This window comes from Amycolatopsis pretoriensis (genome assembly GCF_900107925.1).
GTDB lineage: Bacteria > Actinomycetota > Actinomycetes > Mycobacteriales > Pseudonocardiaceae > Amycolatopsis > Amycolatopsis pretoriensis.
Genome location: NZ_FNUJ01000011.1, coordinates 167721 through 222661, shown reverse-complemented (window position 1 = coordinate 222661; position 54941 = coordinate 167721). Strand labels below are relative to the sequence as shown.

General features: G+C 70.0%; 59 protein-coding genes and 1 pseudogene (2 of these 60 cut by a window edge). 39 read left to right on the top strand and 21 right to left on the bottom strand.

What is annotated here, in order from left to right:
* The 6 genes from BLV96_RS40395 to BLV96_RS40370 form a co-directional block, all read left to right on the top strand.
* Window positions 1-482 carry the 3' portion of an ROK family transcriptional regulator gene (locus BLV96_RS40395; protein ID WP_086672159.1) on the top strand. The gene continues 748 nt to the left of window position 1, outside the view, so only the last 482 of its 1230 coding nucleotides appear in the window; its start codon lies beyond the left edge, outside the window; its stop codon occupies window positions 480-482.
* A gap of 769 nt (window positions 483-1251) precedes the next feature.
* Window positions 1252-2487, top strand: a complete 1236-nt coding sequence (locus BLV96_RS40390) for a glycoside hydrolase family 16 protein (RefSeq protein WP_091390252.1) — start codon at window positions 1252-1254, stop codon at window positions 2485-2487.
* Window positions 2488-2564: 77 nt separating this feature from the next.
* The gene (locus BLV96_RS40385) at window positions 2565-3632 is read left to right on the top strand and encodes a glycoside hydrolase family 75 protein (RefSeq protein WP_244180851.1); all 1068 of its coding nucleotides are present in this window, start codon (window positions 2565-2567) and stop codon (window positions 3630-3632) included.
* Window positions 3629-5485, top strand: coding sequence for a ricin-type beta-trefoil lectin domain protein (locus BLV96_RS40380; protein WP_167379897.1), 1857 nt, complete (start codon window positions 3629-3631; stop codon window positions 5483-5485). The genes BLV96_RS40385 and BLV96_RS40380 overlap by 4 nt, the downstream gene beginning before the upstream one ends.
* Window positions 5482-6843: a chitinase gene (locus tag BLV96_RS40375; protein ID WP_086680432.1), complete on the top strand. Its 1362-nt coding sequence runs from the start codon at window positions 5482-5484 to the stop codon at window positions 6841-6843. The genes BLV96_RS40380 and BLV96_RS40375 overlap by 4 nt, the downstream gene beginning before the upstream one ends.
* A 251-nt stretch (window positions 6844-7094) precedes the next feature.
* Window positions 7095-7754, top strand: a complete 660-nt coding sequence (locus BLV96_RS40370) for a DNA alkylation repair protein (RefSeq protein ID WP_086680430.1) — start codon at window positions 7095-7097, stop codon at window positions 7752-7754.
* Here the strand turns inward: BLV96_RS40370 and BLV96_RS40365 are convergent, their stop codons facing one another.
* On the bottom strand, window positions 7755-8477 hold the full coding sequence (locus BLV96_RS40365; protein WP_086680428.1) for a GntR family transcriptional regulator: 723 nt from the start codon (window positions 8475-8477) through the stop codon (window positions 7755-7757).
* A gap of 114 nt (window positions 8478-8591) precedes the next feature.
* Between BLV96_RS40365 and BLV96_RS40360 the strand changes: the two genes are divergently transcribed.
* Genes BLV96_RS40360 through BLV96_RS40340 form a run of 5 tightly spaced genes read left to right on the top strand, consistent with a single transcriptional unit; the run spans window position 8592 to window position 12828 of the window.
* Window positions 8592-9836: an MFS transporter gene (locus tag BLV96_RS40360; RefSeq protein WP_086680426.1), complete on the top strand. Its 1245-nt coding sequence runs from the start codon at window positions 8592-8594 to the stop codon at window positions 9834-9836.
* A 10-nt stretch (window positions 9837-9846) separates the two neighbouring features.
* Window positions 9847-10641, top strand: coding sequence for a putative hydro-lyase (locus tag BLV96_RS40355; RefSeq protein ID WP_086680425.1), 795 nt, complete (start codon window positions 9847-9849; stop codon window positions 10639-10641).
* 2 nt (window positions 10642-10643) lie between these two features.
* A complete protein-coding gene (locus BLV96_RS40350; protein WP_086680423.1) occupies window positions 10644-11393 on the top strand; it encodes a LamB/YcsF family protein in 750 nt (249 codons plus the stop codon).
* Window positions 11390-12001: a 5-oxoprolinase subunit B family protein gene (locus BLV96_RS40345; RefSeq protein ID WP_086680420.1), complete on the top strand. Its 612-nt coding sequence runs from the start codon at window positions 11390-11392 to the stop codon at window positions 11999-12001. The genes BLV96_RS40350 and BLV96_RS40345 overlap by 4 nt, the downstream gene beginning before the upstream one ends.
* A complete protein-coding gene (locus BLV96_RS40340) occupies window positions 11998-12828 on the top strand; it encodes a 5-oxoprolinase subunit C family protein (protein ID WP_086680418.1) in 831 nt (276 codons plus the stop codon). The genes BLV96_RS40345 and BLV96_RS40340 overlap by 4 nt, the downstream gene beginning before the upstream one ends.
* Here the strand turns inward: BLV96_RS40340 and BLV96_RS50095 are convergent.
* Both BLV96_RS50095 and BLV96_RS40335 read right to left on the bottom strand, forming a co-directional pair.
* Complete coding sequence (locus tag BLV96_RS50095) at window positions 12815-12982, bottom strand: hypothetical protein (protein WP_167379896.1); 168 nt, start codon at window positions 12980-12982, stop codon at window positions 12815-12817. The two genes, BLV96_RS40340 and BLV96_RS50095, sit on opposite strands and share 14 nt — an antisense overlap.
* Window positions 12975-13331, bottom strand: a complete 357-nt coding sequence (locus BLV96_RS40335; RefSeq protein ID WP_086680416.1) for a hypothetical protein — start codon at window positions 13329-13331, stop codon at window positions 12975-12977. Before BLV96_RS40335 ends, BLV96_RS50095 begins: the two co-directional genes overlap by 8 nt.
* A gap of 76 nt (window positions 13332-13407) precedes the next feature.
* Here BLV96_RS40335 and BLV96_RS40330 point away from each other — a divergent pair, with 76 nt between their 5' ends.
* Window positions 13408-13989, top strand: a complete 582-nt coding sequence (locus tag BLV96_RS40330; RefSeq protein ID WP_086680414.1) for an ArsR/SmtB family transcription factor — start codon at window positions 13408-13410, stop codon at window positions 13987-13989.
* On the opposite strand, the gene BLV96_RS40325 is transcribed toward BLV96_RS40330, so the two are convergent.
* The 4 genes from BLV96_RS40325 to BLV96_RS40310 all read right to left on the bottom strand — a co-directional run bounded on the left by BLV96_RS40325 (window position 13986) and on the right by BLV96_RS40310 (window position 17203).
* Complete coding sequence (locus tag BLV96_RS40325) at window positions 13986-14612, bottom strand: alpha-ketoglutarate-dependent dioxygenase AlkB family protein (RefSeq protein ID WP_208608456.1); 627 nt, start codon at window positions 14610-14612, stop codon at window positions 13986-13988. The genes BLV96_RS40330 and BLV96_RS40325 overlap by 4 nt on opposite strands.
* A 249-nt stretch (window positions 14613-14861) precedes the next feature.
* Window positions 14862-15920, bottom strand: coding sequence for a zinc-binding dehydrogenase (locus BLV96_RS40320; protein ID WP_208608455.1), 1059 nt, complete (start codon window positions 15918-15920; stop codon window positions 14862-14864).
* Window positions 15921-15967: 47 nt separating this feature from the next.
* Window positions 15968-16312: a transcriptional regulator gene (locus BLV96_RS40315; RefSeq protein WP_167379895.1), complete on the bottom strand. Its 345-nt coding sequence runs from the start codon at window positions 16310-16312 to the stop codon at window positions 15968-15970.
* A gap of 72 nt (window positions 16313-16384) precedes the next feature.
* Entirely contained in the window at window positions 16385-17203 is an 819-nt protein-coding gene (locus tag BLV96_RS40310; RefSeq protein ID WP_086680406.1) for an LLM class flavin-dependent oxidoreductase, read from the bottom strand.
* 161 nt (window positions 17204-17364) lie between these two features.
* Between BLV96_RS40310 and BLV96_RS40305 the strand changes: the two genes are divergently transcribed.
* Window positions 17365-17859, top strand: a complete 495-nt coding sequence (locus BLV96_RS40305; RefSeq protein ID WP_086680404.1) for a hypothetical protein — start codon at window positions 17365-17367, stop codon at window positions 17857-17859.
* On the opposite strand, the gene BLV96_RS40300 is transcribed toward BLV96_RS40305, so the two are convergent.
* Window positions 17856-18539, bottom strand: coding sequence for a metal-dependent transcriptional regulator (locus BLV96_RS40300; RefSeq protein ID WP_086680402.1), 684 nt, complete (start codon window positions 18537-18539; stop codon window positions 17856-17858). The genes BLV96_RS40305 and BLV96_RS40300 overlap by 4 nt on opposite strands.
* A gap of 40 nt (window positions 18540-18579) precedes the next feature.
* Complete coding sequence (locus BLV96_RS40295) at window positions 18580-19020, bottom strand: GNAT family N-acetyltransferase (RefSeq protein WP_086680400.1); 441 nt, start codon at window positions 19018-19020, stop codon at window positions 18580-18582.
* Window positions 19021-19084: 64 nt separating this feature from the next.
* Here BLV96_RS40295 and BLV96_RS50090 point away from each other — a divergent pair, with 64 nt between their 5' ends.
* A complete protein-coding gene (locus tag BLV96_RS50090; RefSeq protein ID WP_167379894.1) occupies window positions 19085-19405 on the top strand; it encodes a hypothetical protein in 321 nt (106 codons plus the stop codon).
* Between the two features lies 1 nt (window position 19406).
* Here BLV96_RS50090 and BLV96_RS40285 read toward each other — a convergent pair whose 3' ends face one another.
* A complete protein-coding gene (locus BLV96_RS40285) occupies window positions 19407-20996 on the bottom strand; it encodes an amidohydrolase (protein ID WP_086680398.1) in 1590 nt (529 codons plus the stop codon).
* Between the two features lie 48 nt (window positions 20997-21044).
* Here BLV96_RS40285 and BLV96_RS40280 point away from each other — a divergent pair, with 48 nt between their 5' ends.
* Genes BLV96_RS40280 through BLV96_RS40265 form a run of 4 tightly spaced genes read left to right on the top strand, consistent with a single transcriptional unit; the run spans window position 21045 to window position 24340 of the window.
* On the top strand, window positions 21045-21782 hold the full coding sequence (locus BLV96_RS40280) for an enoyl-CoA hydratase/isomerase family protein (RefSeq protein WP_086680396.1): 738 nt from the start codon (window positions 21045-21047) through the stop codon (window positions 21780-21782).
* Window positions 21779-23329, top strand: coding sequence for an ATP-dependent acyl-CoA ligase (locus tag BLV96_RS40275; protein WP_086680394.1), 1551 nt, complete (start codon window positions 21779-21781; stop codon window positions 23327-23329). The genes BLV96_RS40280 and BLV96_RS40275 overlap by 4 nt, the downstream gene beginning before the upstream one ends.
* Window positions 23320-23961, top strand: coding sequence for a TetR/AcrR family transcriptional regulator (locus BLV96_RS40270; protein ID WP_167379893.1), 642 nt, complete (start codon window positions 23320-23322; stop codon window positions 23959-23961). The genes BLV96_RS40275 and BLV96_RS40270 overlap by 10 nt, the downstream gene beginning before the upstream one ends.
* Window positions 23962-24019: 58 nt before the next feature.
* Entirely contained in the window at window positions 24020-24340 is a 321-nt protein-coding gene (locus tag BLV96_RS40265) for a hypothetical protein (protein ID WP_086680390.1), read from the top strand.
* A 74-nt stretch (window positions 24341-24414) separates the two neighbouring features.
* On the opposite strand, the gene BLV96_RS40260 is transcribed toward BLV96_RS40265, so the two are convergent.
* Entirely contained in the window at window positions 24415-25584 is a 1170-nt protein-coding gene (locus tag BLV96_RS40260) for an acyl-CoA dehydrogenase family protein (RefSeq protein ID WP_086680388.1), read from the bottom strand.
* A gap of 141 nt (window positions 25585-25725) precedes the next feature.
* Here BLV96_RS40260 and BLV96_RS40255 point away from each other — a divergent pair, with 141 nt between their 5' ends.
* Window positions 25726-26412, top strand: a complete 687-nt coding sequence (locus BLV96_RS40255; protein ID WP_208608462.1) for a 4'-phosphopantetheinyl transferase family protein — start codon at window positions 25726-25728, stop codon at window positions 26410-26412.
* Here the strand turns inward: BLV96_RS40255 and BLV96_RS40250 are convergent.
* On the bottom strand, window positions 26409-27560 hold the full coding sequence (locus tag BLV96_RS40250) for an isochorismate synthase (protein WP_086685078.1): 1152 nt from the start codon (window positions 27558-27560) through the stop codon (window positions 26409-26411). The two genes, BLV96_RS40255 and BLV96_RS40250, sit on opposite strands and share 4 nt — an antisense overlap.
* 83 nt (window positions 27561-27643) lie before the next feature.
* Window positions 27644-27955 carry an integration host factor, actinobacterial type gene (gene mihF, locus BLV96_RS40245; RefSeq protein WP_051767699.1) on the bottom strand — a complete coding sequence of 104 codons (312 nt, stop codon included), beginning with the start codon at window positions 27953-27955 and terminating at the stop codon, window positions 27644-27646.
* Window positions 27956-28389: 434 nt separating this feature from the next.
* On the opposite strand from mihF, the gene BLV96_RS40240 reads away from it, so the two are divergent.
* From BLV96_RS40240 to BLV96_RS40220, 5 genes are all read left to right on the top strand, one after another.
* On the top strand, window positions 28390-30018 hold the full coding sequence (locus BLV96_RS40240) for a long-chain fatty acid--CoA ligase (protein ID WP_091390246.1): 1629 nt from the start codon (window positions 28390-28392) through the stop codon (window positions 30016-30018).
* A gap of 102 nt (window positions 30019-30120) precedes the next feature.
* Complete coding sequence (locus BLV96_RS40235) at window positions 30121-31410, top strand: ABC transporter substrate-binding protein (protein ID WP_086677169.1); 1290 nt, start codon at window positions 30121-30123, stop codon at window positions 31408-31410.
* Window positions 31407-32303, top strand: a complete 897-nt coding sequence (locus tag BLV96_RS40230; RefSeq protein WP_086677168.1) for a carbohydrate ABC transporter permease — start codon at window positions 31407-31409, stop codon at window positions 32301-32303. Before BLV96_RS40235 ends, BLV96_RS40230 begins: the two co-directional genes overlap by 4 nt.
* Complete coding sequence (locus BLV96_RS40225) at window positions 32300-33115, top strand: carbohydrate ABC transporter permease (RefSeq protein ID WP_086677167.1); 816 nt, start codon at window positions 32300-32302, stop codon at window positions 33113-33115. The genes BLV96_RS40230 and BLV96_RS40225 overlap by 4 nt, the downstream gene beginning before the upstream one ends.
* Before the next feature lie 57 nt (window positions 33116-33172).
* Window positions 33173-33610 (top strand): DUF4190 domain-containing protein, encoded by a 438-nt coding sequence (locus tag BLV96_RS40220; protein ID WP_086677166.1) that lies wholly within the window; start codon window positions 33173-33175, stop codon window positions 33608-33610.
* Here the strand turns inward: BLV96_RS40220 and BLV96_RS40215 are convergent.
* Window positions 33531-33983: a hypothetical protein gene (locus BLV96_RS40215; protein ID WP_208608454.1), complete on the bottom strand. Its 453-nt coding sequence runs from the start codon at window positions 33981-33983 to the stop codon at window positions 33531-33533. The two genes, BLV96_RS40220 and BLV96_RS40215, sit on opposite strands and share 80 nt — an antisense overlap.
* 55 nt (window positions 33984-34038) lie before the next feature.
* On the opposite strand from BLV96_RS40215, the gene BLV96_RS40210 reads away from it, so the two are divergent.
* The 4 genes from BLV96_RS40210 to BLV96_RS40195 all read left to right on the top strand — a co-directional run bounded on the left by BLV96_RS40210 (window position 34039) and on the right by BLV96_RS40195 (window position 38294).
* The gene (locus BLV96_RS40210) at window positions 34039-34626 is read left to right on the top strand and encodes a TetR/AcrR family transcriptional regulator C-terminal domain-containing protein (RefSeq protein ID WP_244180849.1); all 588 of its coding nucleotides are present in this window, start codon (window positions 34039-34041) and stop codon (window positions 34624-34626) included.
* Window positions 34627-34771: 145 nt separating this feature from the next.
* On the top strand, window positions 34772-36502 hold the full coding sequence (locus tag BLV96_RS40205) for a TIGR03767 family metallophosphoesterase (protein ID WP_086677164.1): 1731 nt from the start codon (window positions 34772-34774) through the stop codon (window positions 36500-36502).
* Window positions 36503-36558: 56 nt separating this feature from the next.
* A complete protein-coding gene (locus BLV96_RS40200; RefSeq protein WP_086677163.1) occupies window positions 36559-36960 on the top strand; it encodes a PaaI family thioesterase in 402 nt (133 codons plus the stop codon).
* A 71-nt stretch (window positions 36961-37031) separates the two neighbouring features.
* Entirely contained in the window at window positions 37032-38294 is a 1263-nt protein-coding gene (locus tag BLV96_RS40195; protein WP_086677162.1) for a peptidase C39 family protein, read from the top strand.
* A 59-nt stretch (window positions 38295-38353) separates the two neighbouring features.
* On the opposite strand, the gene BLV96_RS40190 is transcribed toward BLV96_RS40195, so the two are convergent.
* The gene (locus BLV96_RS40190; protein WP_086677161.1) at window positions 38354-38803 is read right to left on the bottom strand and encodes a carboxymuconolactone decarboxylase family protein; all 450 of its coding nucleotides are present in this window, start codon (window positions 38801-38803) and stop codon (window positions 38354-38356) included.
* Between the two features lie 76 nt (window positions 38804-38879).
* On the opposite strand from BLV96_RS40190, the gene BLV96_RS40185 reads away from it, so the two are divergent.
* The 4 genes from BLV96_RS40185 (at window position 38880) to BLV96_RS40170 (ending at window position 41943) form a co-directional block, all read left to right on the top strand.
* Complete coding sequence (locus BLV96_RS40185; protein WP_086677160.1) at window positions 38880-39740, top strand: sigma-70 family RNA polymerase sigma factor; 861 nt, start codon at window positions 38880-38882, stop codon at window positions 39738-39740.
* A gap of 44 nt (window positions 39741-39784) precedes the next feature.
* Window positions 39785-40111 carry a hypothetical protein gene (locus BLV96_RS40180; RefSeq protein ID WP_086677159.1) on the top strand — a complete coding sequence of 109 codons (327 nt, stop codon included), beginning with the start codon at window positions 39785-39787 and terminating at the stop codon, window positions 40109-40111.
* 114 nt (window positions 40112-40225) lie between these two features.
* Window positions 40226-41323 (top strand): S-(hydroxymethyl)mycothiol dehydrogenase, encoded by a 1098-nt coding sequence (locus tag BLV96_RS40175; RefSeq protein ID WP_086677158.1) that lies wholly within the window; start codon window positions 40226-40228, stop codon window positions 41321-41323.
* Window positions 41324-41388: 65 nt separating this feature from the next.
* Complete coding sequence (locus BLV96_RS40170) at window positions 41389-41943, top strand: gamma-glutamylcyclotransferase family protein (protein WP_086677157.1); 555 nt, start codon at window positions 41389-41391, stop codon at window positions 41941-41943.
* Here the strand turns inward: BLV96_RS40170 and BLV96_RS40165 are convergent.
* Window positions 41921-43540, bottom strand: a complete 1620-nt coding sequence (locus tag BLV96_RS40165) for an FAD-binding oxidoreductase (RefSeq protein ID WP_425266209.1) — start codon at window positions 43538-43540, stop codon at window positions 41921-41923. The two genes, BLV96_RS40170 and BLV96_RS40165, sit on opposite strands and share 23 nt — an antisense overlap.
* 97 nt (window positions 43541-43637) lie before the next feature.
* Here BLV96_RS40165 and BLV96_RS40160 point away from each other — a divergent pair, with 97 nt between their 5' ends.
* Window positions 43638-44201, top strand: coding sequence for a TetR/AcrR family transcriptional regulator (locus tag BLV96_RS40160; RefSeq protein WP_086677171.1), 564 nt, complete (start codon window positions 43638-43640; stop codon window positions 44199-44201).
* Window positions 44198-45736 carry a glycerol-3-phosphate dehydrogenase/oxidase gene (locus BLV96_RS40155; protein ID WP_086677155.1) on the top strand — a complete coding sequence of 513 codons (1539 nt, stop codon included), beginning with the start codon at window positions 44198-44200 and terminating at the stop codon, window positions 45734-45736. The genes BLV96_RS40160 and BLV96_RS40155 overlap by 4 nt, the downstream gene beginning before the upstream one ends.
* Window positions 45737-45796: 60 nt before the next feature.
* On the opposite strand, the pseudogene BLV96_RS40150 reads toward BLV96_RS40155, so the two are convergent.
* Window positions 45797-46983: pseudogene (locus tag BLV96_RS40150) on the bottom strand (IS110 family RNA-guided transposase).
* A 381-nt stretch (window positions 46984-47364) separates the two neighbouring features.
* Between BLV96_RS40150 and BLV96_RS40145 the strand changes: the two are divergent.
* Genes BLV96_RS40145 through BLV96_RS40130 form a run of 4 tightly spaced genes read left to right on the top strand, consistent with a single transcriptional unit; the run spans window position 47365 to window position 50267 of the window.
* A complete protein-coding gene (locus tag BLV96_RS40145; protein WP_086677170.1) occupies window positions 47365-47634 on the top strand; it encodes a helix-turn-helix transcriptional regulator in 270 nt (89 codons plus the stop codon).
* A complete protein-coding gene (locus tag BLV96_RS40140) occupies window positions 47631-48173 on the top strand; it encodes a hypothetical protein (protein ID WP_086677154.1) in 543 nt (180 codons plus the stop codon). The genes BLV96_RS40145 and BLV96_RS40140 overlap by 4 nt, the downstream gene beginning before the upstream one ends.
* Complete coding sequence (locus tag BLV96_RS40135; protein ID WP_086677153.1) at window positions 48166-49080, top strand: ABC transporter ATP-binding protein; 915 nt, start codon at window positions 48166-48168, stop codon at window positions 49078-49080. Before BLV96_RS40140 ends, BLV96_RS40135 begins: the two co-directional genes overlap by 8 nt.
* The gene (locus BLV96_RS40130; protein WP_086677152.1) at window positions 49077-50267 is read left to right on the top strand and encodes an ABC transporter permease; all 1191 of its coding nucleotides are present in this window, start codon (window positions 49077-49079) and stop codon (window positions 50265-50267) included. The genes BLV96_RS40135 and BLV96_RS40130 overlap by 4 nt, the downstream gene beginning before the upstream one ends.
* Here BLV96_RS40130 and BLV96_RS40125 read toward each other — a convergent pair whose 3' ends face one another.
* The 4 genes from BLV96_RS40125 to BLV96_RS40110 all read right to left on the bottom strand — a co-directional run bounded on the left by BLV96_RS40125 (window position 50268) and on the right by BLV96_RS40110 (window position 54758).
* Window positions 50268-51614: a cryptochrome/photolyase family protein gene (locus BLV96_RS40125; protein ID WP_086677151.1), complete on the bottom strand. Its 1347-nt coding sequence runs from the start codon at window positions 51612-51614 to the stop codon at window positions 50268-50270.
* A 64-nt stretch (window positions 51615-51678) separates the two neighbouring features.
* On the bottom strand, window positions 51679-52995 hold the full coding sequence (locus tag BLV96_RS40120; protein ID WP_086677150.1) for a citrate synthase: 1317 nt from the start codon (window positions 52993-52995) through the stop codon (window positions 51679-51681).
* Window positions 52996-53193: 198 nt separating this feature from the next.
* Window positions 53194-54135, bottom strand: coding sequence for a carbohydrate kinase family protein (locus BLV96_RS40115; protein ID WP_086677149.1), 942 nt, complete (start codon window positions 54133-54135; stop codon window positions 53194-53196).
* A gap of 41 nt (window positions 54136-54176) precedes the next feature.
* Complete coding sequence (locus BLV96_RS40110) at window positions 54177-54758, bottom strand: TetR/AcrR family transcriptional regulator (RefSeq protein ID WP_086677148.1); 582 nt, start codon at window positions 54756-54758, stop codon at window positions 54177-54179.
* A gap of 101 nt (window positions 54759-54859) precedes the next feature.
* On the opposite strand from BLV96_RS40110, the gene BLV96_RS40105 reads away from it, so the two are divergent.
* Window positions 54860-54941: the beginning of an acyl-CoA dehydrogenase family protein gene (locus tag BLV96_RS40105; protein ID WP_086677147.1), read on the top strand. The gene runs 1055 nt beyond the window's last position; the window shows 82 of its 1137 coding nt (coding positions 1-82); its start codon is at window positions 54860-54862; its stop codon lies off the right edge, out of view.

The window sequence follows — 54941 nt, the reverse complement described above, 5'->3', positions numbered from 1 at the left end:
GCCAGCAGTGCCGCTGCGGAGCGTTGGGGTGCTTGGAGGCGTACATCGGCGCGGGCGGGGTGCTGGCGAGGTACCGGAAGGTCCGGGGCAAGGACGTCCCGGGCGAGGACGAGCAGGCCCAGTTCGCAGCGCTGCTGGAGGCGGCCCCCCGTTCCAAGACGGCGGCCAAGGTACTGGACGAGACGGCGGGCTACCTGGGGGCGGGGATAGCGAACTTGATCAACTTGTTCAACCCGGAGCGCATAGTGATCGGCGGCTGGGCGGGATCGGCACTGGGCGAGCAGCTGCTGCCGAGGATCCGTTCGGTGGCGGGCGAGCACGCACTGAGGCACCCGTTCAGCCAGACATCGATCCAGCTGGGATCGCTGGGACTGGACGCGGTGGCAACGGGAGCGGCGACATTGCCAGTGGCGGATTTACTGGCCCAGGGAGCAACTTCGAAGATCGCAAAGCCGGGAGCACCGAACTCAGACGCGGCTTGAGCAACCAGCACGCGCCAGCTCCAAACGCAAGGGGAACTCGAGAACAGGCACCGACGAGGACCCAGACCTCCCCCGCACCCCGATCCGAAGCCAGAACACGGCCGGCAGCACCGGGTCAAGGCATCTTTCCCGCCTTGACGCGGTGCTGCCGGCCGTAGTCACAATGGGGCTTCGGGGTGCCGGAGGAACAAGGGGACTTTCCGAAGCGCCGACAGGCGCGAGGGACTTACCGGGCGCGCCAACAGGCGCTAGGGAGTCATCAGGGCGCCGGTAGAGGCAACGGGCTTCGGAGTGCCGGAAGGGGCAACGGGCCACGCGACGCCCAAAGGGGCGCCAGCCCCTGCACCAGCCGCCGCCAAGCAGAGCCCACCCCTCCCAGGGGGACCACCCCGTTCCAGCGTATCGACACCCCCCGACAAAATCCCTGCACCACCCGCCCCGCCGACCCACCTGTCCACAACCAACCCAACCTGTGGACAACCCCGTGCCCCACTCACCGGGAACCACCCAACCCACCCGCCCCGCCACCAACCCACCCTTAATTCGGGTTGAAAAAAAATGACCGCCCGACGGTTGCCCGCCTTGTCTGGACCATGCATACTTTGTTGCCAGGCACAACAAAGGTCTGAACCACCTCACGGCCCACCCCGCCCCCGGGGTCGTGAAGCCGGTCGCGCCTGCCGCCGCCCCGGCATGCGAGGCCACCTCCCCTCCCGCGTTTCGTGCTGCGCGCGGAACGCCGGTCCCCCTGGTGAGAGAGGCGACAACGATGTCCACCTCGTTCCGCAAAACACGCAAGTTCCGAAGAGCAGCGGCACTCTTCGCCGCCGCGTCCCTGCTGTTCGTCGGGCAGCAAGCGCTGAGCGCCCCCGCCGCCGAAGCGGCCGCCACCTTCACCGACGACTTCAACGGGCCCGCCGGGTCCGCCGTCGACGGCTCGAAGTGGCAGCTCGAAACCGGCGACAACGTCAACAACCACGAGCGCCAGTACTACACCTCCGGCACCAACAACGCCCAGCTCGACGGCCAGGGCCACCTCGTCATCACCGCCAAGCGCGAAAACCCCGGCAACTACAACTGCTGGTACGGCCGCTGCGAGTACACCTCCGCGCGGATGAACACCGCCGGCAAGTTCAGCCAGGCCTACGGCCACTTCGAGACGCGCATGAAGCTCCCGCGCGGGCAGGGCATGTGGCCCGCGTTCTGGATGCTCGGCGGCGGCAACTGGCCGACCGACGGCGAGATCGACATCATGGAGAACGTCGGGTTCGAGCCGAACACCGTGCACGGCACCATCCACGGCCCCGGCTACTCCGGTTCCGGCGGCATCGGCGCGGCCTACAACGGCCCGAACTTCTCCGACGACTTCCACACCTACGCCGTCGACTGGTCGCCCAACCAGATCAAGTGGTACGTCGACGGCAACCTCTACCAGACGCGCACGCCGTCCGACCTGAACGGCAACCGCTGGGTCTACGACCACAACTTCTTCATCATCCTCAACCTCGCCGTCGGCGGGTACTGGCCGGGCGACCCCAACAGCAGCACGCAGTTCCCGCAGCAGTTGGTCGTCGACTACGTCCACGTCACCAACGACGTCGGCGGCGGCACCCCGCCGACCGGGCGCACCGGGCGGATCACCGGCATCGGCGGCAAGTGCGTCGACGTCGCCGGCGCGAACTCCGCCAACGGCACGCCGATCCAGATCACCGACTGCAACGGCAACGCGGCGCAGAACTGGACCATCGCGAGCGACGGCACGATCCGTGCCCTCGGGAAGTGCATGGACGTCAGCGCCGCGGGCACCGCGGACGGCACACCGGTGCAGCTCTACGACTGCAACGGGACCGTCGCCCAGAAGTGGGCGATCTCCGGCGCCAAGGACATCGTGAACCCCAACGCGAACAAGTGCCTCGACGCCACCGGCAACTCCAGTGCGAACGGCACCCGCCTGCAGATCTGGACCTGCGGTGGCGGCGCCAACCAGAAGTGGACCACTCCCTGATCCATCCCCTCGGGTAGGCGGACCCCGCCCGGTCCGCCTACCCGGCACTCTTTCCTTCCCCCACAAGGAGATTTCCAGTGCGACGATTTCTCGTCGCGCTAATGGGGTGTGCCCTGTTAGCGCTTTCTTTCCTGACCACCGGCTCCGCCCAAGCCGCCGTCGAGGCAGGACCGTCCGCGAGCCAGCTGCTCGCGAAGACGCAGAACTGCCAGCAGATCTCGAACGGCAAGTACTCCTTCGACGAAGGCGGCGCGGCCACCGTGCCCGTCTGCCAGGCCAACGGCGCGGTGTTCTTCACCGCCGACATGGACATCGACTGCGACGGCGTCCGCACGTCGCAGTGCAACGAGCAGACCGACTGCTGCTTCTACCCCGACACCGCGTTCCACACCTCGACCGACCAGCCGCTGAACGCGGCCCAGTTGCCGTACATCGTGCTGCCGCAGCCGACGTCCACTTGGGACTACCGCAACTACGGCATCGACGGTGGTTCGGTCGTGGCGGTGATCTACAACAACAAAGTCACCTACGCCGTCGTCGGCGACACCGGCCCGACGAGCATCATCGGTGAGGCGTCCTACGCGACCGCCGTCAACCTCGGCATCAACCCGGACCCGTCCAACGGCGGCACCGAGGGCCCGGTGACGTACATCGTGTTCCCGAACACGCACGTCAACCCGATCGAAAACCACGCCACCGCCACGAGCCTCGGCGAGCAGGTCGCGACGCAGTTCGCCGGCGGCACGACCACGCCGCCCACCGGTGGCGGCGGGCAGATCACCGGCATCGGCGGCAAGTGCGTCGACGTCGCCGGCGCGAACAACGCCAACGGCACCGCCGTCCAGCTCTACGACTGCAACGGCACGACCGCTCAACAGTGGACGGTCGGCAGCGACGGAACCGTGAAGTCGCTCGGCAAGTGCCTCGACGTCACCAGTGCCGGCACCACCAACGGCACGCCGATCCAGCTGTGGGACTGCAACGGGAGCAATGCCCAGAAGTGGTCGGCCAACGGATCGCAGAACCTCGTGAACGCGGGCTCGGGCAAGTGCCTCGACGCCACCGGCAACTCGAGCGCCAACGGTACCCGGCTCCAGATCTGGACCTGCGGCACCGGGGCGAACCAGAAGTGGACGCTGCCATGAAGAAACTGCTCACCCTGCTCGGCGTGACCGCGCTCGCCGCGGCCACCTTCGCCGCTCCCGCGCAGGCCGCGGGCGAGACCGTCAACGTCTGGCTCACGACCACCAGCGACTCCGGCGGCCGGACGGTCACCCGGGGACTCCAGCAGCAGACCCCGGTCACGTTCGCCGCGGGCACCGGTACCGGTGGCGTGACCATCAACGTCAACGAAGGCGCCACCTACCAACAGTTCGAAGGCGGCGGCGCGTCCTTTACGGACACCGCGGCTTGGCTGATGAACTCGAGCGGCGCGCTTTCCCAGGCCACCCGCGACGACACGATGCGCAAGCTGTTCGACCCGAACAACGGCATCGGGCTGAGCTTCATCCGCAACCCGCTCGGCGCGTCCGACCTGGCCCGCTACAGCTACACCTTCGACGACATGCCGGCCGGCCAGACCGACCCGAACCTGACGCACTTCTCGATCGCCCACGACCAGGCCGACGTGCTGCCGCTGACCAAGCAGGCCAAGCAGCTCAACCCGCAGGCCAAGGTGATGGCGTCGCCGTGGAGCGCGCCGCCGTGGATGAAGGACAACGACAGCTACCTGCTCGGCTGGGTCGAGTCGCAGTACTACCCGGCCTACGCGCAGTACTTCGTCAAGTACCTGCAGGCCTACCAGGCCGCGGGGGTGCCGATCGACTACGTCTCGATGCAGAACGAGCCGACGTGCTGCGCGAGCTACCCGTCGACCAACTGGAACGGCGCCGGTCTGGCGTACTTCGCGAAGAACAACCTGCTGCCCGCGCTGCAGGGTGCCGGACTGTCCACAAAGGTCCTCGCGCTCGACTGGAACTGGGACACCTACGCCTCCTACGGCGCGCCCACTCTGGACGACTCGGCGATCCGCAACCACCCGAACTTCGGCGGCGTCGCCTGGCACGGGTACGGCGGCAACATCGCGCAGCAGACGACCACGCACAACCAGTACCCGAACGTCAACGCCTACTCGACCGAGCACTCCGGGGGCACCTGGATCTCGAACCAGCAGGCCGAGGACATGAACAACATCGTCGACTACACGCGCAACTGGTCGAAGAGCGTCACCAAGTGGAGCCTCGCCGTCGACCAGAACATGGGCCCGCACAACGGCGGCTGCGGCACCTGCACCGGCCTGATCACCGTCCACAACGGAGACTCGCGCAGCGGGCAGGTCGACTACACCGTCGAGTACTACACGATGGGTCACCTGACGAAGTTCGTGAAGCCCGGCGCGTACCGGATCGACTCGAACGACAACTCGACCGTCCGCAACGTCGCCTGGAAGAACCCGGACGGCTCGAAGGCACTGATCGCGTACAACTCCAGCACCGGCAACCAGAGCGTGCGCGTGAACTGGGGCAACTCCTCGTTCACCTACAACCTGCCCGGCCACACGTCGGCGACATTCACCTGGAACGGCACCCAGGGCAACGGTGGCGGCGGCACCGGCAAGACCGGCCCGATCACCGGCCTCGGCGGCAAGTGCGTCGACGTCGCCGGCGCGAGCAGCGCCAACGGCACCGCGGTCCAGCTCTACGACTGCAACGGCTCCGGCGCCCAGCAGTGGACGGTCGGCACCGACGGAACCCTGAAAGCGCTCGGCAAGTGCCTCGACGTCACCGGACAGTCCACAGCGGACGGTGCGCAGTTGCAACTGTGGGACTGCGGCGGTACCGCGAACCAGAGGTGGGCGGCCACGGCGGCCAAGGACCTCGTCGGCGCCGGGTCGAACAAGTGCGTCGACGCGACCGGCAACTCCAGCGCCAACGGCACCCGGCTGCAGATCTGGACCTGCACCGGCGCCGCCAACCAGAAGTGGAACGTGCCCGCATGAAGAAACTGGCAGCATTCGGCGCCCTCATCGCCGCATCGGCTCTGATAGCCGTCCCGGGCGTCGCGCAGGCGGCGACCGGCCCGATCACCGGCATCGCCGGCAAGTGCGTCGACGTCAACGCGGCGAGCACCACCAACGGCACCGCGATCCAGCTCTACGACTGCAACGGCTCGGGCGCTCAACAGTGGACGGTCGGCTCCGACGGATCCCTGCAGGCACTGGGCAAGTGCCTGGACGTCACGAGCGCGGGCACCGCGAACGGCACGACGATCCAGCTCTGGGACTGCAACGGCAGCAATGCCCAGAAGTGGACGGCCAACGCGGCGAAGAACCTGGTCAACACCGGTTCGGGCAAGTGCCTCGACGCGACCGGCAACTCCAGCGCGAACGGCACGCGGCTGCAGATCTGGACGTGCGCGAGCACGGCCAACCAGCAGTGGACGCTCCCGTCCGGCGGCACCACCCCGCCGCCGAGCGGGCCGGGCGTGATGGCCGTGGCGCCGTACCTCTACAACGGCTGGGGCAACCCGCCGAGCCCGCAGACCATCCAGAACGCCACCGGCGTCAAGTGGTTCACGCTGGCGTTCATCCTGTCCAACGGCTACTGCAACCCGATGTGGGACGGCGGCCGGGCGCTCACCGGCGGCGTCGACCAGAACACGATCAACGCGGTGCGCGCGGGCGGCGGCGACGTCATCCCGTCGTTCGGCGGCTACTCCGGCAACAAGCTGGAGTCGTCGTGCGGCAGCGCGGGCGAGCTGGCGGCGGGCTACCAGAAGGTGATCAACGCCTACGGCCTCAAGGCGATCGACATCGACATCGAGGCCGACGCCTACAGCAACCCGACCGTGCAGCAGCGCACGGTCGACGCGCTGAAGACGGTGCGGGCGAACAACCCGGGCATCAAGCTGTACGTCACGTTCGGCACCGGACAGTCCGGTCCGGACAACAGCCTGGTGAACCGGGCGGCGCAGTCCGGGCTCACGGTCGACGGCTGGGTCATCATGCCGTTCGACTTCGGCGGCGCCGGCCAGAACATGGGCACGCTGACCCAGCGCGCGGCCGAGGGGCTCAAGAACGTCGTCAAGAGCGCCTACGGCTACGACGACGACACGGCCTACCGGCACATGGGCATCTCGTCGATGAACGGCATCACGGACAACAACGAGACGGTCACGCTGAACGACTTCACCACCATCCTGGCCTACGCGAACCAGCACCACCTGGCCCGGTTGACGTTCTGGTCGGCCAACCGCGACCGCCCGTGCCCAGGCGCCTACCCGAACGACGACACGTGTTCGGGCGTGTCCCAGCAGGCGTGGGACTTCACGAGGATCTTCGCCCGCTACGCCGGCTGACCCGGCTCGCGGAACAGCCGTGAATGGCACATTCACAGACGTAGCGTCCGTGAATGTGCCATTCACGGCTTTCGCGTTCGAGGGCTGCCGGGCCGTGACACTGGGGAGGCCGCGGCCCGGCAGCGGTGGGTTCCGCCTGCCGCTGGGGGTCTCCGGCGGCGAAACCGCTTTCGCAGGTTATCGAGCCGGAGCGCGATTGGGGACCGTCAAAATGCCGGGGTGCCCGAAGGGGCAGCCGTAGACTGGCCGCCGTGCCCGAATCGACAGTGGACGACGTGCTGGCCGAGCTGGCCGCCCTCGAGGACCCGAAGGCACGCGCGGTCAACGAGCGGCACGGCGACGACCACGGCGTCAACCTCGCCAAGCTGCGCGTGATCGCGAAGCGGCTGAAGACGCAGCAGGACCTCGCGCGCGAGCTCTGGGCCACCGGCGACACGGCGGCGAAGCTCCTGGCCACCTTGATCTGCCGGCCGAAGGCGTTCGAACTCGACGAGCTGGACGCCATGCTGCGATCCGCGCGCACGCCCAAGGTGCACGACTGGCTGGTGAATTACGTCGTGAAGAAGAGCCCGCACGCCGAAGATCTGCGCCGGACGTGGTTCGCCGATCCGGATCCGGTGGTCGCGAGCGCCGGCTGGGCGTTGACCACCGACCGCGTCGCGAAGCACCCCGAAGATCTCGACGACCTCCTCGACGTCATCGAGAAGGACATGAAGGACGCCCCGGACCGGCTGCAGTGGGCGATGAACAACTGCCTGGCCCAGATCGGGATCGAGCACGAGAGCCACCGCGCGCGGGCCATCGGAATCGGTGAACGCCTCGAAGTCCTCAAGGACTACCCGACGCCGCCGAACTGCACCTCGCCGTACGCGCCGGTCTGGATCACCGAGATCGTGCGCCGCCGCGGGTAGCTACTCCGCCGCGACGGCCGCCCGGGCCGCCTCGGCGCGGTCCGCGTACGCCTCGACCAGCTGCTCCTCGGCGTCCTCGAGGTACTTCATCAGCAGCTGTTCCGCGCCCGGCCCGTCGCCCGCCTCGATGCGGTCGAGGATCTCGTGGTTGCGCGGCAGGTAGCGCTCGTGGAAGCGCCGCGGCTCGGCCATGATGTGGAAGACCAGCCGCAGCTCGGCGGTCAGCCGGCCGACCAGCTCGTTGACGCGCTCGCTGCCGGACAGCGCGGCCAGCTCCTGGTGGAACCACACGTTCGCGGTGCCGAGGTCCTTCCAGTTGCCGGTGCGCGCGGCCTCGTCGCCGATCTCGACCTTCTCCTTGATCCGCTGGAAGGACGCCGGCTTCGCCGTCACCCCGCGGACCGCGGCGCACTCGATGATCTTGCGGACGCGGTAGATGTCGACGACGTCCTCGACGCTCGGGATGCGGACGAAGACCCCGCGGTTGAGCTCGTGGGCCAGCAGCCGCTCGTGCGTGAGCAGCCGGAACGCCTCGCGCAGCGTGTTGCGGGAGACGCCCAGCGCGTTGCCGATGTCCTGCTCCGAAAGCCGGCCGCCGGGCAGGAAGAAGCCCTCGGCGATGCGCTTGCGCAGGACGCCGGCGACCCGCTCGGCCGTGCTTTTGCGGCTGACCAGGCCGCGGTCGGCCTCCAGGCCTGGCAGCCCGCTGTCTTCGATGCCCACGCCGGAGATGGTACCCGTCACACTGAGGACGATGTAATTGCCGTCTTGTGGAATTGTTCAACAATCCCTACTGTGTGAGGCACGCCACGATGAGACACTGGCCAGGAGGTGCCCATGACTGCCACAACAGCTACCGAGGCCCGGCCGTTCGACTGGTTCCGCACGCTCGGCAAACGCGGCCGCCGCGCTTTCGTGGGCGCGTTCGGCGGCTACGGACTGGACTCGTTCGACTACCAGACCCTGCCGCTCGGCCTGGCCGCGATCACCGCGTACTTCGGGATTTCCAGCGGCGAAGCCGGCCTGCTCGGCACGACGACGCTGGTCGTCTCGGCCGTCGGCGGGGTCGGGGCCGGCATGCTCGCCGACCGGATCGGCCGCGTCCGCACGCTGCAGATCACCATCGCGATGTACACGATCTTCACCGTGCTCTGCGGGTTCGCGCCCAACTTCGAGACGCTGCTGGTCTTCCGCGCGCTGCAGGGCCTCGGTTTCGGCGGCGAGTGGGCGGCCGGCGCCGCGCTGGTCGCGGAGTACTCGCAGGCCAAGTACCGCGGCCGGACCGTGGCGTTCGTGCAGAGCGCGTGGGCGGTCGGCTGGGGCCTGTCGGTGATCGTCTACACGGTCGTGTTCAGCGTCGCGAGCGACGACGTCGCCTGGCGGATCATGTTCTGGACCGGCGTCATCCCGGCGCTGCTCGTGCTGTGGGTGCGCAAGAGCGTCAAGGACGCCCCGCGCGCGGAGGAACGGCTGAAGACCGAACGGCCGAAGGGCACGCTCGTCCAGATCTTCAAGGGTGACCTCGTGCGCACGACGTTCTTCGCCGCGCTGCTCGCGACCGGCGTCCAGGGCGGGTACTACACGATCTCGACGTGGCTGCCGTCCTACCTGAAGAAGACGCGCGAGCTGACCGTGATCGGCACCGGCGGCTACCTCGCGTTCCTCATCACCGGCGCGTTCGTCGGGTACGTCTGCGGCGGCTACCTCACGGACCTGATGGGGCGCAAGAAGACCTTTCTGACGTTCGCCGTGCTCTCGGCCGCGCTGATCGTCGCGTACACGCAGATCCCCAAGGGCGCCAACGGGCTCGTGCTCGTCCTCGGGTTCCCGCTCGGCTTCTCGATGTCCGCGATCTTCAGCGGCTTCGGCGCCTACCTCGCCGAGCTGTACCCGACGGCGCTGCGCGGGACGGGCCAGGGCTTCACGTACAACTTCGGCCGCGCGGTCGGCGCGATCTTCCCAACCGTCGTGGGCTTCCTCGGCGCGGGCGGCGCGATCGTGTTCGGCGCGCTGGGCTACGGCATCGCCGTGCTGGCGCTGCTCGGCCTGCCGGAGACCCGGGGCATCGAACTAGTCGACTGAGGGGGAACTCATGACGACCTTCGACGAACCCGCGACGTTCACCCCCGCGCAGGCGCGCGAGGCGTTCCGCCGCGGCACCGCCCGCCCCACCACGGGCTGGGCCAACGGATTCACCCAGACCAACCTGATCGCCGTGCCCGAGGACTGGGCCTACGACGTCCTGCTCTTCTGCACCCGCAACCCGCAGCCGTGCCCGCTGCTGGACGTCACCGACCCCGGCGACCCGGAAACCCGGCTCGCCGCGGGCGCGGACCTGCGCACCGACCTGCCGCGCTACCGGATCTGGCAGAACGGCGTGCTGGCCGGCGAGGTGTCCGACGCGACCGGCCTGTGGCGCAGCGACATGGTCGCCTTCTCCATCGGCTGCAGCTTCACGTTCGAGACGGCCCTGGCCGCCGAGGGCGTCCCGCTGCGGCACGTCGACCAGGGCCGCAACGTCGCGATGTACGTGACGAACCGGCCGTGCGAACCCGCCGGGCGGCTGTTCGGCCCGATGGTCGTGTCGATGCGGCAGTTCCCGGAGGACCGCGTCGACGACGCCGTCCGGATCACCCGGGCGATGCCGGCCGTGCACGGCGCGCCCGTGCACGTCGGCGACCCCCGCGCGCTGGGGATCGACGACCTCTCCCGGCCGGACTTCGGAGATCCGGTGGACGCGCAACCGGGGGACGTTCCAGTGTTCTGGGCCTGCGGGGTCACGCCGCAGGCGGCGCTGATGGCGTCGCGGCCCCCCTTTGCGATCACCCACGCACCGGGGTACATGTTCATCACCGACCGCCACGACAGTGAATACCGGGTGGGCTGAAAATGGACCTGAACAGCGATCTCGGCGAAGGCTTCGGCGCCTGGAAGATGGGCGACGACGAGGCCATGCTCGACATCGTGACCAGCGCGAACGTCGCGTGCGGCTTCCACGCCGGCGACCCGTCGGTGATGCGGCGGGTGTGCGACCTGGCGGCCGAGCGCGGCGTCGCGATCGGCGCGCACGTCGGCTACCACGACCTGGCCGGGTTCGGCCGGCGCGCGCTCGACATCGCGCCGGACGACCTGGCGAACGAGGTGCTTTACCAGATCGGCGCGCTGGACGCGTTCGCCCGCGCGGCCGGCAGCCGCGTGACGTACGTGAAGCCGCACGGCGCGCTGTACAACACCGCTGCGGCGGACGTCGAGCAGGCGGCGGCGATCGTCGACGGCCTGCGCCGGTACGACCCCGCGCTCGCGCTGCTCTGCCTGCCGAACTCGGAAATGCAGCGGCAGGCGGAAAAAGCGGGTGTGGTGGCGTACGCGGAGGCGTTCGCCGACCGGGCGTACACCGCCGACGGCAAGCTCGTCTCGCGCAAGAAACCGGGCGCGGTGCTGCACGACGTCGACGCCGTCGCCGAGCGCGCGGTCGGCATGGCGACCGGCGGCGTCGTCGCGGAGGACGGCACCAAGCTCGACGTGCGCCCGGATTCCCTGTGCGTGCACGGGGACACGCCGGGCGCCGTCGAGCTGGCCCGGCGGATCGAGGCGGCACTGTCGGGGGCGGGCATCGAGCTGGGGGCGTTCACCGGATGACGGTCCGGCTGCTGCCGTGCGGGCGAAGCGCGGTGCTGGTGGAACTCGAGGACGTGCTGGGCTTCCAGGCGGCACTGACCCGGTTGTCGTTGGACGGTGTCGAAGAACTGGTCCCGGCTGCCCGCACGCTGCTGGTCCGCTACGACCCCGCGGTGACGGACGCGGACCGGCTCGGTGCGCTGCTGCGCGAGGTGTCCCCTGTGGACAGTGCGGTGGCCGCGCCGGCCGAGGTGGTCGTCCCGGTGGTGTACGACGGGGAGGATCTCGCCGACGTCGCGGCCGAGGTGGACCTGTCCGTCGAGGCGCTGGTTTCCTTGCACAGTGCGGGTTCGTACGTCTCGGCGTTCTGCGGGTTCGCGCCCGGGTTCGCGTACCTGTCCGGTTTGGACCCGGCACTGCACGTGGCACGCCGGTCGTCGCCCCGGACGCGCATCCCGGCGGGCTCGGTGGCGATCGCGGGCGAGTACAGCGCGGTCTACCCGAGCGCGTCACCGGGCGGCTGGCGGCTGCTCGGCCGGACGGACGTGCCGGTGTGGGACGTCGAGCGCGACCCACCGAACCTGCTGCCGCCGGGCACGCGCGTGCGGTTCGAGGCGGTGCGGTCGTGAAGCTGGAAGTCGTGCGGCCCGGGTTTTCGACGACGGTGCAGGACCTCGGCCGCCCCGGGCACGCGGCGCTCGGCGTCTCCCGGTCCGGTGCCGCCGACCGCGCGTCGTTCGAGCTGGCCAACCGGCTCGTCGGCAACCCTTCGGGGGCGGCGGCGCTGGAAGTGACCCTAGGTGGGCTGGTTCTGCGCGCGTCGAGCGTCACGACGGTGGCGGTGACCGGGGCTTCGTGCCCGGTCTCGCCGGGCGGCATGAACGGCCCGGTCACGTTGTGGCCGGGCGACGAACTGGTGCTGGGCATGGCCTCCGCGGGCCTGCGTTGTTACGTCGCGGTGCGCGGCGGCATCGACGTCCCGCCGGTGCTCGGTTCGCGGTCGACGGACACCCTCGGCAAGCTCGGCCCGCCGCCGCTCACCGCCGGGATGCTGCTGCCGGTGGGCACTCCCGGTGCGGTCCCGGTGGTCGACCTGGCGCCACGCCCGGCTTTGCCGCCGTCGCCGGTCCTGCGGGTGACGCCGGGACCGCGTCGCGACTGGTTCGCGGATCCGGACGAGCTGCTGTCCACTGTGTACACGGTGTCGCCGGACTCCGACCGCGTCGGCATCCGGCTCACCGGGCCGCCCCTTGCCCGGGTGCGTCATGACGAGCTGCCGTCCGAGGCGTGCGTGCCGGGTTCGCTGCAGGTACCGCCGTCGGGCCGGCCGATCCTGTTCCACGCGGACTCCCCGACGACGGGCGGCTACCCGGTGATCGCGGTCGTCGAGGAGGCCGACCTCGACGTCGCCGCCCAGCTGCGCCCCGGCCAGACCGTCCGGTTCACCTGGTCGTGACCACCAGCCAGGCCACGTTGGTGAGGACGATCGCGAGCCACAACGGCCACGTGCGCACCCGCGGCAAGCGTCCCGGTTCCGCGAGGTAGGCGTCCAGGGTCTCCGCGACCTGGTCGTCGATCTCGTCGCGCAACCGCGGATCCAGCTCAGACATGCGCCGGCACCGCCGGGCGCGGCATCGCCACCGACAGGCACGCCAGCGCCAGCGGCACCTCCAGACCCGCCATGAGCAGCGAGAACACGACGTCATCGCCGGCCGTGACGACGTCGAACCAGGCGTCGGTGAGCAGCAGCGTCGCGGTGCCGATCGCCGCGAACGGCGTGCGCGGGCCGTTCTTCCCCAGTAGCCAGGCGGTGGCCAGCAGGCCGATCGCCTCGGCCGCGTCGAAGCCCGTCCAGGCCAGCCGCCAGTGCTGAGCCGCGTAGACGTCCGGCAGTGTCATCCCCAGTACCGCGATCCACGGCAGCAGGCACAGACCTGCCGCCCAGAAGAGTCTTTTCATCGAAAACCCCCGTTCGACGACCACGGTAGCGATTGCAGAGATTCTTTGCAAACAGTCTCTGTAGTACGCTGCGGCCATGGTCGACCGTCCCGAACGCCGCGTCCTCACGGGCGCTGACCTCAAGGCCTTCTACAAGGCACTCGCCAACCCCGTGCGCCGCGACATCCTGTCCTACCTGGGCAAACACGGCGAAGCGAACTCGACGAGCGTCGCGAAGGCCCTCGGCGAGAGCACCGGGACGACCTCCTACCACCTTCGCCGGCTCGCCGACCTCGACCTGATCGCGGAGATCGAAGAGCGCTCCACCGGCCGCGAGCGCTGGTGGAAGTCGCTGATGAAGGACATCTACACCCCGCCCGGCCTGGAGATGACGCCGGACGAGCGCGACGCCGCGCGCAAGCTCGGCGCGCTCAAGATGAGCCACGACCTCGGCCTGGTCACGCGCGCGTACGCGGGCTACGACGACGCGAAGGGGTGGAGCCAGATCTACCGCGGCGGCCTGACCCTGACGAAGGAGCAGATCGCGTCGTTCGTCGAGGAGTACCAGAACCTGCTCTGGAAGTACGTCACCGAGCCGGGCCACCACCCGCCGGGCTCGCGCGCGGTCGCCGTCCGGCTGATCGTCGTGCCCGAAGAAGAAGAGTCCACGGAGGACTAGAGGCCCGAGACGCGCAGCGTGATGTTGAGCCGTCCGGTCAGGCCGAGCGCCGGGTTCGCCGTGCCGGGCAGCGTCCTCGGCACCCCGTGGTAGGCGAGCCGGGACGGGCCGCCGAACACGAACACGTCACCCGAGCGCAGCTCGACGTCGGTGTACGGCCGGCCGCGTGTCTCGGTGTTGCCGAAGCGGAACACGCACGCGTCGCCGAGGCTGAACGAGACCACCGGCGCCAGGCTGCGCTCGTCCTTGTCCTGGTGCAGCCCCATTTTCGCCGCGGCGTCGTAGAAGTTGACCAGCGCGATGTCCGGCTCGTAGTCCTCCGAAGGCTCGCCGTACGCCGCCGCCAGCGCGCGGCGGCCGAGGTCGCCGAGCCAGTCCGGGAACGGCAATACCGGCGTTCCCTCGCCGGTCGTGCGCGAGTAGCCGTACGGGTACCAGTGCCAGCCGAGGCAGACGGACTTCACCGACATCACGCCGCCGTTGGGCAGCCGGGTGTGGCGGTAGCCGGCGAAGCCGCGGCAGGCCGCGACGAGCTCGCGCTGTTCGTCGAAACCCAGCCAGTCGGGTACGTGGACGGCACCGGGCGCGAGTTCGGCGCGCGGGCGCGGCAGGAGGGCGTCCATCACCTCGATTGTGCCGGAGACTCCCGCCGGGCACGCTGGGTGACCGTCGAAGGTACGACTCGGTGACCGCGGAACGTCACACCCGCGACAGCGAACAGCCGCAGGAGCCGCCCGAACGGACCAACCGGGCGCTCCTGCGGCCGAATCCCCTCGCTTTGGGCCACCATGTATTCGACGTTCCCACACCTGAATGTCACAACACCAGCGTGGATCAGCTACGAACCGGTCACTTGACCTGGGCGACGCGGATCAGTCACGAAACGTCACAACGGTGACGCCCGCGCGGGCCGGTACGGGGTCGTTCATCGCGGCCAGCGCGGCCGGGACGTCGTCGAGGCCGATCCGCTGCCCGATGAGCGCGGCGAGGTCGATGCCGGCCGTCTCGACGACACGCAGCAGCTCCGGGTACTCGTGGGCCTGGAGGCCGTGGATGCCGACGAGCTCCAGCTCGCCGCCGATGACCCGGTGCATCGGGATCGGCGCGACGCCCTGCGCGGGCGGCATCAGCCCGGCCTGGACGTGCCGGCCGCGCTTGCGGAGGCTGCCCACCGACGCCGCGCAGGTCGACGGCGCGCCGAGGCAGTCCAGCGACACGTGCGTGCCGCCGCCGGTCAGCTCGCGGACGTGCGCGGCGACGGCTTCCGGGCCGTCGAACGCCGAGGAGTCGACGGTGAGCGCGGCGCCCGACTTCGCGGCGAGCCGCAGGGCCGGCGGCGAGACGTCGACGGCGACGACCTTCGCCCCCGCCGCGACGGCCAGCAGCACCGCGGAGAGGCCGACGCCGCCGCAGCCGTACACCGAGACCCACTGCCCGGCGGTGACCCGGCCCTGCCGCAGCACCGCGCGGAACGCCGTCCCGAAGCGGCAGCCGAGCGCGGCGGCTTCGGCGGCGCCGAGGGAGTCCGGCAGCGCGACGAGGTTCGTCTCGGCGTGCCCGATGGCGACGCGCTCGGCGAAGGAACCCCAGTGCGTCGCGCCGGGCTGGAACTCGCGGTCGCAGATCTGCTGGTCGCCACGGGCGCACTGGGGGCAGCTGCCGCACGCGCAGACGAACGGCACGGTGACGCGCGCGCCGAGCTCCCACCCGCGCACGCCTTCGCCGAGCGCGACGAGCCGGCCGGCGAGCTCGTGCCCCGCGACGTGCGGCAGCGTGACGGCGGTGTCGTGGCCCTGCCACGTGTGCCAGTCGCTGCGGCAGACGCCGGTGGCGTCGACCTCGATCACCGCGCCACCGGGTGGCGCCACCGGCTCCGGCACGTCCCGCACGACCGGCGGGACGCAGAACTCCTCCATGACCACAGCTCGCATGCAGCCGAGCCTACGTGCTCACGTGAGCGGTTTTCCGTTGGTGCCGCTCAATTGAGCGTGGGCGGCTGCGCGTGGAATCTGGTCCTTCCCCGCGGTGGACCGAGGAGCTTGCTGAGCGAGCCGTCCGGCACGTTCAGGATGTCCTCGAGATTCCGCAACGCCTCCAACGATTCCGGCCGTTCGGGCCGGCACCGCCCGGACTGCCAGTGGCTGAGGGTGGCCAGGCTGACCGTGGTTCCCCTGCCGCGCAAGCGATAGCGGATCCGGTCGAGGCCGAGGCCGCGAGCCCTGATCGCCGCGCGCAACGCGACGTCGAACGGCCCGGCGGCCAGGAGGTGACCCAGTTCCGCCTGCTCCCCCCGGTCGATGGTGCGAATTCGCTGACCGGTCATCACAACGCTCCGAAGCACTCCCGAGTACGAAAATTGGAGCGTAGGCCCAGCTTCGCAAGATCGGAAGGGCCCTCACCCACCTGCGAGCCGCACCCGCGCGGCGATCTCGGCGAACGGTTCCGCGTAGCCCGAGTTGATCGTGACGTAGGAAATCCCCCACCGCTCCCGCCAGCCGAGAAGCCTTTCCGCCGCTTGGCCTGGATCAGCGGGCAGCACGGTGACGGCGTTGCCGGCAGCGAGTTCGGGCACGTCGACCCCGGCCCACCGCGCGATCCCGGGCGCCGGCGCGTCCCCGACGGCCATCAGGTTCAGCCCGAGCTCGATGTCCGGCAACCGTTCTTCAGCAAGCTTACGGAATCGATCCACAATGGACTCCGCTTCGGCTTCGGTGGTCCGGGGCGCCCAGGTGAAGGTGACGGTGTCGGCTTCTTGCGCGGCGAGCGCCAGCATTTTCGGTCCCCCGGCGGCCAGTGTCAGCCGCGGCCGGTCCGCGGTTTCCTTGAGGAGGGCGATGGTCTCCGCCATCCGTGTGATGCGCTCACCCGGTCCGCCGAACTCCCGGCCGAGGCGTTCGGTGTGCGCTTCGGCGCCGGGCCGTCCGACGCCGAGCCCGAGTTCGAAGCGACCGCCGGTCTGCTGGTGCAGGGTCTGGACCTGCCAGTCGAGGGCTCGCGCGTCCCGGAAGGGGTCGGCGAGCACGAAGGTCCCGACGGTGAGGTCGATGGTGACCGCGGCGGCGGCCCCGAGGAGGACGAAGGGGTCCGCGGTCCCGACGGGATCGGTGGCGAGGAGAGTGTCGAAGCCGAGCTTCTCGACCCGCTCGGCTTGAGCGGTCCAGGAACCGAGATCACGCGCGAACCCGGCGACGACGCCGAAGCGGAAGGGTTTCATGCGGCCATGGTCGCGGGCGCGGGTGCGTCACCACATCCGCTTCACGACGTCACTCGCGCGTACGCCCCTCAGCGTCATAACGCCTTGATCACCGATCGTAACAACGACGAAGGCCGGTCCGTCTGTAGGCACAACCCGGCGACGAGAGCGAGAGCGGACCGATGACCATCGAGGCGAACACCGAGCAGACACCCCCGCCCGAGCCCACTTCCCAACCCGTGCGACGGCGCCGCAGGCTGGTTTTCGTCGTTGCCGCCGCCGTTGCCGTCGCCGCGGTCGCAGCCGTTCTGACTATCGTTCTCACGACGTCGGGGACCACGTCGGTCAACGGCACGCTTTCGTTGCTGTGCGACATGCAGTGCACCAAGTCCGCCGCCGACGGCTACGACGGGTACTCCGACCTCAGCGACGGCTCGCAGGTCACCCTGGTGAACGAAAGCGGCCGAGTCGTGGCGGCCACCGAGCTGCACCGGACTCCCGGGGAGCAGACGAAGATCGTCGACGGCATGTGGGTGCGCACGTTCACCTTCACGTTCCCCGACGTGCCGAGCGCGGACCGCTACGGCGTGCACGTCGGTAACAACAACCGCGGCACGTTGTGGAAGGACGCCGACGAGGCCGAGCGCGTGGGGTTCCAGCTGACGCTGGGCGGCTAGCGCAGGGTGACCGACAGAGCCTGCGCGATCTCCTTGCCGATCGCGTGGGTAGCCGCATCGGGCGGCGACCCCACCTTCACCACCATCGGTCCCCCGAACGGCTGCCGCTCCATGACCTCGATGCGTTCGCCCAGGTTGATCGCGTGTTCCGTCAGATAGCGAAGCAGCTCCGGGTCCGTGTCCCACACCCGGACGATCTCGCCCACCGCGCCCGGCTGGAGGTCGTCCAGGATGCGGACCGGGAGCTCCTCCACGCTGCCGTCCGGGGCCGGGATCGGGTCGCCGTGCGGGTCTCGGACCGGGTTGCCCAGCTTCGCCGCGATGCGCTCGACCAGGCGGTCCGACACCGCGTGCTCCAGCGCGTCCGCCTCCGCGTGGACCTCGTCCCACGTGTAGCCGAGCTCGGACACCAGGTACGTCTCGATCAGCCGGTGGCGCCGCAGCACCGAGCGCGCCAGCAGGCGCCCGTCGGCCGTCAGCTCGATCCCGCGGTACGGCACGTGGGTGACCAGCCCGAGCTGGGACAGCTTCGTGACCATCCCCGACGCCGAGGACGGGCTGACCTCCAGCCGGCCGGCGAGCGAGGTGTTCGTGACCGCCTCACCCCGCTCGACCAGGCCGTAGATCACCCGGACGTAGTCCTCGACCGACGAGGACCTCCGGACCGAACCATCTCCCATGCCGCATACTTTACGGGGCTGCGTTCTTTCTCGTGAAAGCTCACGGCCGCCAGCGGTAGCGGATCCACCCCGGCACCGGCTCCGCGCCGAGCTGGGCGTAGAACGCCTCGCCTTTCTCGTTGCCCGCCTGCATGTCCCACTCGACGCGGCCGCTCGTGCGGTTGCGCAGCTCGTCGAGCAGTTCGCCGCCGAGCCCGAAGCGCCGGTGCGCCGGGCGGACGAACAGGTCGTCCAGCCAGATCCCCGGCCGGGCCTCCCAGGTGGAGAAGTTCCAGCTGCAGAAGGCGAAGCCGGCGACCGTGCCGGGCTCGCCGGGCGGGGTCGCGATCAGCACCCACGCCTTCGGGTCCGGCCCGAAGAGGTGGCCGCTCATCTCCGCGCGGTCGAGCTTCAGGTCGTGGTTGTCCTCGTAGACGGCGTGCTCTTCGATGAGCGCGCAGATTTCGTCGATGTCTTCGAAGACGGCATCGCGGACGGGCATCTCGCCTCCCGTTTTTGTCGGTGGTGGTCGTTACTGTCGGGCATGGAAGACGCGGAGGTGGTCGATGTCACCGGAGGAGAAGTTCGAGGACCTGGTCGACGAGTTCACCGGACGCGCGGGCATCACGCCACCCGGCGCGACCGGCGGGTTCGGGCGCACGGCGCTGCGGGCGCACGGCCGGATCTTCGCGATGTTCGTGCGCGGGCAGCTGGTGCTCAAGCTGCCCCGGGCGCGGGTCGACGCGCTGGTCGCGGAGGGCCACGGGGTGCGCTTCGACGCCAACAAGGGCACCCCAATGAAGGAGTGGCTGGCGCTGGACACGGGCTCGGCAAAGCCCTGGTCCGCGCTGGCCGAAGAAGCGCTCGAGTTCGTGGGAAGGAAGTGAGTCATCGCGCTTGATAATGCAGTTCGCCGCCGACGGCGGTGCCTTGCACGGCGAGGTCGTCCAAAGCGGACTCGTCCAGGGGTGAACCGGACAGCACGGCGAAGTCGGCGAGCTTCCCGGGTTCGAGCGTGCCCAGGTCACGCTCGGCGAAGGTCGCGTACGCCGAGCCGTACGTGTACGCGCGCAACGCCTGCTCCGGCGTCAGCGCCTCTTCGGGTGCGAAGGGCGCGCCTGACGCCGTGCGCCGACGCACCATGTCGGCCAGCGCGAGCAGTGGTGCGCCGTTCACGACGGGCCGGTCCGAAGACGCGGGAAGCACGCAACCCGCGTCGAGGACGCTTCGCAGCCGGTAGCACCACGGGACGCGCGCCTCGCCGAGCGCCGCGCGCATGCCGTCGCCGAGCTCGTTGACGAACCGCCCCTGCGGTGACGGGATGAGCCCGAGCGAAGCGAGCCGGGACAGCTCCGCGGGCTGAAGCACCGCGCAGTGCTCGATGCGGTGCCGGTGGTCCGTACGCGGCGAAGCGGCCAACGCGGCTTCGTAGGCGTCGAGGACGACGGTGATCGCGCGGTCGCCGATCGCGTGCGTCGCGATCTGCCAGCCCGCTTCGTGGGCGCGGCGGATCGTCTCCGTGAGCTCGTCCTCGGGCACCTGGAAGTAGCCGCGGTTGTCCGGCTCGCCGTCGAACGGGTCGTGCATCGCGCAGGTGCGCCCGACCAGGGAGCCGTCGGCGAACAACTTCATCGGGCCGACGCGCAGCCACTCGTCGCCGAGGCCGGTGCGCAGGCCGAGGTCGAGGCCGAAGCCGGCGTCGTCGGGCAGGTCGTGCAGCACGCTCGCGGCGACCATCACCGTGCTGCGCACGCGCAGCACGCCCGAGTCGCGCGCCTGCTGGTAGGCGGCCAGTTCGGCGGGTGTCTCGCCGACCAGGCCGCCACCGATCCCGGCCTCTTGGACGCTGGTGATGCCCTCGGACAGGTACCGCTCGGACGCCCGCTCGAGCCCGCGCACGACCCGCTCGACGGGGGTCGGGTACGTGAGCGGCCGCAGCAGCAGCTGGGCCTGCTCGCGCAGCAGCCCGGTCGGCGAGCCCTCGGCGTCGAGCACGACGTCGCCGCCGACCGGGACGTGGGCGAGGTCGAGCTGGTCGAGCACGGCCGAGTTGACCACGGTCATGTGCCCGGACGTGTGCTTGAGCCGGACGAGCATCCCCGGCGCGGCCCGGTCGAGGCCGTGCCGGTCCGGGTGCCCGCCGGCGAGCTTGTTCTGGTCGTACCCGCTGCCGACCACCCAGCTCCCGGCCGGCAGCGTCGCGGCGCGCGCGGCGACGGCGTCGTAGACCTCCTCGACGCTGCGGCAGCCACCCAGTGCGACGTCGTCGAGGCCCATCCCGAACCACGCCATGTGGTTGTGGGCGTCGTGGAACCCGGGGACGACGAACCCGCCGGCCAGGTCGACTCGCGAACGAGCCGAGAGCGAGCGGGCGTCGTCGCCGAGCGCGACCACCCGGCCGTGCAGGACGGCGAGGGCGCTGGTCATGCCCGCGCCCGTCCAGACCGTGGCGTTCTCGTAGACCGTGTCGACCTGCATGAGTTCCGAGGCTATCGATCGATCGATCGAACGTCTAGCATCGCCCTCATGCCCACCGTGGACTTCGCCGTCGAGGACGGCATCGCGCACATCCGGCTGAACCGGCCCGAGCGGCTGAACGCGGTCGCCGCCGTGCTGGTCGACGACTTCCTCACCGCCCTCGACGCCGCCGCGCGCAGTGATGCCCGCGTCGTCGTCCTGTCCGGGAACGGACGGGCCTTCTGCGCCGGCCACGACCTCAAGGAACCCACCCCCGCGGGTGACTCACGGACGCGGCTGGACCGGCTCCAGGACGTCACGCGGCGGCTGCGCGGGCTGCGCCAGCCGGTGATCGCGGCGGTGCACGGCTACGCGATCGGCGCCGGCGCGGAGTTCGCGCTCGGCTGCGACCTGATCCTGGCCGCCGAAGACGCCGTCTTCGCGTTCCCCGAGGTCTCGCTGGGCCTGAGCGTCACCGGCGCGGCTTCGCGGCTGCTGCCGCTACTCGTCGGACCGCTGAAGGCGAAGGAGCTCCTGCTGCTCGGCGAGCGCTTCGACGGCCGGAAAGCCGCGGAGCTGGGCATGGTCAACGCCGCCGTCCCCGCCGAGCAGCTCCGGGCCGAGGCGCTGAGCTGGGCCAAGCGGATCGCGGAACACCCGCCCGCGGCCGCGGCGATGGCCAAGCGCGTCCTCGACACTCCGATCGACGTCGAGCCGGCGCTCGAACTCGAAGTCAGCCACGCCCTGATCACCGAGACCTCGGCCGCCGTCGCCGCGTCGACGGAAGCCTTCCGGAGCCGGACGTGACCCCGCTCGCCGACATCGGGACCCTGGACCAGCTCGTCACGCGGGCCGCGCAGCTGTGGCCGGACCGCACGGCGTGGATCTTCGACGAACACGACCAGCGCTTCACCTTCGCCGAGGTCGACCGCGAAAGCTCCCGGATCGCCGCCGCGCTGACCGAACGCGGAATCGTGCCGGGTGACCGGGTCGCGGTGATGCTGCGCAACCAGCCGGAGTTCCCGCTGACGTGGCTGGCGCTGGCGAAGATCGGCGCGATGCTGGTCCCGGTCAACACGAACTACCAGGAGTTCGACGGCGCCCACGTCCTCCGTCACTCCGGCGCGAAACTGGTCGTCGCCGCCGAAGAGTTCACCGGCCTCCTGGGCCGCATCGGCGCGGCCGAGGTGATCACCCCCGCGGAGCTTTCACGTGAAAGCTCCGACCTGGGCGCCGAGCTTTCACGTGAAAGCTCGGGCTTCACGCCGGTGCCGGAACTGCCGGTCAACATCCAGTACACGTCCGGTACCACCGGCGCGCCCAAGGGCTGCGTCTTGCCGAACCGGTACTGGACGACCCTCGCCGTCGGCCTGGCGACCGACTTCCCCGCCGTCGGCGAAGACGACGTCATGCTAACCGCGCAGCCGTTCCACTACATCGATCCACAGTGGAACGTCGCGTTGGGACTCGCCGCCGGCGCCACCCTCGTCGTGCTGGACCGCTTCCACCCCAGCACTTTCTGGGCGAAGGTCCGCGAGCACCGTGTCACGTGGTTCTACTGCCTCGGCCTGATGCCGACGCTGCTGCTGCGCCAGAAACCGTCCGAAGCCGACCGTGACCACAAAGTGCGCGCGATCTGCGCGTCCGCGATCCCGCACGAGCTGCACGCCGAACTCGAACGACGCTGGGGCGTGCCGTGGTACGAGGCGTTCGGGATGACCGAAACCGGCGGCGACATCCGGATGACCGCCGCCGACCACGACGAGACCGTCGGCACCGGCTGCATCGGCCGGCCGAGCCGCGACCGCGAGGCGATGATCGCCGGCGCCGACGGGAAGCCGCTGCCGCGCGGGGAAACCGGCGAGCTGCTGATCCGCGGGATCGGCCTGATGCACGGCTACCACGAAGACCCGGCCGCGACGGCGAAAGCGTTCGAGAACGGCTGGTTCCACACCGGCGACCTCGCCCGCATGGACGACACCGGCCGCGTCTACTACGTCGGCCGCACCAAGGACATGATCCGCCGCAGCGGCGAGAACGTGTCCGCGGACGAGGTCGAGCGCGCCCTGCTGCTGCACCCCGCGGTCAAACTGGCCGCGGTCGTCGCGGTGCCGGACGAGCTGCGCGGCGAGGAGATCAAGGCGTACGTCGTGTGCGACGGCGAGCGCCCGGAACCCGCCGCGCTGGCGGAGTTCTGCGCGGAAAAGCTGGCGTACTTCAAGGTTCCGCGGTTCTGGGCCTTCGCCGGCGAACTGCCGATGACGCCGTCGGAGCGCGTCGCCAAGGGCGAGCTGCGCAAGGTGGCCGACCCGCGCGCCGGGTCGTGGGACGCGAAGGCGGCGGAATGGCTGTGACCAGCCGGGAACGCGTCCGCGCGGCAGCCGTGAAGCTGTTCGCCACCAAGGGTTTCCACGGCACCGGCATCCGGGATCTGGCGCAGGAGGCCGAACTCTCGTCGGCGAGCCTGTACCACTACATGGGCACCAAGGAAGATCTGCTCGCGGAGATCATGCACACGGCGCTGAACCGCCTGCTGGACGCCGCGCGCGAAGCGACGGCCGGCAGCGCGGACCCGGTGCACCGGCTGCGCACCCTGGTCGCGTTGCACGTGCTCGCGCACGCGGTCGGCCCGGCGGAAACCCGGGTGGTGGACAACGAAGTCGACGTGCTGTCGCCGGCCGCGCGCGAACCCGTGGTGGCGCTGCGGGACGCGTACGAGAACCTGTGGGCGGCGGCGATCGAAGAAGGCGTCGCGGCCGGGGTGTTCCACACCGAACACCCGGCGGTGACCCGGCTCGCGCTGCTGGAAATGTGCAGTGGGGTCGCCCGGTGGTATTCGCCGCGCGGACCGCTGGCGCTGGACCAGCTCGCCGAGCACTACGCGGAGCTGGTCTCGCGGGCGCTGGGCTGCACGTCGCAGCCCGGTGTAGCCGACTTGCGACGCTGCCGTGAAATCGTCGCGAAAGAGTGGGGCATGTCCGTTTAGCGGCGCTTTTACCTGTGTACGCCTTGCCCAGACGGCGTGCGTGGGGGACGCTCGAAGGGTGACTGAGGAAACGATCCAACTGGAACTGGACGACTCGGGTCTCGCGCCGGGCCTCCCGGCGCCGGCACACCCCCGCGATCAGGTGCAGGATGTCCCCTATCGCCCCGTCGAGTTCCGTGATGACGATCTCCCCACCGCTCTGGAGCGGTGCTCCGCGTGGCTACGGCAGGCTCAGGAGTGGCTCGGCGAGCCGCTCGACGTCCTGGCCATTCACCTCGACTACGACGACCGTCAGGGTTCGCCGTACTACGACGTGAAGCTCCTGTGCAACGAAGAGGACCTCGCGGGCGTCCCGATCGCCATTCGCAACAAGCAGTAAGCAGCACGCAGCCGAACAGCCGTCAAGGCCGCCGGAGAGGGCGGCCTTGACGGCTTCACGCGTTTCCGGGGGACTCAGCCCAGGACGCCGCCGACCTTCACGTGCCCCTTGAGCAGGTTGCGCGCGATGGTGCGGCGCTGGATCTCGTCGGTGCCTTCGTAGATGCGCAGCAGCCGCAGCTCGCGGTACCACCGCTCGACCGGCAGCTCCCGCGTGTACCCCATGCCACCGTGGATCTGCAGGACGCGATCGACGATTTCGTTGGCCTTCTGGCCGCCGTACAGCTTCGCCATCGACTGCGCGTGCCGCGAGTCGACGCCCTGGTCGACCTGCCACGCGGCGTTGAGCACGAGCCACCGCAGCGCTTCCAGCTCGACCCCGGAGTCGGCGATCATCCACTGGATGGCCTGGCGTTCGGCGATCTTCTGCCCGAACGTCTCGCGCGTGTTGGCGTGCTCGATGGCCATGGAGATCAGCCGTTCGCACGAACCGATCGCGCGCGCCGGCAGGAGGTAGCGGCCCTGCCCGATCCACTGCATGGCGAGTTCGAAGCCGCGGCCCTCTTCGCCGAGGATCTGCGTTTCCGGGACGCGGACGTCCTGGAAGATCAGCGACGCCGGGCCCCACTCGCCCATGGTGTCGATGTACTCGGACTTCCAGCCGGCCTCACGGTCGACGAGGAAGCACGTGACGCCGCCGTTCGCGCCCTTCTCCGGGTCGGTGATGGCGAAGACCATCGTGAAGTCGGCTTCGTTGCCACCGGTGATGAAGGTCTTCTCGCCGTTGATGATCCAGTCGGTGCCGTCCTTGCGGGCGGTGGTCCGGATGGCCTTGGCGTCCGACCCGGCGCCCGGCTCGGTGATCGCGAAGCACGACTTGCGCTCGCCCGAGATGGTCGGCAGCAGGTAGGTCTGCTTCTGCTCTTCGTTGGCGTGGAACAGGATGTTGTCCGCGGCGCCGCCGAAGCGGAACGGCACGAAGGTGCGGCCGAGCTCGGCTTCGAGCAGCGCGGCCATCACGGCGGACAGGCCCATGCCGCCGTACTCCTCGGGCGTGAAGACGCCCCAGAAGCCGGACTCCTTCGCCTTGAGCTGAAGGTCCTTCAGCTCCTCCCCGGTCAACCCCGGCTGGTGCGCGCGCTCGCGCCGGAGGACCTCCTGCTCGAGCGGGATCAGCTCCCGCTGGACGAACGTGCGGACCCAGTCGCGCACTTCCCGTTCTTCGGTGCTGAGAGAAAAGTCCATGGGTGAGCTGCTCCTCCGACCAACACTGCCACTGGCTAAGCGCTTGCTTAGTCTCAGGGTACCTCCTACCGACGTGATTACCCCAGACCTCTCCACGAAATCGTGACAACCGCTCCGGCGCCCGGGAGGATCGGAGGCGTGATGGAGATCGTGGTCCGCTGGTCGTCCCCGCTGCCCGCCGAAGAACGCTTCCTGCGCCTGCTGGACGACGTCGAGCAAGGCCGGTTCGAGGCGTACCGGCAGGACGCGGACAAGCGCCGGTTCCTGACCGGCCGCGTGCTGGCCAAGACGGTCGCGGCCGAGCGGCTGGGCCGGGCGGTCGAGGCGGTGAAGTTCGACGCGACCTGCGAAGACTGCGGCAAACAGCACGGCCGGCCACACGTCCCGGGCGCCGATCTGACGCTGTCGATCTCGCACTCGGGCGACCTGATCGGCGTCGCGGCGACCCCGGCGGTCCCGGTCGGCCTGGACGTCGAGACCGCGACCCGCAAAGCCGACGACGGCCTGATCGAGTACGCCCTGAGCCCGGCCGAGACGGCCCACCTGACCGGCTTGACCGACGCGGAGAAGGCGAACGCGTTCTTCATCTACTGGACGCGCAAGGAAGCGGTGATGAAGGCCACCGGCAAGGGCCTGCGCATCCCGCTGAAGAGCATCACGTTCTCCCGCTTCGACGAGCCGGCCCGGCTGGTGGAGTCGGGCGAGGCGGCCCTCGACCCGGCCCGCACGCGGCTGGTGGACCTGAAGGCCTCCGACGGCTACCGGGCGGCCATCGCCGTCCTGACCACCGACGAGCTGTCGGTGACCGAGGAACTCTGGGCCCCCTAGACGCTGTCCTCCAGGCCCATCGCCGCCAGGAGCGTCCGGAACTTCGCCGTCGTCTCGTCCAGCTCCACCTGCGGCTCGGACGCCGCCACGATGCCGCCGCCCGCGTACAGCCTCATCGACGTCGAGGCGATCTCGGCGCAGCGGATCGCCACTGCCCACTCGCCGTCGCCCGCCGCGTCGACCCAGCCGACCGCTCCCGCGTAGTAGTCGCGGTCGAACGGCTCCAGTTCCTGGACCAGCTCGCGCGCGCCCTCGGTCGGGGTGCCGCAGATCGCCGGCGTCGGGTGCAGGGCCGCCGCCAGGTCCAGCGCCGTGACGTCCGGGTCGGCCAGCTCGCCCGTGATCGGCGTGCGCAGGTGCCAGATCGCCGGGGTCGTCACCAGCTCCGGCTCGGCCGGGACTTCGAGGGTCCGGCAGAACGGCCGCAGCGCCTCGACCAGGTAGTCGATCACCACCGCGTGCTCCAGCTGGTCCTTGCGCGACGTCCGCAGCGCCTCGCCGTTGGCGCGGTCGGTGGCCGGGTCGGCCGAACGCGGCATCGAGCCCGCGTGCGGTGACGAGAACACCGTGCGGCCGGTCCGGCGCAGCAGCAGCTCGGGCGTGGCGCCGACGAGCGTGCGGCCGCCGGGCAGCTCGGCCGCGTACGTGAAGTGCCGGGGGTTGCCGACCGCCAGGTTGCGCACGACGCGCTCGGCGGGCACCGGCGAGGCGAACTCGAGGTCCAGCGCACGAGCCAGGACGGCTTTCCGCAGGTCACGCTCACCCAGCGCGTGCACGGCGGCTTGCACGGAGGCCATGTGCTGCGCGGGCGACGGAACCGCGCGCACCCCCACGGGCGCCGGCAGGACCTCACGGGTGAGCAGGGGCGCACCTTCGGAGCGGTGGACGGTCCGGGGCACGACGAGGTGGCCCGGCACCTTCGTGTCGGGCCCGGTGTCGAACGGGAGGACGCCGACGGCCAGCGGGGCTCCGGTCGAAGCCAGGACGCCGGGGATCGCCGCGGCGAGCTGCCGCGGGTCCGTGTCCGTGACGGTCCGGAGCGTGCCCTGCGCGAGGAGTGCGCGCTGGGCCGTCGTGAAGAGGAAGTCGCCTCGCTGGTAGCGGGCGGCGAGGTCGAGTGCCGGGGTCGCCGGGTCAGGAGAACTCACGACTCCAGCGTCCCAGGCTTCGGGAGATCCGCGAGGGGAGTGTCACGAGCGACACTCCCCTCGCGGGAGCTCCTGACGACGAGCTACTTGAGCGCGTCGATGAGCGCCTCGCGCTGGCGCTCGCCCAGGCCGGCGGCGCGCCGGTCCGGGTCGATGCCGGCCTGCTCGAGCAGGGCGGCGACCTTCACCGCGCCGAGGCCGGGGACGGCCTTCAGCAGCTGGGTGACCTTCGTCTTCCCGATGGTCTTGTTCTCCTTGGCCTGCTTGAGCACCTTCTCGATGCTCTCCTTGCCGGACTTGATCGACGCGAGCAGCTCCGAACGCGCCTTGCGAGCCTCGGCGGCCTTGGCCAGGGCCTCGGCGCGCTGCTCCGGAGTCAACGTAGGCAGAGCCAACGTAGTGTCCTTTCCTCTCAGGTCTCCGCTTTCGCGGCCGACAGCTTTTCTGAGTGCTTGCTCCTGCAAGCGCTGCTCAGCCGTCTCTTGCCACGGCCCCAGTAAACGCCACCGGCTTCGTGGCCGTGCAACCGACACGCACTTATTACCCCCGGAGGTGATACCGGGCAACCCGCTCCGGCCTGCGGAAACGCTCCCGAGAAGTGGTCGGAGTGGCCAGACTCACCCGGAAGTGAAGCCTCCGTTACGCCGCGCATTTCCTCGCGTATAAGGAAAAGCGTAAAAATTGATGATCTTGATCATCGTCCGGTCGTCCCCCGATCGCGCGACGACCGTGACCGAACGGAGCCGTTGTTGACCATGCCCGCTTCACCCGATCCGCACTAGAGTCGGCGCAACCCCAGTCCACCGGCGAACGACCCCCGGGAGCGACCATGTTGAGCACCATGCAGGACGGCCAGCTGTCGCTGGCGAACCTGCTCCGCCACGGCACGTCGGTGCACTCGGCGAGCGAAGTCATCACCTGGACCGGTTCAGAAGCCCGTCGCGAAAGCTACGGCGACCTCGGCCGCAACGCCGCCCGCCTCGCGAACGCGCTCCGCAGCCTCGGCGTGACGGGTGACCAGCGTGTCGGCACGTTCATGTGGAACAACGCCGAGCACATGGCCGCCTACCTGGCCGTCCCGGCGATGGGCGCCGTGCTGCACACCCTGAACATCCGCCTCTTCCCGGAGCAGCTGACGTTCGTCGCCAACCACGCCGAGGACCAGGTCGTCATCGTCGACGGCACGCTCGCCCCGCTGCTGGCGAAGCAGCTGCCGGAGTTCAAGACCGTCCGGCACGTCATCGTCGCCAACGGCGACGCCGCGGCCCTGCAAGCCCCGGACGGCATCCAGGTGCACGCCTACGACGCGCTGCTGGCCGAGCAGCCGGACACCTTCGACTGGCCGGACGTGGACGAGCGCTCGGCGGCCGCGATGTGCTACACGTCGGGCACGACGGGTGACCCCAAGGGCGTCGCCTATTCACACCGCTCGATCTGGCTGCACTCCATGCAGGTCTGCATGAGCGACAGCATGAACCTGGCGCAGAGCGACAAGGCACTGGCCATCGTGCCGATGTTCCACGCGATGGCGTGGGGCCTGCCGTACGCGGCGCTGATGGTCGGCGCGTCGCTGCTGATGCCGGACCGGTTCCTCCAGCCGGCGCCGATCGCGGCGATGCTGGCCGCCGAGAAGCCGACGTTCGCCGGCGCGGTCCCGACCGTCTGGCAGGGCCTGCTCGCCCACCTCGAGGCGAACCCGCAGGACATCTCCCAACTGCGTGAGGTCGTCGTCGGCGGGTCGGCGGTGCCGCCGTCGCTGATGCGCGCGTTCCAGGACAAGCACAACGTGTCGATCCTGCACGCCTGGGGCATGACCGAGACGTCGCCGCTGGGCAGCGTCGCCCGCCCGCCGGCGGCGGCGACCGGCGACGAGGCCTGGAAGTACCGCTACACGCAGGGCCGCTTCCCGGCGTCCGTGCGGGCCCGGCTGATCGACGACGACGGCGCGGTGCTGCCGTGGGACGACGAGGCCGTCGGCGAGCTCGAGGTCCAGGGCCCGTGGATCGCCGGCTCCTACTACGGCGGCTCGCAGGTCGACCCGGACAAGTTCCACGACGGCTGGCTGCGCACCGGCGACGTCGGCAGGGTCAGCGCGGACGGCTACCTGACCCTGACCGACCGCGCCAAGGACGTCATCAAGTCCGGCGGCGAGTGGATCTCCTCGGTCGACCTGGAGAACCAGGTCATGGGCCACCCGGCGGTGGCCGAGGCCGCGGTCGTCGGCATCCCCGACGAGAAGTGGGACGAGCGGCCGCTGGTCGCCGTCGTGCTCAAGGAGGGCCAGACGGCCACACCCGAGGAGCTGCGCGACTTCCTGAGCGACAAGGTCGCGAAGTGGCAGCTGCCGGAGAACTGGACGTTCGTGGACGAAGTGCCCAAGACGAGCGTCGGCAAGTTCGACAAGAAGCGCATCCGCGCGTCCTACTCCGAGGGAAAGCTCGACATCGCCCAGCTCTAACGGGTAAATCTCCGGCGTGCCTAAGGTTCCGTGAATGGCACATTGAGGGACGCTACGTCCCTCGATGTGCCATTCACGGACGTACGCGGAGGAGTACTGGGGATGCAGCGGAACAGGCGGAGCTTTCTCGCGCTCGCGGGTGTCGGCGCGCTGACCGCGGCTTGCGGGTCGAACACCGGACGGCAGGGCACCGCGCCGCCGTCGACGGCGTACTCGGCGGGCCCGCCGCCGTCGGACGCGCCGAAGGTCACGCTGCAGCAGTGGTACCACGCGTACGGCGAAGACGGCGTCCAGGAAGCCGTCAAGCGGTACGCGGCGAGCTACCCGGGCGCGACGGTGAACGTCCGGTGGAACCCGGGCGACTACGACTCCAAGATCGTCACCGCGCTGCAGAACAGCGCCGTGCCGGACGTCTTCGAGGCGCAGGTCAAGATCGACTGGGTGCGGCAGAACCAGGTGGTGTCGCTCGACGACGTCATCGCGCCGGTGCGCAACGACTTCAGCCCGGCCGTGCTGGCCGCGCAGACCGTCGAGGGCAAGGTCTACGGCATCCCGCAGGCCGTCGACACGCAGGTGCTCTTCTACCGCAAAAGCCTGCTGCAGGCCGCGGGCGTCCAGCCGCCGCAGACGGTCGACGAGCTGATCGACGCGGCCGCGAAGCTGTCCAAGGACGGCGTCAAGGGCTTCTTCGCCGGCAACGACGGCGGCGTCGGCGTCCTCACCGGGCCGCTGCTGTGGTCGGCGGGCCTCGACTACCTGAAGAACGGCAACCGCGAAGTCGGCTTCGACGACCCGCGCGCGGCGACCGCGCTGGCGAAGCTGCACACGTTGAACGCCAACGGGTCCCTGCTGCTCGGCGCGCCGGCGGACTGGTCGGACCCGGGCGCGTTCATCGACGGGCTCGCCGCGATGCAGTGGACCGGGCTGTGGAACGTGCCGAAGATCCGGCAGGCGTTCGACGACGACTTCGGCGTCCTGCCGTTCCCGCGGCTCGACGGCACGGGCGCGCCGTCGGTGCCGGTGGGCGCGTACGGCGCGATGGTCAACGCCAAGAGCGCGCACGTCGCCGAGGCCAAGGCGTTCGTGAAGTGGCTGTGGGTCGACAAGACCGACGACCAGCTGGAGTTCGCGACGAAGTTCGGCTTCCACGTGCCGGCGCGCCAGAGCCTGGTGGGCCAGGCGGGCAGCCTCGCTTCCGGCCCGGCCGCGGACGCCGCCCGGTTCGTCCGGGAGAACGGTCACCTGGTCGGCGGTCCGGTGTGGACACAGCAGGCGAACACGGCGCTGTCCGACGCGGTCGCGAAGATCGCGAAGGAGGGCGCGGACCCGGTCGCACAGACCAAGACAGCGGTCGAGGTGGCTCAGTCCGAGCTGAAGCGCCTCTTCGGGTGAAGCGGCGCGACGCGCGCGCGTTCTGGTTGTTCGTCGGGCCGTTCCTGCTGGGGCTGGCGGTGTTCGCGTACCTGCCGATCGGCTGGAGCGCGTACCTGTCCTTCTTCGACGCGCGCAACACGGTGACGCCGACCGAGTTCGTCGGGCTGGACAACTACGGGCACATGCTGACCGACGAGCCGTTCCTGTCGAGCCTGGGGACGTTCAGCGTGTTCGCGGTGTTCATCGTGCCGCTGACGTTCGCGCTGTCACTGGCTTTGGCGCTGGGCGTCAACCGGCTGAGGTTCGCGCGGGCGTTCTTCCGGTCGGTGTTCTTCCTGCCGTTCGCGTGCTCGTACGTCGTGGCGTCACTGATCTGGAAGACGTCGTTGTTCTCGGGTGTCCGGTATGGACTGGCGAACAGCGTGCTGTCACTGTTCGGCGTCGACCCGGTGGCCTGGACGGGCACGGTCGACCCACCGCTGTACTGGATCGTCCTGGTGACGGCGCGGCTGTGGCTGCAGCTCGGGTTCTACATGATCCTGTTCATCGCGGCGCTGCAACGGATTCCGAAGCACCTGTACGAAGCGGCGTGGCTCGACGGCGCGAAGCCGGGCTGGCAGGTCTTCCGCTACATCACGCTCCCCCAGCTGCGCGCGACGGCGGTGGCGGTGCTCCTGCTGAACCTGATCAACGCGTACCAGGCGTTCGACGAGTTCTACAACATCATGGGCGACTCACGGGGCTACCCGCCGTTCGCCCGGCCACCGCTGGTGTACCTGTACTACACGTCGCTGGGATCGGGCGGCCAGGACCTGGGCCGCGGCAGCGCGGGCGCGGTGATCCTGGCGCTGATCATCGCGTTGGTGACGTTGCTGCAGGGCCGCGTGTTCCGGTTCGGGCGGGTGTCATGAGGGCTTTCTTCCGGTGGCTGTGCCTGCTGGTCGCGGCGGTGCTGTTCCTGCTGCCGTTCTACCTGCTGGTGCGCAACGGCTTGGCGTCCCGGGCGGAGATCACCGCTCCCGAGTGGACATTCTTCCCGTCCACAGTGCACTGGGACAACTTTTCCCGATTGTTCTCGCTTTCGGACGTCCCGTTCGCGCGCAGCCTCCTGAACTCGGCGATCGTGGCGGTCCTGCAGACCCTGGGGTTGCTGGTCATCTGCTCCCTGGCGGGCTACGGCCTGGCGCGGATCCCGTACCGGCACTCGCGGTTCGTGTTCTACGCGGTGCTGGCGACGCTGATGATCCCGACGTCGGTGACGTTCGTGCCGAGCTTCGTGGTGGTCTCGTCGCTGGGCTGGCTGTCGGACTTCCGCGGGCTGGTGATCCCGGGGTTGTTCAGCGCGTTCAGCGTGTTCCTGTTCCGGCAGTATTTTCTGGACTTCCCGCGCGAGCTGGAGGAGGCCGGCCGGGTCGACGGGCTGAGCCGCTGGGGCGTGTTCTGGCGGATCGTGGTGCCGAACTCGAAGGGGTTCTTCGCGGCGATCGCGGTGATCACGGTGATCGGCAGCTGGAACGCGTTCCTGTGGCCGCTGATCATCGCGCAGTCGCCGGACTCGTGGACCGTCCAGGTGGCACTGTCGGGGTTGCTGACGTCGCAGAACCCGCAGCTGAACCTGCTGTTCCTCGCGGCGGCGGTGTCGATCCTGCCGATCGTGCTGCTGTTCGCGTTCCTGCAGCGGTACCTGGTGCGCGGGGTGACGGAGTCCGGCCTGACGGGCTGAGTAACGTGCGGCACCTTCCGGACGACTTCGCCGGGGACGAAGAGAAACAGGTGCGCCGTGACCGATTACAACCCTTACCAGCCGGATCAGCAGTACCCCGCCCCGGCCGAGCCGGTGTACCCGCCTTCGGCCCCGCAGTACGCGGTCCAGCCCTACGTGACCCAGCCCTACCCCGCCTACGGTCCCCAGCCGATGTACGGCGCCGCCTACCAGCCGCTGATCACCAGTGGCATGGCCGTGGCCGGGATGGTCGTCGGCATCATCGCCCTCGTCACGTTCTGGATCCCGTTCGTCGACCTGCTCCTCGGGTTCCTGGCGATCGGCCTGTCGTGGGGCGGGATGGTGCAGTCGGACCGGCCGGGCCACACCGGCAAGGGCATGGCCATCGCCGGCCTCGTCTGCGGGATCATCGCGGTCATCCCGGCGCTGATCGTGATGCTGTTCTTCTTCGGTCTGTTCGCCGCCGCCGGGACCGCGTGCGGTATCGCCTGCTGATCAGCACCAGCGTCAACACGAGCGCGCCGCCGTCGGTCACCACCGACGGCAGCAGCCCCACCCAGCCGTACAAGTCGAGCGTCGCGCGCCACACCGACGGCGGGATCGCGAACACGCCCGCGGCCTGCGTCGCGTTCACCGCCAGCACCAGCCAGAACACCCACGCGCGCCCGGTCAGGGCCAGCAGCCCCAGCAGGTTGCCCACCAGGTAGACGTCGCCGACCAGGCGCAGGCCCGTCAGGAAGCCGTCCGACACCGGCGTTCCCGCGATCGAGGCCGCCCGTGCGACCAGTTCGGCGTCGATCACCACGAAGTTCTGCAGTGCCGTGCCGATCGCGAAGACCAGCGAGCACCCTGCGATCCACCAGCGCATCACGTCCCCCTCTATCAGTGATAGAGACCAATCTATCACTGATAGAGTGCGCCGGGTGCCACTCGATCGCCGTCAGATCACCGACGCCGCCCTCGCCCTCCTCGACGAAGCCGGCCTGGCCGAGCTGAGCACGCGGCGGCTCGCCGCGCGGCTCGGGGTCAGCTCGCCGACGCTCTACTGGCACGTCAAGGACAAGGCCCAGCTGCTCGATCTCCTCGCCGAAGCCGTCTGCGAAGACGCGTTCGACATCGACGAGACGCAGGACTGGCGCCGCCAGCTCGAGCAGGGCCTCCACCAGTTCCGCGCGATCGTGCTCAAGCACCGCGACGCCGCGACGCTCCTGCGCGAGCGCCCGCCCGGCCCGAACCGGCTCGCCCACATCGAGCGGACCGCGAAGATCCTGCTGGAAGCCGGCTTCACCCCCGAAGACACCGCGGGCATCGCGCGGCTGCTGACCGCGCACGTCCTCGCGTCGGTCGAGCGCCCCGGCAAACCGGACCCCGAAGCCGCGAAAGCCTTCCGGGAAAACCTGAAGAACTACCCCCACGCACGCGCACTCGGGTTCACCGGGCTCACCGCCGACGACCTCTTCGCGCTCGGCACCGAAGTCATCCTCGACGGGCTCGCCCAGCGGCGGAAATGACCACGACCTTCGGCGGTACACCCCACCCCGAAGCCTGTGACAGGGTGGACTCAACTGTCACGGTGAATGTTTTTCACGTTCACCCCGCGTCCACCCACGTCCGGCACGGTGCTGGGCAACCGAGAAGACTGGGGAGCGAACAACCATGGCCGAACTCACCCGGCGCGCCGTCGCCACCGCGGGCGCCGCCGGTCTCGGACTGCTGCTGTGCACGCCCACCGCGAACGCCCTCGACCGCGCGCTGCGGCTGACGAGCACGCGCTCGGTCACGACGTCGGGCACCACGCTCGAGCAGGTCGCCACCGCCGTCACCGCCGGCCCGGCCTACACCCGGCTGCAGGGCGGCCCCGGCTGGCCGCTCGTCGTCCGCAGCGACCTCGCCACGCCGAAGACCGGTCGCGACGACCGGCGCCGCGCGCTCAGCGCGTTCGTGCAGTTCACCGACCTGCACATCACCGACACCGAAAGCCCCGCGCGCTTCGAATACCTGCACCCGTTCATCGGCTCCGCGCACCGGCCGCAGGAGGCGCTCGGCACCGTCGCGACCAGCGCGCTCGTCGAGCGCGTCAACAGCGTGCGGCAGGGCCCGTTCACCGGGCGGCCGTTCGACCTCATGGTCACCACCGGCGACAACACCGACAACCACGAGCTGATCGAGCTCGACTGGTTCCTCAAGGTCCTCAACGGCGGCACCGTCACCCCGAACTCCGGCGCCACGAACGCCTACGAAGGCGTGCAGAGCTCCGGCAACAAGGAGTTCTGGAACCCGTCGATCCCCGGCGTGGGCGACGACTACTCGGCCAAGGGCTTCCCGCAGCTGCCCGGCCTGCTCGAAGCCGGGATCAAGGCCTTCACCGCGCCCGGCCTCGACGTCCCGTGGTTCTGCACGTTCGGCAACCACGACGACAGCATCGTCGGCTCGCTGCCGGCGCAGATCCCCGGCATCGACGCCTGGTACACCGGGAAGTACAAGGTCATCGGCAAGGACGAGAGCACCGCGAAGAAGCTCGCCGACGCCATCAAGAAGCCCGGCTCCAGCGTCCCGATCGCCGAGCTGTTCGGCGGCAGCGGCACGATCCGCGAGGTGACGCCGGACGCGCGGCGCCGCCCGTTCGACACCGGCGAGTTCGTCCGCGCCCACCTCGACTCCGCCAACACCGGCCCCGGCCCGGTCGGGCACGGCTTCTCGAGCGCCAACGCCGACGGCAAGAACGTCTACTACACGTTCCGGATCGCGCCGGGCATCACCGGGATCAGCCTCGACACGACGACCGACGCCGGGTTCGCCGACGGCTCGATCGGCCTCGCGCAGTTCAACTGGGTCGAAGCGACGCTGAAGCGGGGCAGCTCGACGTACTACGACTTCTTCGGCCGCAAGGTCGTCCACGACGTCACCGACGAGCTGTTCCTGCTGTTCAGCCACCACACGAGCGGCACGATGACCAACCTGCTGCCGGACTCGCGCCACCTGCTCGACCCGCGCCTGAACGGCGACGCGTTCGTCGGGCTGCTCAAGCGGTTCCCGAACGTGCTGGCGTGGGTCAACGGCCACACGCACCTCAACAAGATCACGCCGCACGCGGGGAACACGCCGCAGCAGGGCTTCTGGGAGATCAACACGGCGTCGCACATCGACTTCCCGCAGCACGCGCGGATCGTCGAGGTCGCGGACAACGTCGACGGCACGTTGTCGCTGTTCACGACGTTGATCGAGGCGGAAGCGCCGTACGCCGCGGACTACGGTTCCCGGACGCCGCAAGCGCTTGCGTCGCTGTACCGCGAGCTGTCGTACAACGACATCCACACCGACCTCGGCCGCGTCGGCGATCCCGCGGACCACAACACCGAGCTGCTGCTCGTCAACCCGTTGAGCTGACCGCGTTACCCCGGAGGTAATCGCCCCGCGGCCGGTCTTCGGGCAGGCTGCGGGGCATGACCGATCCCGAGGGCACGCAGCTCTTCCACCGTTCCATGCCGTTCTCCGAGCGCCTCGGTGTCGAGGTCCTGGAGCACGGGCGCGAGCTCGTCCGCAGCCGGCTGAAGTGGGACGAGAGCCTCTGCACGCTCGGCGGCGCGCTGCACGGGGGCGCGCTCATGGCGCTGGCCGACTCGACCGGCGCCGTGTGCGCGTTCCTCAACCTGCCCGAGGGCGGCCAGGGCACGACGACCGTCGAATCGAAGACGAACTTCCTGCGCGCGGTGCGTTCGGGCTACGCCGTTGCGTCGTCCAGACCACTGCACGCCGGGCGCAAGTTCGTCGTGGTGGAGACGGAGGTCCACGACGACGACGGCAAGTTGGTCGCGAAAGTGACACAGACGCAGGCCGTCCTCTAGGTACCTGTTTACAGACCCGGCCGGACCGGCGAAAATCCCTGCCTACTGGGTGGGTCTATCAGGGAGCCGGGATGCGCGTACGCGAGTTGTTCACCTTATTGTCGGTAGTCGTGTTGACAGCCGTAACCGCGCAAGTCGCCGAGGCCGCGCCCGCCCGGCCCCACGACGACGAGGCGATCGACTACCACGAGTGGAACGGCGGGCGCTTCCACGACGGCGACTTCGCCGGGCTCGCGCTGACCCGCGACGGCCTGCGCATCACGCGCCCGGCCGGCACGGTTGAGCACACCGAGCCGGAACTGGGCACGACGAGAACGTACGAGTACGGCCGGTGGACGTCACCGGAGTACCGCGAGGGCTTCGGCGCGACGCAGCTGGTCGCGTCCTGGAACGCGCAGACGCCGGCCAAGACGTGGCTGCAGGTCGAGGCGCGCGGCCGGACGTCGGCCGGCGTCGAAACCGCGTGGTACGTGATGGGCCGCTGGGCCAGCGGTGACGCCGACATCCTGCGCACCAGCGTCGACGGCCAGGACGACGCGAACGCGGCGGTCGACGTCGACACGCTCGTCATGAAGACCGGGGTGACGCTGAAGTCGTACCAGCTGCGGATCGACCTGTACCGCGAAGCCGGGTCGCACGCGACGCCGTCGGTGACGTCGCTGGGCGCGATGACCTCGGCGGTGCCGGACCGCTTCGACGTGCAGACGACGAAGCCGGGCCGCGCCACCGGGATCGAGCTGAAGGTGCCGGCGTACGCGCAGAACCTCCACAAGGGACAGTTCCCGCAGTACGGCGGGGGCGGCGAAGCGTGGTGCAGCCCGACGTCGACCGAGATGGTGGCCGAGTACTGGGGCAAGAAGCCGTCGGCGGCGGAGATGTCCTGGATCCCGGCGGACTACGTCGACCCGTCGGTGGCGTTCGCGGCGCGCTACACCTACGACCACGCGTACGACGGCACGGGCAACTGGCCGTTCAACACGGCGTACGCGGCTTCGCGCGGCCTGCGCGGCCACATCACGCGGCTGCACTCGCTGAACGAGCTGGAGAACTACATCGCGCGCGGGATCCCGGTGATCACTTCCCAGTCGTTCCTGGCGTCGGAACTGGACGGCGCGGGCTACGGGACGTCGGGGCACATCATGGTGGTCGTCGGCTTCACGAAGGACGGCGACGTGATCGCGAACGACCCGGCGTCGAGCAGCAACGACCGGGTCCGCAACATCTACCAGCGCGACCAGTTCGAGAAGATCTGGCAGCGGACGAAGCGGTACCGCGCGGACGGGACCGTCGCGAGCGGCCCGGGCGGCATCGCGTACATCATCACCCCGGCCTAGAAGTCCGTGAATGGCACATTGAGGGACCAAGTGTCCGTGAATGTGCCATTCACGGCCTGTCACCAGGTCTTGCCCGCCTGCTCCCGGATCGCGCGGTTGATCCGGTTGAAGAAGCCGGTCAGCGCGATGTGCAGGACGATCGCCGACAGCTGCTTCTCGTCGAAGTGCTCGGCGGCGGCCGCCCAGATCTCGTCCGTCACGCCCGGCTGGCCGTCTTCGATGCGCGTCGCCGCTTCGGTCAGCTCCAGCGCGGCTCGCTCCGGCTCGGTGAAGAACGGCGTCTCGCGCCAGGTGACGACGCTGTGCAGCCGCTCGTCGGTCTCGCCGTGCTTCTTCGCCGAATGGACGCCCCCGTAGACGCACGGGGCGCAGCTGTTGATCTGGCTGGCCCGCAGGTGGACCAGCTCGAGCAGCAGCGGGTCGACGCCGGCGCCGTACACGACCTTGAACAGCTGCTGGACCGCTCCGGTCACCTCGGGGCTGCTGGTGCTCTTGAGCCGTGCTTCCATCGTTCCTCCTGGTGTTACCTGTGGTGGTTCGGATCCGTCATCCCCATGACGGAGCGGAACCGAGGAAGGTAACGACATGCCCGACACGATGACCGAGGTCTTCGAGGCGCAGCGCGACCGGCTGCGCGCGGTGGCCCACCGCGTCCTGGGGTCGCACGCCGACGCGGAGGACGTGGTGCAGGAGGCGTGGCTGCGGCTGTCCCGCCAGGACGCGGCGACGATCGACAACCTCGACGGCTGGCTGACGACGGTGGTGGGCCGGATCAGCCTGGACGTCCTGCGCTCGCGCCGGTCCCGGCCGGAAGCGCCGTACGACGAAATCGTGGTGGCGGTGGACGAAGGTCCCGAAGCGGACGTCGCGCTCGCGGACTCGGTCGGGCTGGCGTTGCTGGTGGTGTTGGAGTCGTTGGCGCCGGGCGAGCGGCTGGCGTTCGTGCTGCACGACCTGTTCGCGGTGCCGTTCGAGGAGATCGGCCGCATCCTCGGCAAGACGCCGGGAGCGACGAAGATGCTGGCGAGCCGCGCGCGCAAGAAGGTCCGCACCCCGGCGGGCACGCCGAGCGCGGGGAGGTCCCAGCGCGAGGTGGTGGACGCGTTCTTGAGGGCGGCCCGCGACGGGGACTTCGAAGAGTTGCTGCGGGTCCTGGACCCGGACGTCCGTTTGACGGTCGACACCCCGGACGGCGTGGTGGTGGTCCTGGGGGCGACGAACGTGGCGGCGGGAGCCCGCTTCGGCGCGGCGGGCGGCGGCCGGGCGGTGCTGGTCGGCGGCTTGCCGGGCGTGGTGGCGTGGCGCCCGGACGGGAGCCCGCTGTCAGTGGTGGCGTTCACGGTGGCGGGTGGGCGGATCACGGGCATCGCAGCGGTGTCCGACCCGGCCCGGCTGGCGTCGATGGAGCTGCCGGAGCCGCCCGGAACTGTCGGTACCGGCCGATAAGCTGGAAGACGGGGGCCGGTGGCCCGTGCCAGACTGCCGGAACCATGCGCCCGCTGCCGACCTGGGCAATCCCCTGCTGTCGCGAGTCGACCCGAGCCTCGGCCCGCGGCTGTTGGCGCTGGGGTGCGACCTGGTCTGGGCCACGACGTGGCTGGACCGAGCCGGGGTCGCACTGGAAGACCCGCCGGATCGTCGAGCGGGCGGCGGGCCGCCCGCTCGCCTGGGTCGACGACGAGACCACCGAATCCGACCGGATCTGGGTCGCGAGCCACCACCCGGCGCCGGCTTTGGTGCACACCGTCGCGGCGAGCACGGGCCTCACCGGCCACGACTTCGAAACCATCGGCCACTGGATCACCTCAGTTGCGTAGAACGCAACATGTTGCGCAAGAATCACCAAGACTCACTCATGCGGATGTCGCCATCTCCGCGTGATCCGTGATTAGCTGCCGTCGGAGCCAGCAAGAGCCGGAAGGTGGATTCGCATGCCGTACGAGGTCCAGGGGGTCGTTTCGCGGGCGAAGGGCGAGCCCGTCTCGCTGGAGACCGTCGTCGTTCCCGATCCCGGGCCCGGTGAGGCCGTCGTGAACGTTCAGGCCTGCGGGGTCTGCCACACCGACCTGCACTACCGCGAAGGCGGGATCAACGACGAGTTCCCCTTCCTGCTCGGCCACGAGGCCGCCGGGGTCGTCGAGGCCGTCGGCGAGGGCGTCACCGATCTCGCGCCCGGCGACTACGTCATCCTCAACTGGCGCGCCGTCTGCGGTACCTGCCGGGCCTGCAAGCGCGGCAAGCCGTGGTACTGCTTCTCGACCTTCAACGCCGCCCAGCCGATGACCCTCGCCGATGGCACCAAGCTGTCGCCCGCCCTCGGCATCGGGGCCTTCCTCGAGAAGACCCTCGTCCACAGCGGACAGTGCACGAAGGTGAACCGCGAGGCCGAACCCGCCGTCGCCGGGCTGCTCGGGTGCGGGGTCATGGCCGGGCTCGGCGCCGCCATCAACACCGGTGCCGTCACCCGCGGTGACTCCGTCGCCGTCATCGGGTGCGGTGGCGTCGGGGACGCCGCCATCGCCGGGGCCAAGCTCGCCGGCGCCACCACGATCGTCGCGATCGACATGGACGACCGGAAGCTCGCCTGGGCCAAGGACTTCGGCGCGACGCACACCGTCAACAGCAAGGGCCTTTCCGAAGAGGCCGTCGTCGAAGCCATGCAGGACGCCACGAACAGCTTCGGTCCGGACGTCGTCATCGACGCCGTCGGACGCCCCGAAACCTGGCGGCAGGCCTTCTACGGCCGCGACCTGGCCGGCACCGTCGTGCTCGTCGGCGTCCCGACGCCGGAGATGCGCCTCGATGACCTGCCGCTGATCGACTTCTTCTCGCGCGGCGGCTCACTCAAATCCTCCTGGTACGGCGACTGCCTGCCCAGCCGGGACTTCCCCATGCTCGTCGACCTCTACCTGCAGGGCCGGCTGCCGCTCGACAAGTTCGTCACCGAACGGATCGGCGTCGACGGCGTCGAGCAGGCCTTCGAGCGCATGCACCACGGCGACGTCCTGCGCAGCGTGGTGACCTTCTGACCCTCTTCACCGACGACGAATACCCGGCCGAGCCTTACCCGGGCACCCGGCCGGGCCGTTCGTTCGTGCACGTCGACGGCGTCGGGCACCCCCTGGAAACCGCGCCGCACGGCTGGCGCGACCGGATGGCCGTGCTCGCCTACGGCTCGAACGCCAACCCGTCGAAGATCACCTGGCTGCGCGCCCGGCTCGGCCTCGAAGGCCCGGTCGTGGTCGCGCACGCGCGCTGCGCCGGGCTCGCCGCCGTGTGGGCCGCCGGCTTCCGGGTGGTCGACGACCAGCGCCCGGCCACCCTCACCGCGCTCGACGGCGTCGAGGAGCACGCCATCTGGTTCGTGACACCGGACCAGCTGGCCGTGCTCGACCGCTGCGAAGGCCGCGGGACGCGCTACCACCTGGCCCGGCTGACCGAACCCGACATCACGCTCGAAGACGGCACCCGCCTGACCGAGGTTCACACGTACGTCGGCGCCGCGCCGATCCGCTACCCGCTGCTGGTCGACGGCACGCCGGTGCGCACCGCCGACCTCCCACAGGCCGAAGCCGCGAAGCTCGACGGCGTCGCCGCGGCCGGCCACGGCGTCCCCTGCGAAGTGCTCAGACCAGCTTTCCCGGGTTGAGGATCCCCGACGGGTCCACTGTGGACTTGGCCGCGCGCAACACTTCGACGCCCAGCGAGCCGATCTCCGCCTCGAGGTACGGCGCGTGGTCGACACCGACGGCGTGGTGGTGCGAAATCGTGCCCAGGCCGGTGATCGCCTCGCACGCCGCCGCTTTCGCACGCTGCCACTGGCCGACCGGGTCGGTCTCGTCACGGGCCGTCAGCACCGTGAAGTAGAGCGACGCGCCCGTCTCGTAGGCGTGCGAAATGTGACACATGACGATCGCGCGGCCCAGCGACGCCGTCAGCGCCGCCCGGACGTCGTCACGCAGTTCGTCCACATTGGACCAGTAGGCCGCGGTCTCCAGCGTCTCGACGCAGACCCCCTGATCCAGCAACGCATCCCGCTGCCGGGGACCGGCGAACCGGCCGTGACGCCACGACTCGCCGAGCGCCTTGCCGACGCGCACCGCACCCGACGCCTTCAGCCGCCGCGTCGTCTCGCGGCGGCGCAACGCGACATCGTGCGCGGTGCCTTCCCAGCCGACGATGAGGAAACACGGGTGCGACACCCCGCGCGCGGCGAGGTACCGGCGCAGCGCCGTCGTCTTGAGGCCGGCGTTCAGCGCCAGCGAAACTTCGGTTTCGTCCACATCGGACAGCCGCGTGACGTCGGCGAGCGCGTGGTGCTGCGCGAGATCGCGGACGGCTTCGCGGCCCGCTTCCCAGCCGGGCAGGGCATAACCCTCGTACCGGCGGACCGGCGGCGCCGGACGGACCCGCAGCGACACCTCCGTGATCACGCCGAGCGTGCCTTCACTGCCGATCGCGAGCTGACGCAGGTCCGGCCCGGCCGCCGACGCCGGCGCGACGCCGAGCTTCCACTCGCCGCGCGGGGTGGCCAGCCGCACGCCGGTGACCATGTCCTCGAACCGGCCGTAGCCCGACGACGCCTGCCCGGCCGAGCGCGTCGCCGCGAAACCGCCGATGGTGGCGCGCTCGAACGACTGCGGGATGTGCCCGAGCGTCAGGCCGTGCTCGCCGAGGAGGCGCTCGGCCTCGGGACCGCGGACGCCGGCCTGCAGCACGGCGATGCGCGACTCGGCGTCGACCGACACCAGCGCGTCGAGCCGGACCAGGTCGAGCGCGATCACCGACGACTTGTCCCCGCGCAGCGCCGCGACGCCGCCGACGACCGAGGTGCCGCCGCCGAAGGGCACGACACCGACGTCGTGCGTCACGCAGACGTCGAGCACCTCTTGGACCTCGTCGGGGCCGGCGGGCAGCACGACCGCGTCGGGCACCGGGAAATCCGCGCCGGCCGAACGACGGCGCAGCAGGTCGAGGTAGGACAGTCCGGTCGCGCGCGCCAGCCGCGCCGCGTCGTCGACCAGCACGTTTTCCGCACCGACCACTTTCGACAACGCGGCGGCAGCAGATTCGTCCAGTTTCGGTGACGGTATTTCCACCGGCAAATTCGCGGCTGGGGCAGCACCGGGAGCTGCCTGGCCTATACGCTGTTCAAGCCACTTGGCCGCCCGCGCGGGCAGCCGGGCGGCGTCGGCGGCTTCCGAGGTCCAGGACCGTCGAAGGCGGTGGTCAATGAGCGCGTTCACCGATACAGTGTGACACATGGACGTGAAACGTCACACCACTTCGACCGCGGGATCGTCCGCGCTCGCGGACACCCGCAACCGCCAGACGGCGACGCGTGTGGCCGATGACGTGCTGCTCGACGCCGCGCGCTCGTGCGTGCTGGCCGTGGGTGTGCGCCGCACCACACTCGCCGAAATCGCCCGGACCGCGCGCGTCAGCCGGATGACCGTCTACCGCCGGTTCCCCGACGTCCGCAGCGTGCTCGCGGCGCTGATGACCCGCGAGTTCAGCGGGCTGCTGCGCACGGCGAGCGAGCGCGGGGCCGACGCCGTGCACAGCCGTGAGCGGCTCGTGCTCATCGCGTCGGCCGGCGTCCGCGCGCTGTCGGCCGACCCGCTGTTCCGCACGCTGCTTGACGTCGACCCCGAGCTGGTCCTCCCGTACATCGTGGAGCGACTGGGCGCGACGCAGAAGTTCGCCGAGCAAGCGCTTCACCAGCTGCTGGAAGCCGGCCACCAGGACGGCTCGATCCGGCGGGCGCCGGTCGCGGTGCAGTCCCGGTCGGTGCTGCTGGTGGTCCAGTCCTTCGCGTTCTCGCTGCGACCGGCCACCGCGGACGTCGGCGAAGCCGCGCTGCTGGCCGAGTTCACGCACGTGCTCGACGCGGCACTGAAGCCATGACGTCCGGCTCGCTCAACGCGCGGCGCCGCGAACGTGAGCTCGCGGAGCTGGCGGCGGGCGAGCGCGTCGACGTCGTCGTGGTCGGCGGCGGCGTGACCGGAGCGGGCATCGCCCTGGACGCGGCGTCGCGCGGGTTGTCGGTGGCGCTGGTCGAGGCGCACGACCTCGCGTTCGGGACGTCCCGCTGGTCGTCGAAGCTCGTCCACGGTGGACTGCGCTACCTGGCGCACGGCGAGCTGGGCCTGGCCCACGAGAGCGCGGTCGAGCGCGGCATCATGATGACGCGCACGGCCCCGCACCTCACGCGCGCGATGCCGCAGCTGTTCCCGTTGTACCCCAGCACATCCCGTGCGCAGCAGGCGCTGGTGGCGGCGGGCTTGCGAGCCGGCGACGGCCTCCGCCGCGCGGCGCGGACGCCGTCGTCGGTGCTGCCGCGGCCGCGGTCGGTCCCGGCCGCCGAGGCGTTGGCGCTGGCACCCGGGCTCGCGGCACACGGTTTGCGCGGCGCATTGCTGGCGTACGACGGCGCTTTGGTCGACGACGCGCGGCTGGTGGTGTCGCTGGCCCGGACGGCGGCGTCGTTCGGCGCCCGGATTCTGACGCGGTTGTCGGCCACATCGCTGACGGCGGACCGGGTCTCGGTCGTCGACGGCGTCTCGGGTTCCACCGCGGACATCCACGCGCGCCAGGTGATCAACGCGACCGGGGTGTGGGCGGGAACGCTGACGGGAGCGGTCCGGCTGCGGCCGTCACTGGGGTCGCACCTGGTGCTGGCGCCGGGAACGGTCCCGATGGGCACGACGTCGGTGAACATCGGCGTGCCGGGTGAGACGAACCGGTTCGTGTTCCTGCTCCCCCAGCCGGACGGTCGCGTCTACTTGGGACTGACGGACGAGCCGGTTTCCGGCCCGATCCCCGACGTGCCGGTAGTTCCCGAGTCCGATGTGGACTTCCTGTTGTCGCTGGCTTCCTCGGTGCTGGCCCGGCCGTTGACCCGCGCCGACGTGGCCGGGTCGTACGCCGGGCTGCGGCCACTGGTCGAGGGCGGCGGGCGGTCGGCGGACCTGTCCCGGAAGCACGCGGTCTTGGCGGGGTCGGACGGGTTGCTGACCGTGGTCGGCGGCAAGCTGACGACGTACCGCCGGATGGCCGAGGACGCGGTCGACGCGGCGGTGAAGCTGGCCGGTCTCAGCACTTCGCCGTGCCGGACGGCGCGGTTGCCGCTGCTCGGGGCGGCCCCGCGATCAAGTCTGTCCCTTGTGGACGCCGCACCGCGGCTGGTGGCCCGGTACGGGACGGAGGCTCCGCGAGTGGCGGCATTGGGCGAGCTGGACGCGGAGTTCGCGGAGCCGGTGGCCCCCGGCTCGGACATCACGGCGGCCGAGGTGGTGTGGGCGGTCCGCAACGAAGGAGCCCTGGACGTGGCGGACGTGCTGGAGCGCCGGACGCGCCTGGCACTGATCCCGTCGGACGCGGAGGCCGCGCGAGCCCGGGTGGCAGAGCTGGTCGACAAGTCGCTGGCCGGCCTGACCTGAGCCGCCGACCGCCCGCCGACACGCCCCACCGCTCCCAGGGGGAGTGTCCCTATCTGGTTGTCAAGCCGCAGTGGGAGCTGGTTCGGGATGCCGGTAGTGGGTGCCGTTGCGGAGCATGGCGTAGAGGACGTCGCAGCGTCGGCGGGCCAGGCAGATCAGGGCGGCGTTGTGTTTCTTGCCCTCGGCCCTCTTCCTGTCGTAGTAGGTGCGGCTGGCCGGGTGGGACAGCGAGGCGAACGCGGCGAGGAAGAACGCGCGTTTGAGCTGGCGGTTGCCGGTCCGGGCGGGGTGCTCGTCCTTGATCGACGATCCGGAGCTGCGGGTGACCGGCGCGATCCCGGCGTAGGCGGCCAGGTGCCCGGAGGAGGCGAAGTGGGAGGCGTCGCCGACTTCGAGGAGGATGCGGGCTGCGGTCCTGATCCCGATGCCGGGCATCGAGGTCAGGACCCCGGCAAGAGGGTGCGCATCAAGTATCCCCTCCACCTGCTCAGCCACCTGTTTCCGCTGCTGCAGCACGGTTTTCAAGCTGTCCGCGAGCCGCGGGAGCACGGTGTCCGCGGCGGCGGTTCCCGGGACGGTGACGGTCTGCTCGCCGAGTGCGGTCATGATCGCCTTGACCAGCCGCTCACCCATGCGCGGCGCGTGGACCTTGGCGATGGCGGTGAGTTTGCGGCGGCCGGCCTTGGTGATGCCGGCCGGGCCGCCGCAGCGGGAGAGGATTTCCAGCACCGCCGGATGCGAGATCCGCGGGCCGATGGCGTGCTCGAGGGCGGGGTGGATGCCGGTGAGCAGGCCGCGGATGCGGGTGGCTTCGCCGGCCAGGTCGTCGTCGAACCCGACCAGCACCTCCAGCTCCGCCAAGGCTTCGTCGTCGACATCCACGGGGCGGAGGGTGTGGGGCAGGGAGCGGGCGGCGTCGGCGATGACGAATGCGTCCGGGCGTCGGTCTTCGCCCGGCCGGGATAGAGGTCGGCGATGCGGCGCATGGCCAGGCCGGGCAGGTAGGCGACCTGGTGTCCGGCGGCGCGGGCGACTGCGACCGGCAACGCCCCGATCGTGGCGGGCTGATCGACCACGACCAGCAGCGGCCCGTGCGTGGCGAGCTTGTCGAACAAGGCTCGCAGCTTCGGTTCGGCGTTGGGCAGCGGCCCGTCATGCAGCCGGTTGCCATCCGGGTCCAAGCCGACCGCGTGATGGGCTTCTTTGCCGACGTCCAAGCCGAGGAACACGCTGAAAGAGCTGCTCATCCACCATGCCGTTCGTCCGCCGCGAGTGGTCACCGGGTCGGGCATCGATGGCCGGCACCCACGTTACGACGAGACCTACCTTCCGGTGGCCGTGTCCCTATCAGCGGTCCCTCGATGCCACCAGACCCGGTGACACCACCCCCCGGATCATGGGTTCGACTGGGGGCGCAAGTCATGCCGGGCCTGGCGACCACAGCTCCTTGATCAGGAACCACGAAAAAGGTAACGGGGCGTGCCCACGTCCAGTTTATCGGCGACCACCGACAGCAAGCCGTCCCCAGCGCCGAGCCGCCCAGCCTGTCCACATCACGGCCACCCTGTGGATACCGCTTGATGTGCACTTAACTTGACGACCTGTTGGGTTTTTGCAACAGTATGTTCATGAGTCCGGTCAGACGCGGCCAGGAGCTGCCGATCTACAACCGGCTGCCCGTGCTCCGCGCCGAGCGCGGGCTGAGCCGGGCCGCGCTCGCCACCGCCGTCGACGTCAACCCGCAGACCATCGGCGCGCTCGAGCGGGGCGACCACTACCCGAGCCTGGACCTGGCGTTCCGGCTCTGCGCGGTATTCGACCTGCCGGTCGAAGCGGTGTTCAGCCGCGAACCGTTCACGCCGTTGTCCACCCAGGTCTACCGCGAGGGGGGAGCATGACCGAGCACCGGCTCGCCGCTTACTGGGAACGTCAGCTGGAAAAGATGGACCGACGGGAACTCCGGCACGCCAAGATGCTGCCCGGCTGGCGCACCCGGAAGCACCGCCGGGCCCTCGCCGTCGTCGTGGCGGCCGCCGACCTCGGCCTGGTCACCGGCGCGTCGATCTTCACGACCGGCGATGACTGGGTCTACGGCGCCGTGTGGCTGAGCAGCATGCTCGTCGGGGCCAGTGCGTTCGTGCTGCTGCGGATCCTCACCGGCCGGATGAGCGGCGGCTTCTCGCGGCTGCTGGACGAACGCGAGCGCGAATGGCGCCACCGCGTCACCTACATCGGCTTCCAGATCCTGAGCTACCTGATGATCGCCGCGATGATCTACAGCATCGTGGTCGCGGACACCCAGGACGGCGGCTTCCGCGGCGCGATGATGATGTCCGCGCTGCTGGTCACCGGCACCACCATCCCGACGATCATCCTGGGCTGGGCGCTGCCGGACGACGACCCCGAAGACTTCGACGAGGGGATGGGGAATGCCTGAGGGGACACTGGAGATCGACGGGATCTCCAAGCGCTACGGCGCCAAGGTCGCGCTGGACGGCGTCACGTTCGACGTCCGCGCCGGCGAGCTGTTCGGCTTCGTCGGCAGCAACGGCGCCGGCAAGACGACCACCATGCGGATCGCGCTCGGCGTGCTGGCCGCCGACGGCGGTGAGGTCCGGTTCGGCGGCGAGAAGATCACGCACGAAACCCGCACCCACATCGGTTACATGCCCGAGGAACGCGGGCTCTACCCGAAGATGAAGGTGCTGGAGCAGCTCGTCTACCTCGCCGAACTGCACGGCCTCACCGCGAACGAGGCCCACCGCAACGCCGAGACCTGGATCTCCCGGCTCGGGCTGGCCGACCGGCGCAAGGACGAGGTCCAGAAGCTCAGCCTCGGCAACCAGCAACGCGTCCAGCTGGCCGCCGCGCTCGTGCACGACCCGGCCGTGCTGGTGCTCGACGAGCCGTTCTCCGGCCTCGACCCGCTCGCCGTCGACGTCATGAGCGGTGTGCTGCGCGAGAAGGCCGCGGCCGGCGTGCCGGTCGTGTTCTCCAGCCACCAGCTCGACCTCGTCGAGCGGCTGTGTGACCGGGTCGGGATCATCCGCGGCGGCCGGATGGTCGCGGTCGGCACGGTCGACGAGCTGACGGCGGGCGCGAGCAGCAAGCTCGTCGTCACCGCGCCCGCCGCGCCCGAAGGCTGGGCTGCCGGCCTGCCCGGCGTGCGCGTGCTGGAAAACCACGGCGCCACCGCGGTCCTCGACCTCGACCCGAGCGCCGACGACCAGGCCGTGCTCGCCGCCGCGCTGGCGACCGGGCCGGTCACCGAGTTCAGCCGGCGTCGCCGGTCGTTGACCGAGCTTTTCCGCGACGCAGTGTCTCAAGAGGGGGTCCCGCGATGAGGAAGCTGAGCGGCCGACGGGCCGTCTGGCTCGTGATGAAGCGCGAGCTGAACACGCGCCTGCGCACGCGTTCGTTCGTCGTCGGCACCGTGGTGCTGCTCGTGCTGCTGCTGGGGTACGTCGGGTTCCAGACGTCGCTGGCCGGCTCGGCGGACAAGAGCACGGTCGGGCTCACCGGCCAGGCGACCGGGATCGCGCGGCAGCTGCAGGTCGCGGCGGCCCAGTCCGGGCGGCACGTCGACACGGTCACCGTCACCGATCCGGCCGAGGGCCGCAAGAAGGTCGAAGACGGCGATCTCGACGCGCTCGTCTCGGGCAGCGCGGCGAAGCTGACCGCCACCTACAAGTCCTCTTTGGACGACCAGCTCCGCAAGGTGCTGGACCAGGTGGCGCAGCAGCAGGTCCTCGACGGCGTGCTGTCGTCCGCGCAGCTCGAGCCGGCCGAGGTGATGGCGCAGGTCGGCGGAACCCACGTGCAGGACGACCCGATCTCGCCGGAACCCGCCGACCACACGCAACGGCTCGTCGTCGGCCTGATCGTCGCGTTCCTGCTCTACATCAGCATCATCACCTACGGGATGATGGTCGCCCAGGGCGTCGTCGAGGAGAAGTCGAGCCGGGTGGTCGAGATCCTGCTCGCCAGCGTGCGGCCGTGGCAGCTGTTGCTGGGCAAGGTGATCGGGCTCGGCCTGGTCGGGCTGACGCAGCTGGTGATCCTCGGCGCGGCCGGGCTCGCCGCCGCGTCGGCGACCGGGGTGTTCTCCCTGTCCGGCTTCGCGACCGGCACGCTGCTGTGGGGCCTGCTCTGGTACCTGCTCGGTTTCCTGTTGTACGCCACGATCTACGGCGCGTTGGGGTCGCTCGTCTCGCGGCAGGAGGACACGCAGTCGGTGGTCTCGCCGCTCAACATCATCCTCATCGTCGGGTTCATCGCCGGGATCAACCTGCTGCTGCGGGACCCGTCGGGCTCGGGGACGAAGGTGCTGTCGCTGATCCCGCTGCTCTCGCCGATCCTGATGCCGGCCCGGATCTCGACCGGCGCGGCCGCGGGGTGGGAGATCGCGCTTTCGCTAGGGCTGACCGTCGCGCTGGTCGCGTTGCTCACCTGGCTGGGCGGCAAGATCTACGGCAACAGCGTGCTGCGCATCGGCAGCCGCATCAAGCTGTCGGAGGCGCTGCGCGGCTGATCACGACGTGATCTTGCCGTACCGCTCCAAGGAAACCTGGCGCTCGTGGGCGTGGTCGACCATCGGCTCCGGGTACTCCTTGGGGCGGTCCTTCAGCTTGTGGACCGCCTTGCCCTCGACCGGACGCAGCTCCGGCACGTACTTGCGGACGTAGTCGCCGTTCGGATCGAACTTCTCCCCCTGCGTCGTCGGGTTGAAGATCCGGAAGTACGGCGCCGCGTCGGTGCCGCAGCCGGCGACCCACTGCCAGTTCAGCTGGTTCGACGCGAGGTCGCCGTCGACGAGGTGCTTCATGAAGTGCCGCGCGCCGAGCCACCACGGCAGGTGCAGGTCCTTCACCAGGAAGCTCGCGACGACCATCCGGACGCGGTTGTGCATCCAGCCCTCGGCCAGCAGCTGCCGCATCCCCGCGTCGACGATCGGGTAGCCCGTCTTGCCGGCGCACCACCGTTCGAAGGCCTCGGGGTCGTCGTCGTGCTTCATTCCGTCGAAGCGCTTGTCGTAGTTCTTCCGCGCGGTTTCCGGCCGGTTCCACAGGACGTCGGCGTGGAACTCGCGCCAGCAGATCTCGCTGCGCAACGACTTCGCGCCGACGCGGTCGTCGCCTTCGAGGTCCGCCAGGATGGTCCGCGGGTGGATGTTCCCCCAGCGCAGGTACGGCGAAAGCCGCGTCGTCCCCTCGCGGTCCGGCCGGTCGCGGTCGGCGTCGTAGGTCTCGATCGGGCCGTCGAGGAAGTCGTGCCAGACGTCCAGCGCGGCCTGCTCGCCCGGCTCGGGCAGGGTCGCGGAAACCTTGGGCGGCTTGGGGATCTTCAGCGACTTCGGCGGTTCCATCCAGTCCACAAGGGACGGTCCGGTGTCGGCGGGTGAGTGCCAGCCGCGGCCGGTCCACGCCCGGTAGAACGGCGTGAAGACGCGGTAGGGGTCGCCGTCCGGCTTGGTGACCTGCCCCGGCGTGACGGCGTACGGCGAGCCCGTCTCGACCCAGTCGATGTTGTTTTCCGCCAACGCTTTCGCCACGGAAGCGTCCCGCCGGCGGCCGTACGGGCCGGTGTCGGCGCTGACGTGCACCGCGGCCGCGCCGATCTTCTTCGCCGCGCGGACGACCTCCACCGCCGGCTCGCCGCGGACCAGCATCAGCCGTCCGCCCAGCTGCTCGTTCAGCTTCTCCAAGCAGCCGTACATGAAGGCTTCACGCGGTGCGCCACCCGGCTTCAGCAGGGCCTCGTCGAGGACGTACAGCGCGAGGACGTGCTTGCTGTGCTTCGACGCCTCGAGCAGGGCTGCGTGGTCGCCCAGCCGCAGGTCGCGGCGGAACCACAGGACGACGGGTGCTTCTTTGGTCACGCGGCCCAACGATAAGCGCCCCGCCGTGCGGGTGCACGACGGGGCGGTTACCTGGGTGACTGCGTCAGCGGTCGGACATCGGGATGTAGTCCCGCGACGCGTAGCCGGTGTAGATCTGCCGCGGGCGGCCGATCTTGGTGGCCGGGTCGTTGATCATCTCGCGCCAGTGCGCGATCCAGCCCGGGAGCCGGCCCAGCGCGAACAGCACCGTGAAGAACTTCGTCGGGAAGCCCAGCGCCCGGTAGATCAGGCCGGTGTAGAAGTCCACGTTCGGGTACAGCTTCCGCTCGACGAAGTAGTCGTCGGAAAGCGCCGTCTCCTCGAGCTTCTTGGCGATGTCGAGCAGCTGGTCGCCGCCCTTCAGCTTGCCGAGGATCTCGTCCGCGGTGTTCTTGATGATCTTCGCGCGCGGGTCGTAGTTCTTGTAGACCCGGTGCCCGAAGCCCATCAGCTTCACGCCCTTTTCCTTGTTCTTCACACGCTCGACGAACTTGGCGACGTCGCCGCCGTCGTTCTTGATGCCCTCGAGCATGTCGAGGACGGCCGCGTTCGCGCCGCCGTGCAGCGGGCCGAAGAGGGCGTTGATGCCGGCCGAGATCGACGCGAACAGGTTCGCCTCGGACGAGCCGACCAGGCGCACGGTCGAGGTCGAGCAGTTCTGCTCGTGGTCGGCGTGCAGGATGAACAGCAGGTCGAGCGCCTTCGCGACGTCCGGGTCGACCTCGTACGGCTCGGCCGGGAAGCCGAACGTCATGCGCAGGAAGTTCTCGACCAGGCCGAGCGAGTTGTCCGGGTACAGCAGCGGCTGCCCGACGGACTTCTTGTACGCGTACGCGGCCAGGGTCGGGACCTTGGCCAGCAGGCGGATGGTCGACAGCTCCACGTTCGGCTCGTCGAACGGGTCGAGCGAGTCCTGGTAGAAGGTCGACAGCGCCGACACCGCGCTGGACAGGACCGGCATCGGGTGCGCATCACGCGGGAAGCCGCTGAAGAACGCCTTGAGGTCCTCGTGCAGCAGCGTGTGGCGCTGGATCTTCTCGGTGAAGTCGGCCAGCTGGGCCTGGGTGGGCAACTCGCCGTAGATCAGCAGGTAGGAGACCTCGACGAAGGTCGACTTCTCGGCCAGCTGCTCGATCGGGTAACCCCGGTAGCGGAGGATCCCGGCGTCACCGTCGATGTAGGCGATGGCGGACGACGCGGCGCCGGTGTTGACGAACCCGGGGTCGTAGGTGATGTACCCCGTCTGCGCCAGCAGCTTCCCCAGTTCGATCCCGGGCGCGCCCTCGACCGGGTGGACGATCTTGAACTCGTGCTCGCCACTCGGCAGGGTCAGCTTCGCGGTTTCGCCGCCGGACTGCCCCGCAGTCGTCGCGTCGGACATGCAAGTCCCTCTCACGTTTCGGCACGGGCCGGCGGCGCCTGCGGGTTCCACAGGTAGCCACGTGTTCACGCGAGGAAACACTGGCGCCTCGCTGCACACCGCCCCGCTGGGGTATGAAGAATGCCCCTCAACGTTAGTCGAGAAACGTGCGTTCGCGCAGCGGTGGCGTTGCTCCTGGGTGCCCCTTTGGGACCAGGTTCACACGGCGGCCGCCAAATCGGCGGACGTGGGCGGCTCGGCACCGCTGCGCGAAACCGTGATGGACGCCGCTTTCGCCGCGAATTCGAGGGCGTCGCGCCACGCGCCCGCGTCGAGAGAGGCCAGGTCGGTGACCTTTCGGGTGTGCAACCAGGCCAGCAGCGCGCCCTGGACCGTGTCGCCGGCGCCGATGGTGTCGACCACGGTCACCTTCCGCGACGGGACGTGGGCCAGCTCACCTGCGGCGGTGATCACCGCGATGCCGTCGGCGCCCCGGGTGAGCACCACGGCGTCCACACCGGACTCGACCCACGTCTTCGCGGCGGCGACCGGGTCGGCGCCGCCGGTGAGCCACGCGGCGTCGTCGTCGGAGATCTTCAGCAGGCGAACGTCCGGCAGCCAGGAGGTGAACCGGGCGCGGTAGGCGGCCGGGTCGGTGATCAGCGCCTCGCGGATGTTCGGGTCGAGGACGGTCAGCACGCCACGCGCGGCCTCGCGCCGCAGCATGGCCTCGTACGCCGACGCGCCGGGCTCGAGGACCATCCCGAGGGTGCCGAGCGAGAGCGCGGTCACGTTCTCCGGAAGCGGTCCCGGGTCGGCGACGAGCCGGTCCGCGGTGCCTTCGACGTAGAACGTGTAGTGCGCGGCGCCCTTGGCGTCGAGCGCGACGACGGCGAGCGTCGTCGGTTCGTCACCGCGTTGCAGCAACGACGTGTCGACGGCGGAAGCGTGCAGGCGCTCCACCATCGCCTCGCCGAAGCGGTCGGTGGACACGCGCGAGAGGAAGGCCGCCGGCACGCCGAGGCGCCCGGCCGCCAGCGCGACGTTGTACGGCCCACCGCCCAGGCGCGGCAGCAGCGCGCGCAGCCCACCGTCCACAGTGGAATCCAGGGGGTCACCGGGGACCAGGTCGACCAGAGCTTCTCCGCCTACGACGATCACGCCGGGAGTTTAATGGAGTTCGGGCTGACAATTCCTGTCCGCTATTTGTTCAGCCCACCGAGCAGCAGTTCACCCAGGGCGGTGAACGCTTCGGCGTCGGAGACGTCGATCCGCCGGCCGAGCACCCCGGTCTGGATGCCTTCGATGATCAGGTTCGTCATCTCGGCGACGAGCCGGGCGTGGACGTCGCGGAAGACGCCGTCGGCGACGCCCTTGTCGATGAACTCGCGAAGGCGCTTCGCCGCGAACCGGCTGTTGACCTGGTAGGCCTCGCGGGCCGGCCCGAACTCGGCGAGGTCGCGCATGAACGCCGGCGACGCCCGGTTCAGGTGCTCGGCGACGCCGGCCAGGTACTCCCCGATGAGCTTGCGAGCGTCGTCGATCCCGGCGATCCGCTCCTCGATCCGCTCGCCGGCGCCCCGGAAGAAGTGCGTGACGACCTTGACGGCGAGCTGCTCCTTGCTGGGCGCGAGCGCGTAGAGCGTCGACTTCGAGCAGCGCAGACGGCCGGCGAGGTCGTCGAGCGTGAAATCGGCGAACCCCTCCGCGAGGAAGAGCGCCTCGAGGTCACCGAGCAGGGCGCGCTGGCGCGCGGTCGGCCGGCGGCGGGGTTCGGGAGGCATCGGATCACTATCTCCTACGTCGTCCGGCCACCCCAGGCCTGTCTTACTGTACTCTGAGCGGGCCCACAGTACTGTTTTCAGTACCGCTTTGGAGGACAAGGATGCCCGCCGAACGCCTGCTGCCTTCTTCGGACGCCGAGGACCTGGTCGCCCTGGCCAGGGAAATCGCGCGCGACGAGCTCG

Bases quoted from the DNA above. Each gene is read 5' to 3' on its own strand.
- BLV96_RS40280 (WP_086680396.1), top strand. From the start codon at position 21,045: ATGCCCACCGTGGACTTCGCCGTCGAGGACGGCATCGCGCACATCCGG.
- BLV96_RS40315 (WP_167379895.1), bottom strand. From the start codon at position 16,312: ATGACCGGTCAGCGAATTCGCACCATCGACCGGGGGGAGCAGGCGGAA.
- BLV96_RS40360 (WP_086680426.1), top strand. From the start codon at position 8,592: ATGACTGCCACAACAGCTACCGAGGCCCGGCCGTTCGACTGGTTCCGC.
- BLV96_RS40145 (WP_086677170.1), top strand. From the start codon at position 47,365: ATGAGTCCGGTCAGACGCGGCCAGGAGCTGCCGATCTACAACCGGCTG.
- BLV96_RS40305 (WP_086680404.1), top strand. From the start codon at position 17,365: ATGACCATCGAGGCGAACACCGAGCAGACACCCCCGCCCGAGCCCACT.
- BLV96_RS40180 (WP_086677159.1), top strand. From the start codon at position 39,785: ATGCGCCCGCTGCCGACCTGGGCAATCCCCTGCTGTCGCGAGTCGACC.
- BLV96_RS40235 (WP_086677169.1), top strand. From the start codon at position 30,121: ATGCAGCGGAACAGGCGGAGCTTTCTCGCGCTCGCGGGTGTCGGCGCG.
- BLV96_RS40255 (WP_208608462.1), top strand. From the start codon at position 25,726: ATGGAGATCGTGGTCCGCTGGTCGTCCCCGCTGCCCGCCGAAGAACGC.
- BLV96_RS40300 (WP_086680402.1), bottom strand. From the start codon at position 18,539: ATGGGAGATGGTTCGGTCCGGAGGTCCTCGTCGGTCGAGGACTACGTC.
- BLV96_RS40155 (WP_086677155.1), top strand. From the start codon at position 44,198: ATGACGTCCGGCTCGCTCAACGCGCGGCGCCGCGAACGTGAGCTCGCG.
- BLV96_RS40390 (WP_091390252.1), top strand. From the start codon at position 1,252: ATGTCCACCTCGTTCCGCAAAACACGCAAGTTCCGAAGAGCAGCGGCA.
- BLV96_RS40225 (WP_086677167.1), top strand. From the start codon at position 32,300: ATGAGGGCTTTCTTCCGGTGGCTGTGCCTGCTGGTCGCGGCGGTGCTG.
- BLV96_RS40200 (WP_086677163.1), top strand. From the start codon at position 36,559: ATGACCGATCCCGAGGGCACGCAGCTCTTCCACCGTTCCATGCCGTTC.
- BLV96_RS40285 (WP_086680398.1), bottom strand. From the start codon at position 20,996: ATGCAGGTCGACACGGTCTACGAGAACGCCACGGTCTGGACGGGCGCG.
- BLV96_RS40140 (WP_086677154.1), top strand. From the start codon at position 47,631: ATGACCGAGCACCGGCTCGCCGCTTACTGGGAACGTCAGCTGGAAAAG.
- BLV96_RS40240 (WP_091390246.1), top strand. From the start codon at position 28,390: ATGTTGAGCACCATGCAGGACGGCCAGCTGTCGCTGGCGAACCTGCTC.
- BLV96_RS40375 (WP_086680432.1), top strand. From the start codon at position 5,482: ATGAAGAAACTGGCAGCATTCGGCGCCCTCATCGCCGCATCGGCTCTG.
- BLV96_RS40215 (WP_208608454.1), bottom strand. From the start codon at position 33,983: ATGCGCTGGTGGATCGCAGGGTGCTCGCTGGTCTTCGCGATCGGCACG.
- BLV96_RS40185 (WP_086677160.1), top strand. From the start codon at position 38,880: ATGCCCGACACGATGACCGAGGTCTTCGAGGCGCAGCGCGACCGGCTG.
- BLV96_RS40380 (WP_167379897.1), top strand. From the start codon at position 3,629: ATGAAGAAACTGCTCACCCTGCTCGGCGTGACCGCGCTCGCCGCGGCC.
- BLV96_RS40325 (WP_208608456.1), bottom strand. From the start codon at position 14,612: ATGGACGCCCTCCTGCCGCGCCCGCGCGCCGAACTCGCGCCCGGTGCC.
- BLV96_RS40195 (WP_086677162.1), top strand. From the start codon at position 37,032: ATGCGCGTACGCGAGTTGTTCACCTTATTGTCGGTAGTCGTGTTGACA.
- BLV96_RS40295 (WP_086680400.1), bottom strand. From the start codon at position 19,020: ATGCCCGTCCGCGATGCCGTCTTCGAAGACATCGACGAAATCTGCGCG.
- BLV96_RS40110 (WP_086677148.1), bottom strand. From the start codon at position 54,758: ATGCCTCCCGAACCCCGCCGCCGGCCGACCGCGCGCCAGCGCGCCCTG.
- BLV96_RS40135 (WP_086677153.1), top strand. From the start codon at position 48,166: ATGCCTGAGGGGACACTGGAGATCGACGGGATCTCCAAGCGCTACGGC.
- BLV96_RS40260 (WP_086680388.1), bottom strand. From the start codon at position 25,584: ATGGACTTTTCTCTCAGCACCGAAGAACGGGAAGTGCGCGACTGGGTC.
- BLV96_RS40345 (WP_086680420.1), top strand. From the start codon at position 11,390: ATGACGGTCCGGCTGCTGCCGTGCGGGCGAAGCGCGGTGCTGGTGGAA.
- BLV96_RS50095 (WP_167379896.1), bottom strand. From the start codon at position 12,982: ATGTCTGAGCTGGATCCGCGGTTGCGCGACGAGATCGACGACCAGGTC.
- BLV96_RS40130 (WP_086677152.1), top strand. From the start codon at position 49,077: ATGAGGAAGCTGAGCGGCCGACGGGCCGTCTGGCTCGTGATGAAGCGC.
- BLV96_RS40335 (WP_086680416.1), bottom strand. From the start codon at position 13,331: ATGAAAAGACTCTTCTGGGCGGCAGGTCTGTGCCTGCTGCCGTGGATC.
- BLV96_RS40270 (WP_167379893.1), top strand. From the start codon at position 23,320: ATGGCTGTGACCAGCCGGGAACGCGTCCGCGCGGCAGCCGTGAAGCTG.
- BLV96_RS40350 (WP_086680423.1), top strand. From the start codon at position 10,644: ATGGACCTGAACAGCGATCTCGGCGAAGGCTTCGGCGCCTGGAAGATG.
- BLV96_RS40320 (WP_208608455.1), bottom strand. From the start codon at position 15,920: ATGCGAGCTGTGGTCATGGAGGAGTTCTGCGTCCCGCCGGTCGTGCGG.
- BLV96_RS40175 (WP_086677158.1), top strand. From the start codon at position 40,226: ATGCCGTACGAGGTCCAGGGGGTCGTTTCGCGGGCGAAGGGCGAGCCC.
- BLV96_RS40330 (WP_086680414.1), top strand. From the start codon at position 13,408: ATGGTCGACCGTCCCGAACGCCGCGTCCTCACGGGCGCTGACCTCAAG.
- BLV96_RS50090 (WP_167379894.1), top strand. From the start codon at position 19,085: ATGTCACCGGAGGAGAAGTTCGAGGACCTGGTCGACGAGTTCACCGGA.
- BLV96_RS40355 (WP_086680425.1), top strand. From the start codon at position 9,847: ATGACGACCTTCGACGAACCCGCGACGTTCACCCCCGCGCAGGCGCGC.
- BLV96_RS40205 (WP_086677164.1), top strand. From the start codon at position 34,772: ATGGCCGAACTCACCCGGCGCGCCGTCGCCACCGCGGGCGCCGCCGGT.
- BLV96_RS40190 (WP_086677161.1), bottom strand. From the start codon at position 38,803: ATGGAAGCACGGCTCAAGAGCACCAGCAGCCCCGAGGTGACCGGAGCG.
- BLV96_RS40120 (WP_086677150.1), bottom strand. From the start codon at position 52,995: ATGTCCGACGCGACGACTGCGGGGCAGTCCGGCGGCGAAACCGCGAAG.
- BLV96_RS40310 (WP_086680406.1), bottom strand. From the start codon at position 17,203: ATGAAACCCTTCCGCTTCGGCGTCGTCGCCGGGTTCGCGCGTGATCTC.